We start from the raw sequence: 56,559 nt of genomic DNA, 5'->3' as shown, positions 1-56,559 counted from the left end.
TGTCGGAAGCCCTGACCACACTGGTCACCTGGACGGACACGCTGCGCGTTCCGATCTGACCGAAGGGATCGTTCGCCTTGGCGTACTCATTGAGGAAGAGTGCCGCACGGTCGGTGGCAAAGTCGTAAGCCGCCAGCCAGTTCTGCCGCACCAGCACCGGATCAGTGGAGACGGAACGGACATTCTGGATGAAGCGGCCGAGGTGCCAGGCTATCTGGGCGTCGGAGGGCTCGTAGTCTTGGATCGCCGGCGCGACGGCGCGTGCCTCGCCGAAGCGGTCGACCTCGACGACGTAAGGCACAACACGGCTCTGCATCGACTGCCATACGAGTCCGCCAGAGAGCCCGGTCGCCAAGGCCAGACAGCCGAGGGCCATGAGCCGCCAATTCCTAGCCTGTACTCGAGATGAGCCGATGCGCTCGTCCCATAGCTGGGCGGCCTTTTGATACGGCGTGATCGGTTCGGGTGTCTTGCCGTAACGTTGAACGGGTCGCTTGAACAGCATCTAGTCGTCCTTGTCGTTGAGAGAGGGATTGGCGCTGCCTCCCGGGCTGTCGCCTTCACGGACAGCCTGCATGGCGGCGTGGCGGTGGGCACGGGCGGTCTGTTCGGAACGCAAGCGCCTTGCCCACGTCGGAGCGGCATTAGGGTCTGCAGCGGTTGGGTTTCCAGTCATGGACGCGGTGGGCGCACCACCGGTCGCGGTCCATGCGGCTTCCCGGCCGGCATCGGCGCTGCGCCCGAACGTTCCCGCGGCAGCTCTTGCTGCTCGCATCGCGGCGCCGCCGGCGGCACTGGTCACGCCCCGCAATCCAGCAGCCACACCGGACAGGCCGGTGTGGGGCGAGGTTGCTCGCCCGATCTGCCAGGCCGTTAAAGCAGCCGATCCCATCGTTGTGCCGGCCCGAATTGCGGCGAGACTGCCGCCGGTTGCCATGCGCGCGCCAGCAAATGCCGTGCCTCCGGCAACGAGCGATGCACCAGTTGCCGCCGCAGTCGTGCCAAGGGCGGCGCCCGCGCCAAGCTGCGGCGCGCCGGACACTAGACCCGACGCGATGCCGGGCCCAAAGATGCCGAGCCCAAGCAGCGCCAGCGCGCCCAGCACCTGTGACATGGCGGCGGCCAGGTCCGGCTCCTTGCCTTGCAGCGCGGAAGCAAACTCGCCGAAGAGTGTGGAGCCGATGCCGACGATGACGGCAAGTACCATCACCTTGATGCCTGAAGAGATGACATTGCCGAGCACGCGCTCGGCCAGAAACGCCGATCGATTCCAGAGTGCGAAGGGAACCAGAACAAAGCCGGCAAGCGTGGTGAGCTTGAACTCAAGGATTGTGATGAACAGCTGAATGGAAAGGATGAAGAAGGCGATGATCACCAGGAACCAGGCCATGAGCAGCACGAAGATGGTGAGCGCGTTGCCGAAGATTTCTGGAAAGCCGAGCAGCTGACTTGCCTGATCAAGCAGCGGCCAAGCGCCTTCGAAACCGGTCGCGGCGATGCGGCCAGGGCGCAGGAGATTGTCTGGGGAGAGATTGCCGGAGGACGCGTTGATGCCGAGCCCGGCAAAGGAGCGATAGATGATGTCGGCGAGGTTCTTAAAATTATTCAAGATGAAGGCGAAGACGCCGACATAGAGCACCTTGCGGGTAAGCCGGCCGAGAATGTTGGGCTCGTCGCCGAGCGCCCAGGCCAGCCCGGCCAGCGTGATGTCGATGCCGATCAGGATGGTAGTGAGGAAGGCGACGTCGCCCGAAAGCAGACCGAACCCGCTGTCAATGTAGCGGATGAAGGTCTCCATGAAGCGATCGATGACGCCGAGGTCGTTCATGCCGCCGCCTTCCTCGTCAGAGTTGGTGATCAATTGCCGGGATAGGCCGAGCCGGTACCCAGGAAGCGCTTGGTCGTCTCGCGGGCGGCTTCCTCGGACTGCGCCTTGCGCGCGGCATCCTCGGCCTCAGCTCGAAACTGAGTCGCGAGCAGCGTTTGGATCTGCATCTGCTGCTTGGTCGAAAGCGCGATCAGCTGGTTGGTGGCCTGGCTTGCCTGAAGCGCACCGGCTGCCCCTTGGCTGCGGTTGACGAGATCGGCAAGCAGGTCGCCGTCGGCGCGGACGTTCTCGACGATCTGCGACTGGACCCGCATGGTCTGGCGGAACGCCTGCATGGCGCTCTGCCAGCGCTCGCGCGCTGCGGTTGCCACATCGCTGACCTTGATCGTGGCCTCGTAGCTTTCCGGATATTGGCTGCGCCACTGGTCTTGAAGCTTGCCCAGATCAAAGCTGAGGCCACTCGCCTGGTCCATCAAACCGTCAATGCGATGGAGCGAACCGGAGAGCTGGCCCACGGAAGAGAAATCCAGACGCTGAAGATTGCGCGCCATGTTCTGCAGCATGGTTGCCTGGTTCTGCAGCGACTGGATCTGGTTGTTGATCTGCTCCAGCGCGCGCGCCGCCGTCAGCACGTTCTGCGCATAATTGGATGGATCGAACACGATAAGGGCGTAGGCCGGCTGCACATAGTCGGCCATTGGCTTGGCGATCAGGGAAACGGTGATCAGGCTGGTGAAAAGACGGCGTCCAATCATGAGGATTGCTCCATGTCTGGTTGAGGGAATTGCTGGAGAAGCTCGGCAGCCCAATCGAGGCCGCGCGCGCTCAGAAAGCGGGAGGCAAAGCTGTCTTGCCCGTCTTCGGACTGGATTTTGTCGATCAGGGTCTGCGTCGCCGGATCGGAAGCGCCGCAAAGCGCAAGAGTGATGGGGCCAAGCCCGAGCTCGAAGAGACGGTTTCCGCTACGTGACTGAAGATAGTAGTGGCGCTTCGGCGTGGCGCGGGCGATCAATTCGATCTGCCGCTCGTTTAAGCCGAAGCGCTCGTAGGCTGCCCGCGCTTGCGGTTCCACAGCACGATCATTGGGAAGGAAAATGCGCTGGGGGCAGCTCTCGATGATCGCCGGCGCGATTGAAGAGCCCGCGATATCAGCCAGCGATTGCGTAGCGAAGATCACCGAGACATTCCGCTTTCGGAGCACCTTCAGCCATTCGCGGATACGGGCGGCAAAGAGCGGATTGTCGAGATAGACCCAAGCCTCGTCGAGCATCAGCAGCGTCGGCCGTCCATCGAACCGCTCTTCAAGACGATGGAACACGTAAGTGAGCACAGGCAGCACAGCGCCTTGGCTCTGCATCAGCTCTTCCGTCTCGAAACACTGCACATTCGATAAGGCCAGCCGATCATCATCGGCGTCGAGCAGGCGGCCGAAAGGACCGTCGAGTGTGTAGGGCATCAACGCGGACTTCAGCCCGTTGGACTGAAGCAGGACCGAAAGGCCGGTCAGCGTGCGTTCCTGCGCCGGCGCGGTGGCAAGGCTGGTGAGTGCCGACCAGATTGCCTCCTTCACCTCCGGCGTGACGGTGACATTCTCATGGGCAATGAGGCCGGCAATCCACTCGGCTGCCCAACTGCGGGCAGCCTGGTCGCCGATATTGCGCAGGGGCTGGAAGGCGAGCGCACCGTCAGCACCCAGCGCGTGGTGTTCTCCACCCGTGGCAAGGACTGCCGCGCGCGCCGAATTGCCTTTGTCGAAGACATAGACCTGCGCGCCGGCATAGCGCCGGAACTGCAGCGCAATCAGGGCAAGCAGCACCGATTTGCCGGCGCCGGTCGGGCCAACGATCAGCATGTGGCCGACATCGTCGACATGGGTGGATAGCCGGAATGGTGTCGACCCGTTGGTCTCTGCGAACAGAAGTGGCGAGGCCTCTCGCTGGGTGACCTTGGCGAGATGCTCGTTCGCTGTAGGACCTGCCCAGACCGAGGACAACGGCATGAGATGCGCAAGGTTCAACGTGTGAACGAGCGGCTGGCGAACATTGGCATAGATATGACCAGGCAGCGAGCCGAGCCACGCCTCGACCGCATTGACGCCTTCGCGGATGGTGGTGAAGCCGAGCCCATTGATGATGCGCTCGACCGCGCGAAGTTTCTCCGCGGCGGCTTGATGGTCCTCATCCCACACTGTCACCGTTGTGGTGAGATAACCGAAGCCGACATGGTCGCCGCCCAACGCCTGAAGGGCTGCGTCGGCATCGAGCGCCTTGTTGTCGGCATCGCTGTCGACCAGCGGGAAAGGTTCGTTGGTCACGACCTCGCGCAGGATGGCCGCGATCGATTTGCGCTTGGCAAACCACTGGCGGCGCAACCGTGTCAGCGTCTTCGTGGCTTCCGTCTTGTCGAGCGGGATGAAGCGCGTCACCCAGCGATAGGCGAAATCCTGATGATTCAACGCGTCGAGAATTCCGGGCCGGGTGAGATTCGGGAATCCGAGGACGGTAAGGGTGCGAAGATGGTGTTCGCCGAGCATCGGCTCCAAGCCGCCGGTAAGCGGCGCGTCGACCAGGATGCCGTCGAGATACATCGGCGTTTCCGGGACAGCGAGTGGATGGCGGCGGGTCGAGATTGTGCCGTGCAGGTAAGTCAGGGTCTCGGCATCGTCGAGCACGCGCACCTCGGGCATGAAACCGGACAAAAGATCGAGGACCCGGTCGGTCTCGTCGCGAAACCGCGCCAGCTCCTGGGGCCAGTCTCTCCCGCCGCCAGATTGGTGTGCGTCAACGAGCGCGCTTTCAGCCCTCGCCCGTGCGTCCGGGGGCGGCATGAACAGCAAAGTCAGGTGATAGCGGCTCTCGTAATGCGCGACCTTGCCCTCGAAGGCCGCGCGTCGTTCTTCATCGACAAGCCAAGACGCGGCGTCGGGAAAGGTTGAGTTAGGATAGCCGAGAGCCTCTATGCGCTCGGCTTCGAAGAACAATGCCCAGCCGGAGCCGAGCCTTCTCAACGCGTTGTTTGCCCGGGCGCAGATGCCGACAAGTTCTGCTTCCGTCGCGCTTTCGAGATCGGGCCCGCGGAACCGTAAGGTCCGCTGAAAGCTGCCGTCCTTATTGAGCACGATGCTGGGCGCGACGAGCGCTGCCCAAGGCAGATGGTCGGCAAGTTTGTCGGCTTTGCTGCGGTATTCTGACAGGTTCAGCATACCAACCATCCCTTCAGACGAAGGTGACGAACGAGCACGCTGGCGAAGTCTGGATCGCGTCTTGTGGCAAAGACCGCCAGCGTGTGGCCGGCAATCCACAGCACCAGCCCAGCGATCCACTGCTGCAAACCGAGGCCGATAGCTGCGGCCACAGTGCCGTTGAGGATCGCCACCGCTCGCGGTGCACCGCCCAGCAGGATGGCTTCGGTCAATGCCCGGTGAACGGGAACCGCGAAGCCCTCAATATGCTGCTCTCCAGCGACCATCAGACGAGTGCTCCGCCGCCAAAGGAGAAGAAGGAGAGAAAGAAGCTCGATGCCGCGAAGGCGATCGACAGCCCGAAGACGATCTGGATCAGCCGGCGGAAACCGCCTGCGGTGTCACCGAAGGCAAGGGTTAAGCCCGTGGTGATGATGATGATCACGGCGATAATCTTGGCGACCGGTCCCTGTACAGACTCCAGGATCTGCTGCAGCGGCTGTTCCCAAGGCATGCCGGAGCCTGCTGCACGGGCTGAGACCGTGAGAACAAGCACGAGCGCGGTGGACGAAAGAAAGCGAAGCTTCTTGCACATGAATTGGCCTTTCAAAACTGCTGAAGTTGCGGGAGCGTCAGTTGGGTGACGGCGTAATCGCCGCTGCCGTCGAGACCGGTGACCTCGGCGATGGCGTCAATGCGGCGCGAGGATCCGCGCCCGGCGATGAAGACAATCAGATCGATGGCATCGGCGATCAGACGGCGTGGTACAGTGACGACGGCTTCCTGCGCGAGTTGCTCGATCCGGTAGAGGGCGGAGCGCGCCGAATTGGCGTGAACCGTGGCGATGCCGCCGGGGTGGCCAGTGTTCCATGCCTTCAGCATATCGAGGGCTTCCGCACCCCGGACTTCGCCGACGACGATGCGGTCGGGCCTGAGCCGCAGCGTCGAGCGTACGAGATCGGCAAGCGTCACCGAGCCCCGTCTTGTCCTGAGTGCAACGCAGTCCTTGGCAGCGCACTGCAGCTCGCGTGTGTCTTCGATCAAGATCACCCGCTCGTCGCATTCCGCGACTTCGACCAGCAGCGCATTGGCGAGCGTGGTTTTGCCCGACGACGTGCCGCCTGCGACCAATATGTTGCGCCGCTCGCGCACGGCCTTCCTCAGCGCATCGGCCTGCAGCGGCAGCATGATTTGGTCGGCGACATAGTTGGCCAACGTGTAGAGTTTTGCGGCCGGTTTACGGATGGCGAAGCATGGCGCCAGAACGACTGGCGGCAACAGCCCCTCGAAGCGCTCGCCCGAGGGCAGTTCGGCGCTGACGATCGGACTACCCGCATGCGCCTCGGCACGCACATGGGAAGCGACCAGGCGGACGATGCGTTCCGCCTCGGATGGGTGCATATGCACGCCGGTACCGACCCGACCTTCTCCCAGCCGGTCGAGCCGCAGCGCACCGTCGGGATTGACCATCACCTCGACAACAGATGAATCGGCAAGGGCCTCAGCGATTGCCGGGCCCATGGCGGTGCGCAACATGGCACGATGGCGATGGTCGACCTCCGGATGAGAACTCATCCTTCCCCTCCCCCGCCATTATCCGTCCCAAGCGACCGTTTGCCGGAGGCGATCTGGCGGCCCACTTGCTCGACGAATTTGTCGAAGCGCTCCTGGGCAATCGCCTGCGTCGCCCGGTCCGGGACTGGTGTGTGAGCATGAAGCGTGAGGGAAAAGCGAATGAAGAGCGCCAGGCTCTCTAGGATCACCTCGACGTCGCGTCTGAGATGACCGAGGTCACGGGAAAGACGGTCGAGCCTTACGCCGTAGCGCCGGTCGAGCTCGTTCTCACCACGCCGCTCGATAAAGGCCTCGACTGCCTTCGCCACGATCGCTGATTTGGTCGTCGATGGATCGCGGCTGAGGTCGTCCAGTTTCTTGCTCAGGTCGGGTTCGAGCAGAAACTGATGACGAATGCGCTGAAGGCTCATGTGGTTCGTTCCAACTGTCCCAGCGCTGTTGCACGGGCGGGAACGAGCATCGCCGACTTCCTCGAAATTGCTTATGGCCGTTATGTACGCTGATTTGCGCTCTGCCTTCGGCAGCTTCTTTCAGAAGCCGGGCACGATGTCCTTGTTGTCGCCCGTTCCCTCGTTGATGCCATAGGCGCGTGCGGCAGTGGAAATTCGGTCCATCACGCGCCTGTCAGCAACTGCCTCGCTATCATCGTCCGCGGGCTTGAGCAGGTCGTCCCGGTCGGGCTCCAGAGTGACGGCTGTATGCTCTTCAGGCAGACCCGGATGTCGCTGTTGCTGGACACCTCCTTCATCTTCAATTGCCTCGCCCGCGCTTTCGCCGCCGCCAGCAAGACGGCGGTCAACGCCCCGCACCTGCCCGATCCAACAGTCCGGACGCGGTACTGGCCGATCCGCGTAAGCGCCGTCGCGCAATACCGGCGCAGAAAGCACGCGCTCGGTGAAATTTCGATCCTGGTAGTAGCGCAGCTTCTTCGCCCGGATCGGCGGCAGCCCTGAAACCAACACCAGTTCATCGGCTTGCGGCAACTGCATCACCTCGCCCGGTGTCAATAGTGGGCGGGCGGTCTCCTGGCGGCTAACCATCACGTGCGACAGCCAGGGCGCCAAGCGATGGCCGGCGTAGTTGCGCATGGACCTCAGCTCCGTCGCCGTGCCGAGCGCGTCCGAAATGCGTTTGGCCGTGCGCTCGTCATTGGAGGAAAAGGCAATCCGCACATGGCAGTTGTCGAGAATGGCATTGTTGTCCCCATACGCCTTGGAGATCTGGTTCAAGGATTGCGCGATCAGATATGCACGGATGCCATAGCCGGCCATGAAGGCGAGCGCGGTTTCGAAGAAATCAAGGCGACCGAGCGCCGGGAATTCGTCCAGCATCATGAGCAGTTGATGGTTCCTGCTCTTCTTAGGATCCCCCTCCAGCCGCTCCGTCAGACGCCTGCCGATCTGATTGAGCACAAGTCGCACCAGCGGCTTCGTGCGCGAGATGTCCGATGGCGGCACGACCAGATAGAGTGACATCGGTCGCTCAGCATCCAGGAGGTCGGCAATGCGCCAGTCGCAAGCTGATGTCGCTGCCGCCACCGTAGGATCGCGATAGAGGCCGAGAAACGACATGGCGGTCGAAAGAACGCCTGAACGCTCGTTCTCCGACTTGTTCAACACCTCGCGAGCTGCCGAGGCCACGACAGGATGGACCTGGGGCTTATCCGCCGCGCCGAGATGGTTGGTCGTCATCATCCGCCGTAGTGTCGCGGCAAACGAGCGTTGCGGGTCCGACAGGAAGGTGGCGACGCGAGCGAGCGTCTTTTCCTCTTCGGCGTAAAGCACGTGCAAAATGGCGCCGACCAAGAGTGAGTGACTGGTTTTCTCCCAGTGGTTCCGCCGGTCCAGCGCGCCTTCCGGATCTACCAGGATGTCGGCGATGTTCTGGACGTCACGGACCTCGTCTGGACCTTTTCGTACCTCCAGCAGCGGGTTATAGCGCGCCGACCTCGGATCGGTCGGATTGAACAGGAGACAGTAGGAGAACTTCGAGCGCCAGCCGGAGGTCAACTGCCAGTTCTCGCCTTTGATATCGTGAATGACGGCCGAGCCGGTCCAGGACAGAAGAGTTGGAACAACCAGTCCGATGCCCTTGCCTGATCGTGTTGGGGCAAAGGCCATGACGTGCTCGGGCCCGTCATGGCGCAGATAGCGATCCTTCAGCTTGCCTAGGAAAACGCCGGCCGGCCGAAACAGCCCTGCCGTCTCGATCTCGTGAGTCGCGGCCCACCTTGACGACCCATATGTGGTGACCGACCCGAGCTGTCGCGCGCGCCAGAGCGAGCCGGCGATCGCGGCGGCACAGCCCACGAACCCACTGGCGCCGGCAAGCGCACCGGCCTTATCGAAGACCTCGGGCGCATAAGCGTCGAAGTGGAACCACCATTCGAACAGTTTCCACGGCTTGTAGATCTGCCAGCCAGCCGCGACTAACCATGGCGCGCCGAGTGGCGGTTGATGGCCGAGCATGTGGGCGCACCACTGCGTGGCCGCCCATACGCCGAGTATCACGATTGCGAACACGACGGCGATCTGCCCAATCAGCAACTTCGTAGGCGTCATTGGCTTGCTCCGCAGTTCTGGACATGCGGGGCCAAGCATCGCGCGGCGCGATGTGAACTGAAATGCACACTACGCACGACCAGGTGCGATGAGGGAATGGGCAGGATCGCTCAGACTGGAAACTTTCGGTGGAGCAATAGAGATATGTCCACTTGGCCGCGGACCTGATCTGCGTCTCGTCGACATCCAAGTGCTGGTGATGCTTGGAAGTGTATTTTCGATGGACGCATGCCACCTATGAGCGCGTCACAATCATTCGACGGTGACCGATTTTGCGAGATTGCGCGGCTGGTCGACATCTTTGCCCATGGAGACCGCCGTATGATAGGCAAGAAGCTGTATCGGCAGCGAGAAGATCATCGGCGCGATAATCTCGTCGACGGCCGGCAGCACGATCGTATGCATCGTGTCGAGTTTCGACGCAGCGGCCCCATTTTCATCGGTGATGAGGATAATCCGCCCTCCACGGGCGGCCGCTTCCTCCATATTGGAGACGGTCTTGTTGAAAAAACGGTCATGTGGCGCGATGACGATCACTGGCATGTTCTCGTCTATCAATGCGATCGGACCATGCTTCAATTCGCCAGCCGCATAGCCCTCAGCATGGATGTAGGAAATCTCCTTGAGCTTCAGCGCACCTTCCATCGCCAGTGGGAAACTGGTGCCGCGGCCAAGATACAGGACACCATGACACTTTGACAGTTCGCGCGACAGGAGCTCGATATTTGGCTGGATGCTGTTCAGTACCCGGCCCATGACGCCCGGCATTTCGGCAAGGCTCCGGACGAGCGCCTTCACCTCATATTCAGTTAGCGTTCCACGGTCCTTGGCAGCGCCGATGGCGAGTGTGGCCAGAACCGCAAGCTGGCACGTGAAAGCCTTCGTGGAGGCGACGCCGATCTCCGGGCCGGCAAGGATCGGGAAGACCGCGTCGGCCTCCCGAGCGATGGTCGATTCGCGGGCATTGACGACAGCGCCGGTTTTCAGCCCACGCCCCTTGCAGTACCTCAGGGAGGCGAGCGTATCGGCGGTTTCGCCGGATTGCGAAATGAAAAGAGCCGCCGATTCCGGCGGCAACGGGATCTCCCGGTAGCGGAATTCGGACGCAACGTCGATTTCGACCGGCAGGCGCGCATAGCGCTCGAACCAGTATTTTGCGATCAGTCCGGCCAGATAGGCGGTGCCGCAAGCCGAGATCGCCAAGCTGGGGATGCTGGCGAAATCTATGCTAGAAACCGTATCGACGCGATTCCCTTCGAAGTTGATGTAATGACCGAGCGCACGGGCGATGACCTCGGGCTGCTCGTAAATTTCCTTCTCCATGAAGTGGCGACGGTTGCCCTTATTGGCCAGGTATGCCCCGGCCGTGGAAGTCTGGCGCGGACGCTCGACGGGATAGCCATCGAAATCGAAGATATCGGCGCCTGCCTTGCCGATAACGGCCCAGTCGCCGTCGACGAGATATGTGATTGCATTTGTGAAGGGAGCTAGCGCCATGGCGTCAGAGCCCAGGAACATCTCGCCGTCGCCGTGACCGATCGCCAGCGGTGGTCCATTGCGCGCCGCCATGATGGTCGACGGATCATCCTCGAAGAGAATGGCAAGCGCGTAGGCGCCCCTGACGCGCTTCAGCATGGCGTGCATTGCCTCACCCCGCCCCATGCCCTCCCGGCGGTGTCTTGCCAAGAGATGCACGACGACCTCGGTGTCGGTGTCGGTCTGGAACTCGGCGCCCGCCGCCGCCAGTTCGTCCTTCAACTCGGCGAAATTCTCGATAATGCCGTTGTGAACGACGGCCACACCGTCCGTAAAGTGCGGGTGCGCGTTGCGCTCAGTCGGTGCCCCATGCGTTGCCCAGCGCGTGTGTGCGATACCGATGGTGCCACTCAGCGGCTCTTCCTTCAACCTCGTCTCGAGATTGATGAGCTTGCCCTTGGCGCGCCGGCAGTGCAACGAGCCCTCGGTGATGGTGGCAACGCCGGCTGAGTCATATCCTCGATATTCGAGACGCTTCAAAGCGTCGACCAACCGATCCGACACCGGCTGATGCCCAACGATGCCAACAATCCCGCACATGATCCTCTCCGAATTCTTCCCGGTAGCCTCAGCCGACCCGAAGGGCACCGCCCGGCGCTGAGCCTCCTAGTAGAATTCGGTAAAACAGGTAAAATCGATTGTTGAGATGGCTGCCATCCAGCCAGTGGATAGAAGAGGACGTGTTTGACCAGTGAGAAACGGTATGCGCGGTGCCGGCTTGCGTCCACCAACCGCCAGTTGGGACGAGTTTCCGTAGTCGGTTGAGGCGTAACGATCATCGCAATGTCCGCTTTTTACATGCTGTTGACTCGCCCAGTTAACGGCCCTTAGATCCATTGACTGCCACAATGCTTATGGGTTTTCAAAATGCCGTTCAAACGGGCCGGTCTATACCCTGCCGATCTCGATCTATGCCAACGGGTATTCGACCAGATATGCAGTGACGAGCATATCGCCCGCTCATCGTTGGAGGCCGACCACCTCGCCCTGGATATTTTGGTCGCGTTGGAAGAAGAGGCTGACGCGGATGAGGCTGAGCTGCTTGAACTCATCAGATCGAAGCGGCGGGCTAATCGTCATCTCAGAAACCCTGCAGAGAGGCATGACGGACGTCTTCGTCGCCGCTGAGGGATGGAGTTACCCGGACCTTCCCTTTGCCTGTTCGACTGCCTTGCTGGCCGCCTTGGCAACTCCTGCATGTTTGCTCACGCGCACTGTCGGCCGTCTGGAACTTGCGCCAAACTCATCAGTTCTGGACAATGCCAAACAGCGCGTGGCTACGATCCTGACTTCCATCGGCATACTGACATCCCGGCCGGCGGCTCGACGCCCCTCAAGGCGTGGCCTGGAAGCGTCGCAGCCGGCGCCCCCGGCAGCGCGGCGGCCAACCTTGACTGCGTCTCGACACGAGGTCGGCGCTTCACCGGAAACGACGCAAGGGCAGCGACAAGCACATGCGCAGGAGCCTGCCGCGGCAGTGACCTGAACCAGCAAGCGGCCCCGGGTGTCCTTCCGCTTTCATCCGGGCTTCGCCGTCAACCCAAAGCGGACAACTGATGTGCTACAAAAACCGGGATGTCTGCCTGAGATCCGCCTGGACTTTCGCAGTTGCGCTAAATGCGGGCTTCTCTTCTATTGTCCGCGAGATCTGGCGAGGGTTCAACGCCGTTGCGCTGCAGATCGCAGACGATCGTTCCGTGGCGCTGTCCATTGCGCTAGGCACGGTCAGGGATGCCGATCACATGCGGCGCTTTCGGCGCTCGAACCCGGGCCGCAGGAACAGTCCGCAACGGTGTGTCCCCGCTCACCGGCATAGCGAGCCTGTCCGGCAGGCGCGAGCCCGGGTTGCCATCCATGGCGGAGTCTGTGTGGCCCCAGCGATGACATCTGATTCGGCCCTCTGCACATCCATCCAGATGAAATCGATCTTGCTCAGGTTGGCTTCGCTGCAGCAGTCATCAAGCCTTCGAGTTTCAACCGATACGGGGTGATCGAACCTAACCCAATCATGTTCGAAAAGATGATTCTTGGGTCGGCGTATCGAGCCAGATCGGTCCCATTCCTTCGCACTTCCGTCTCCGTTGCTTGGATGGAAATCAATACTGCCATTCCGGCTACTGATCGCGATCTCGAAAAGCCTCACCTTGTCTAGGTAGAGATCCATACTTATTAAAGCGGGCAGCCGCTCAAGGGTCGGGCTCAAAGCAGTAGAGCTGAGCCCTTGGGCAAAGCCTGAGAAAACGTCGCGTATCGGTTCCGTCATTGCAGATGTCCAGGATGACGGGATTGGGCTTTTGAAGGAGTGAAACATCTGCCGACGTAACCTCAACGAAGACACCGGTTCGCGCACACACTCCAGAAGCTCTTGCCAGAGCCGCTGCATGGAGATTGGTAGGGTCTCCCTGGAAGGCCGAAATATTTCCATTGAACTCGTCCTCAGCGCCTTGAATGCAGCCGTGCCGCCTTATGGGAGTGTAGGTCACCCCGAACTTAGGGCTGGCACCGGGCAACTTGGATTGCTTTCGATTGGTCCTGCGGCGTCGGCCGGGTTCACAAGTGTTCCTGAAGAAGGGGAGGGCGCACTCCTTAGTAGACCCGTTTCCGCCGACCGACGTTTTCACATCCGCTATTATCCATAATTGGTAAAATCGATTGTGTTGATGGAACGCATGCGCGCGATGCATACATACCTGCCAGGCGCCTGTGACAGGCTGAGCGAGGACGATGCTTCGGCGGGTCACCGTCCCTCCGAGACTTTTCACCATCATATGGGGGTTGACGGTTCCCGCGGTTCACCAGGAAACGAAGGTCCGCAGCGCCCATCGGCTCTCGGCGGCGTGCCACAAGTCGCTGGGTTCGACCTACGCGGCGACTGCGTCAAGATCCGCCCGACCCAAAGCGTCACCCCATCCGAGGGCTACATCTCGCGGCACGCCGAACTGCTGGGCAGCAGGGCATCCGCACTCAGCATGCCGCCGGACGACTATTTCGACGACGCGCTTGCGACCGCGTTCGCGCGGATGGCAGCGCCGCTCCAAGTTCAACAACAACGTGCCCGTATGCTCGACGCAAACATGTCATCTGAAGCGCTCGGCTGTTCCTCAAAGCCCGTGATCGTCTGCGCGCCGGCAGCCGATCGACCTGCCCCGATGCGCAATGGCCAATCTTGCGGGTGCGGCGATGGTTGAGGCCCGCATAGCCTGAACGCGAGCCTACGATTGCGCTGCCGCATTGGCGACCACAAAGACGGCATAGAGCGACTGTCGCGCCGTTATGAACAGGCGATTGCGCTTGGGGCCGCCGAAGGTGAGGTTGGCGACCGTCTCGGGGATGCGGATCTTGCCGATCAGCGTGCCGTCGGGATCGAAGCAATGGACGCCGTCGCCGGCCCCTGCCCAGACGCGGCCGGCCGTGTCAACCCTGAACCCGTCGAAAAGGCCGGCCGTGCATGTCGCAAAAACGCCGAGCTCGCGCAGACTGCTGCCCTCGACAGCGAACTTGCGGATGTGCCGTGGCCCATCCTTCTCATGCGTAACGCCGGTGTCGCCCACATAGAGCATCGTCTCGTCCGCCGAGAAGGCAAGCCCGTTGGGTTTCGCCATGATCGAGACGACGCACACCACCTCACCCGTTGCGGGATCAGTGCGGTAGACATGGCAGCCCTCGATCTCCTGCTCGGCGCGGTCGCCCTCATAGTCCGTGGCGATGCCGTACGATGGATCGGAAAACCAGATGGTGCCGTCCGAGCGAACCACAACGTCGTTCGGTGAGTTCAACCGCTTGCCTTCGAAACGATCGGCGATCACCGTGATCGAGCCATCGTGCTCGGTGCGCGTGACGCGCCGCGCCCGATGCTCGCAGGTAACCAGCCGCCCCTGCGTGTCGACTGTGTTCCCGTTGGCGTTGTTGGACGGCGCGCGGAAGATCGAGACCACGCCATTGGTGTCGTCATAGCGCATAATCCGATCGTTCGGGATGTCCGAGAACACCAAGTAGCGGCCGGCGGCAAACCAGGCCGGACCCTCGAGCCAGCGGCCTCCCGTCCACAGCCGCTCGACCGCCGCATGGCCGACGAACCGGCGCTCGAAACGCTCGTCCAGAACTTCGAATCCGGCGCCTTCAATATCTCCGAACATGGCTGCTTCTCCATGACATCAGCTTATCGATAGCCGTCGTTTGAAGACGACTCGCGCTGCTATGCGTCCATCCGCAATTAGTATGCCGGTTGCGGGCAGAGCTTAGCAGCGGTACGGTCGTGGTCGGCGTTGACTCTTACTTATTTTCTCCACTGACCCGCGCTCATGCTGATTTTGTTGCGCGTCGTCTGGCGCGAAAGATTTTCGGCTTTCGGAGAGACTCATCGGCTCGATTGTGGCGATCGTTACGACTGCGCAGCGTCAGCGGCGAGGTCCGGAACAGGGCGGATCCCGGTCTCGAAGCGCCGCCGCGTGCGGGTGCGTGAGTACCTGCTCTGAGTCACGTAGTGACTGCCCAGGGTTTCCCATTGAGATCCACCAGCGATCCCGGGATGTCGTTCTGATTCGATGGCCCACGGCCGCGGCGACCGAATGTAATTGCCCCGCGTCGACCATCGGCTATCGCAGGGTGTCGCGACCTGCTCACAGCAGGCGGATGTTGCGACGGAAGCGTTGTCGGTGATGACGATGGACGGCTCCGGTCATGACTTCGCTCTTGGACATTTGAGGACGGTCGGCCGACCGTCTTTCATCTCCTCTTCGTTTACCCTTCGCGCTCGGCACGCCTCGACCATGTCCTCTCGACAGAGCATCGCTCGGTCACTTCCGGGACAAGATTCCGTGCAGCCATGTCACGAAACGCTCGGCCCGCTCCTCTGTCGGCCAATAGTCCATGAAATCCCCTCCCCGCGCATGATCCCGGACACCTCCTTGCCGATGTGCCGATCGAGCACTGGCCGCCATGGCACGAGCGTGAACTCGCGCGACTTCTCGATGACGGCGTATTGGCCGCTGGCAAGCTCGACCGATCGGCGCAGCGTGCCTTCTACCCGAACCCCGGGCTTCGCTTCGGAATACGACAGTCCAAGTTCGTCCGACAGCTGACCGGCAACACGGTTCAGCTCGCGGTGGCGCAGGATGGAAAGCATATTCGAGCGGAAAACGATCCTACCCTGGTCTTCATGCGCCAAGCCTTGCACGATGAGCCATTGCCGCCGGCGGACCTGCACCTCACGCACCTCACGGCCGAAGCCCGAGTTGCGCAACCCCTCTGGTTCATCGGAAACCAACTCCCGGTCGATCCATGTGGCGCCGTCGAAGCCGACTTGGCGTTCCAGCGACAAAAAGGAGAGCTTCTCGACTGTCACAGGCTCCGCCCTGGCCCGCAGCCGCTCGTATTCCGATGCGCGATCGAGATGATCCGGCGCGATGATCCACGTGCCGTCCGGCTCGCGCTCGACAGCCCGGGTGGCGCGCCGGATCGCCTCCAGCCGGCGCACATGCGTTTCGGCAAAGCTTTCGGTGGCCGACGGATCATGCCTCAGGTGGATATCGACGTTGTAACGGCCGCCATGTGCGGCGGCGATCTCGGCGGTCGTCCGATCAACCTGCCTGGGCTCGGTGTTCCGCGGTGTGACCCGGACGATGCAGCTATCAGGCGTCGGTTCGGTGCCTTCGCCTTTGCCGATGTCGATGTAGTGGGTTCTTCCATCCACCCCGTCGATGATGAGGTAATGACGGTCGTTGATCTCGTCGGCCAGCCCGCGCCCGACAACGCAGCCGACGATACGCTGGGCCCGCTCACCGGATCGATCGTGGATCACCCAATCGGCGGCACTGCGGGCGAGCCCTTTGCCTGTGAGCTCGCGGTGCATTGTCTTGATGATGTCACCGCGCTCGCCGATGCCGCGCAATGTGGCTTCGAGCTGGCCATCGAGGCGCCAGCGACCCGACCCGACCTCTTCTGCCAAGCCCATCCGCTCGAGCTTGCGCAGCCGGCCCTGGTGCAGCGTCTGACGAAAGGCCTCGGGCCCGTCCGTCGAAACAAGTCCGTCATCGTCGCGCATGCGCAGCAGCTGCCGGTCGATGCTGGTGAAGCGTTCCTGCTCCATTTCCTGGCGCAGGCGGTGCTCGATCTCGTGGTCGGTGCGCGGACCGAGATCGAGGCTGACCAGCTCGGCCGCGCGCTCGCGGATGCCCCTCGAGATGTATTCCCGCGCTATGACGAGGTTCTCGCCGCGATCGTCCTTGCCACGCACGATGATGTGGGTGTGCGGATAGCCGGTATTGAAATGATCCACGGCAACCCAATCAAGCCTCGTGCCGAGGTCCTCCTCCATCTGCGCCATGAGCCGACGGGTCAGCGGCTTGAGGTCGTCATACTCGATGCCGTCTTCTGGCGCGACGATGAAGCGGAACTGATGCCGGTCGCCATCTGCGCGATCGACAAACGCCTTACCGTCGACGCGGTCGCTATCGGCACCGTACAGCTCGCCAGGCGCACCTTCCCTGGTGACACCGTCGCGCTGGATGTAGCGCAGATGCGCACGCGCTCCGTCCGCGCCCTTGCCGGCCAGTTTTACGATCCGGGCCTTGACGACGACGCGACGCTGACGGAAGGCAGCATAACGATCGCGCGATTTCAGCAGCGCGGCGGCCGCTCCGCCGCGCCCTGTCCGGCTGCCGTTAAAGCGGCCGCCGCGCTGGGGCCGGCCGCCGGCTCTGTTAATCGCCGCCCGGACCTGGCTGGCGAAGCGTTTGCCTGCCTTCGAGCCGCGCGAGCCTATTCTGCCGAGCTTCGGCCTGAATTCGTCATCCTGCATCGTGGCCTCCCAGAAATTTCAAGCAGAGTCAGATACTTGCGTGTCCCACACTCCCGGCTCTGCCAGCAGCCTCCGGGAAAAACGATGTGCAGACAAAGACTTCGCCGCCTCCTGGAGGCATTGCCTTTATCTTGCCTTACGCCGCCCTTCCGCCTTCCGGCTTCCGCACCCGCTCTTTCCCGCCCCGCAAAACCGCGCCCCCGCTCGCCGAGTCACCCGCCATTCGGCTCGTTCGTCCGAGCGCGATTGACGCGCAGCGGCACAAAGAGATCGCCGTTCGCTTCGCCGGCGCGAACGCCGTTACGAAGGAAGAAGAGCGAGCGGCCGGAGGGAGCGTTTTGGCTGTTTGGCGCCTTGGAGTCCCCTTCGAATTCATCAATGTCGTCCGCCGAAATCCCCGTCCCCCTGAGCTGACTGAGATAGGCAACCGTCTCTTCCGGCAGCGGCTTCCCACGCTTCAAATGCTCTTCGTAGCGCTCGGGTCCTGCGTTGTAGGCGGCAAACAGGCCGGGGAATCCGAAGCGGTCAAACATGGCACTAAGATAGGCGGTTCCGGCGAGAATATTGTCACGCGGATCGTGCGGATCGGCTCCCAGATCGTATTCGGCACGCATGTCCTCATACGTTTCCGGCATCACCTGCATGAGGCCCATTGCGCCCGCGCGTGAGGTAATTGGGCGGCCGTCGAGCATGGTCTTGCCGCCGCTTTCGGCATCCATGACGGCGTAAATCCAGGCCTGAGGAATACGGAAGCGTCTGCTTGCTTCGCCTGTGAACTCGTGCCACCTTTGAAGGTGCGGAATTTGGGAGATGGCGACCGGCTCAGCGCCGGTCGAGGCGGAACAGGCGCATGGCGCAAAGGCGATCATGCCGAACATCAGCAGGGTCACTCGGTCCATAGCGGCACGAGCCTCCCGATGACATTTGCGCGCGGCACCGGCCCGAAATAGCGGCTGTCGAATGACCGAATATCGTCGCTGCCGAGCAGGAAGATTTCGTTGTCGGCGAGTGTCCGGCACCCGTTCCACCGTGGCAGCGGGCGGCCTCTGGTATCCTTCGCCAGCCGTCGCGCGACGATCTGGCCGTCGATGATGACCGCGTCATTGAAGGTGCAGACATGGTCGTTCGGCAGCGCGGCAAGACGTTTTACCAGCGGCACGTTGCGGGGCAGATAGCCGCGTTCGGCGGCGAGTTCGGCGAGCGATTCTGGCGGGCGGACGAGCACCAGATCGCCCCGAGCCGGTGCTGCAAACCCGAGGCCATAGAGGCCGACGGGCGCGCTGGCCGAGGCGTTCCAGACCAGCCAGGGCGTCGGTCTGACGGTGCCGGCGAAGCCGATCAGGGTCAGTCCAATCACGGCAGCGGCGATGGTTTTGCGTGCCCGGAGGCGCCGCAGGCGGCTGCCGATCAGACGGAAGGAAGGGCGCCGGCTCATGAGCGGCCTCCCTGGCCGGCTTGGCCGGAACCGGCCTCACCACCCTCGTTACCGGCGTGCTGCGGGTGTCCTTTCGACCATCCGTCGAGTTCGTCGATATGGTAGCGGACATAGCGGCCGTGCTTGCGGAATTTTGGGCCGCCGCCCTTGAGCCGCATCTTTTCCAGCGTGCGCTGGGAGAGCCCGATATAGAAGGCAGCTTGGGCCGTGCTGAGAAAGGGACTGCCCTTTTTGGCGCGGGCCGCGCGTTCGTTTTCGTCGTCCATGGTGATCCTCGTTTCGCTTCGGACAAGCGAGGGCGAGGATGGGCGAGCGAGATCGCCTCCGGGACGGGCGAAGAGTCCGGGGAGAGTTTTCGCCGCCTTTTCGGGCGGGCGCCTGGGAATGAGCCCCGCGCCGGATGGGGCGCGAGGCTCGGGTCGGCCGATCAGTCGGCCGGGTTCCAGATGATGGCGTAGGTGTCGTCATCGTCCTGGCCGGCGGCGCGGCCGAGATTGGCGTAGAGCTTGCGCGGTCCGAACTCCGGCGCTGCAATCGACAGGCTCACATAATCCTTGCCGGAAGTCTCGCCGGTGCGGATCCAGCCGGCGCCAACTTCGACCCCCTGCGTCAGCACCCGGAAGTCGGGATGGTTGTCGGCGCTCTTGGCCTGGTTGGGGACGATGTCGATGTCGGCGCGGACGCTGAGCGTCTTGAGCTGGCCCTTGTAGGCGCCGTTTTCCTGCTTGTTGACGTAACCGATCGCGGTCATTTGAAGTCTCCTTTTGCTGTCGCCGGGGACCATCCCCTGCGATGGCGGACCGTAATGGGCGCGTCCGGACCGCCTGAACCCGACAGGGCCGAAGCAATAGCGGAGGACCCGAGCGGGCAGCTTTTTTGAAGCGAAGCGGCGCGAGGAAGCCGCCGCAGGCGGCGGGGAAAAAAGCTGATCGGCGAGGGTTTCGGGCGGTCCGGATCCGCCCATAGGTCGACAAGCCAGCCGCAGGGGAATGGTCCTTGAAGAGAGCAGGAGATCGTGGGAAACGCGGTCGCTACAGCCAGGCAGGAGGGGCGGGAATTGACAAGGCCTGCGGCTGATAAGGTGCCACGCCGATCGAGATCGTGACCGCAGGTTGGGCGCAGAGCAGGCATCGGGCGGGCGGACCGATCCATGGGGATAAGGAGTTTGCCGGCCGGATTTTGCTGCGCGATGCGGGGCAAAGGAAGCTCGAACATGCAGCCACTGCGACCAGGGTACAGTGCCGCATGGCGGCTGCCGAGAAGCCGCCGCCGGCCGTGACAGGCTGGTCGCAGACGAACAGCGGCCTGACCCGTGCCCATTGATCGGCGGTGCGGAAGCCGCCTCGATCAGTGTAGCTTTCGACCGGGAATTTCATCCAGCGCGGCAGCCAGGTCTCGACTTGTCTGCGGCCGTTATCGCCTGAAAGAAAGTCGCGGATGATCTTCTTTTGCGTCTTCACCTTTTCGGCGACATTGCCGTCCGCGACATGTTTGCCGCCGACTTCGGCAAGCATGGAGTTGGCAATTTCCTTGTCGCGCAACAGGTCGAAGAAGGCGTCGTCCGGTTGCCAGCAAGCGCCGATGTCGACATTCAGATGATGGCCGAGCGCGTCGATGACGGCGCTGCCGGCTTCAAGTGTCTCGGCCATGACGATACTGAGAACGCGCATGACATGATCGTCGCAGAGCGCCAGGAGCCGCGCGAAGATGCTTGCCGTGCCGAAGTCGTCGCCATTGCCGCCAGCGATTGTGCCGTCCTCATCCGGTTGCCCAAGCAGCGCCACGACCTCGCGCCGTTTTTCGGCGAACGCGGCTTCCGCCCTGCTTCCGGCGAGGCTTGCGGCCACGATCTCGCTGCAAGCGCGCTGCGGTTCGCGGCGCACCTGCCACAGGCCGGAACCGCCTATCGCATGCGCCACCATCAGGCGAAGTGCTGCGCCCGGATGGTCGAGCAGGCCCAAGCGCACGGCGGCATGACGGTGCAGATCGACATAGTTCTGCATCGGTCCGGCGAGTTCGGGCCGCGACGGTTTCGCGGCCGTCTCCTCTGCGCCCTCGCCATTCGCGCGGGCGCGGCGAGCCTCCTTGCACGATAGCCAGCCCTCGTGACGCTCGACCTCGCCGCGATACGAGACGGCGATAAAGACCTTGCCGCCCTTCTGCTTCGGCGTCTTTTCGTGGTCCCATGAGTGGAAATGCTGACCCGGTTCGAGCACGATCACCTCGCTCCAACCGTGTTCCAGACAGGCGTCGCGCTTGGCGGCAATCGCCTCGTTCTGCTTTTGCCAGAACAGGTCGGCGTCGGCGAAATAACTTTCCTCGCCAAACAGATCGGAGACGATCAGGCCGGGATAATCCTCGATGGCAAACAGCGCCACCTTGGTGGAGATTGACTGTCCACCGAACAGCCATTGCTTCAACTGATAGCCGCGTGGCGCGTATTGCCCCGGATCGGCAAACAGTGCCAGCCAATCCTTCTGCTGGGCTTTCGAAGCCATGGTGAGATAGCGAGCGGTTTCGGTGTGATTTCGTCCCGCCGACAGGTTTCGCGGATTTTGGGCAGCAGTTCGCCAAGCGCCAGAATGCGCTTCATCTGAAGCTCCGTAAGCCGAAGGTGCCGGCGATCTCCGGAACTGTGCGGCCTTCTCTGATCAGCCGTGAGAACGTCTCCCATTGCGACACTCCGTCGGGGTCGAGGCGGGCGACGTTCTCGATCAACGAGGCTTCGAGGGCATCGGCGTCCTCGCCAGCCTCCATGATGGCGCAGGGCAAGGGATCGGCTTTACCTCGCTCGTCGGCGAGCGATTTCGCGGCGAAATAGCGTCGCCGTCCGGCGACGATCTCGAAGTTTTCGGGGAGCCGTTGGGCCGCACCAGAAGGGCACGAGGACGCCACGCGCGCGGACGGACGGCAGAATGTCGGACAGGTCGGGCGCGCGTTTACCGTGGCGCATGTTGAGGGCGGAAATATTCAGTCGGTCGAGCGGAATATGGGCAAGCTGCATGTCTTCTCCTTCATTTGGGGTGCGATTGTCCCCGCCGGGGAGACCGAAGGCCGATGCGGCGGGGACGGGTTTGCGCCTAGCGGCGCTCTGGTTCCGCCGCGTCTGGCGGAAGCTCGGAATGGGATTTGGCGAGTGCTTCCGCTGTCTGCCGCAGAAGCCGCTCGGCTTCGGTGATCTGGCCGGCGCTGCGCGCGGCCTCCGCATAAACGGACAGCGGAAAACGCGCTTTGAAATAAAGGTCGCGCTCGATGCCCAGTCCGAGCGGACCCTTGATGGATTCGAGTTCGGCAAGGCTGACGCTGCCGAGTTCAGGGAAGCCGAAGCCGAGGTCGCAAAGGCCGAACAGCGTGTCGCCGTCTGCATCGAGTTCGGTCAGAAGCCAGATCGCAGGACCGGCCGGATCGAACAGTTTCACGACCGGTGCGTGGTCGGTTTCGGTGTCGGCAGCGCCATTGGCGAGGAGACGGGCGCGCAGTTCATCGGTGATCAGGATCATTGCGGAATTCCTTCAAGACGGTTCGGGCTGATTGAGTGCGGCTTTTTGAAACAGGCGGATACGAGCGGCTGGTGCGCCGCGCGCGGGCGCATCGGCGCGCCGTCAGAAGCGCAAGACGGTCGCGCATGGCGATGGAGCGCGCTCACGCGGCGATCTCGGCATGCGCCTCGCCTTCGACGTCGGCATTAAGGCCAAGCAGGAAATCGGCGGCTTTCGAGGCATGGCTGGCGGCGCGGAAAATGGCGCGATTGTCCTCGCGCAGAACCGTCAGCCATGAGCCGATGTAATCGGAATGGCGCACGGTCGGCTCGATACCGAGACTGCTGCAGATGAAGGCTGCGGCCATCTCGGCGACCAATTCCTCGCGCGCATAGGTTCTGGAGCCGAATGAGCCTGACAGGTCGCGCGCGAGTCGCGTCGGGTGGCCGGTCCAGTGGCCAAGCTCGTGAAAGCAGGTCCGGTAGTAGTCGATCTGGTGGAAGAAAGCCGGCTGGGGCGGCACCTGGATGGTGTCGCTGCCGGGCATGTAGAAAGCGCGATCGCCACCGATACGGAAATCCGCACCGCTTCTGCGAATAAGTTGCTCGGCCTGCGGGACGATTTCGCGCGCCGGCAGCGGCTCGGCGGCGGCATGGAGATGGTCGGGAAGATTATCGCACTGCGCGACATTGAAGACGGTAAAGCGCTTCAAAAAAGGCACGGCCTGCGGTTCGTCGCCATCGGCCTTGGCGCGTTCCTTTTCGTCCTTGGGAATAAAGCGGTCAGCGTGAACGATGGTCGTGCCGCGCTCGCCCTTCCTGACATTGCCGCCAAGGGCAAGCGCCTGCCGGAAGGTGAGCCAGTTCTGGCTGGGGTATGAGCGCTCGATGACGGCGCCCCACAGGATCAGGATATTGATGCCGGAATAGCGGCGCTGGGTGGCTGCATTCCTGGGCAGGCCAAGGGCTGCCTTTGCCCTGCCCCAGGGCTTGACCCATGGCACGGTGCCGCGCTCCAGTTCGGCAACGATGCGGTCTGTGATCTCCTGATAGAGGCTGGCGACTGAGCGCCCGCCCTTGCCCGCGCCAGCCTCGCGGCTGCCGGAACGCTTGTTGTTTGCACGCATTGTCTGGTCCTCCGTTCGCCAATTGCGCCCTCCCCCCGGAAGCGGGGTGGGCGGCAAAAGCGACCGGAAAGGCCCGCCGTAGAAGGCAGACCGCATCCGAAGGACCGGAACGAAGAGGAGGACCCGGAGCGGCAAGCGGAGGGTTGCGGGATGCCGCGGCTGGCCTAGAAGGGAGTGCCGCCCACCCCGTGCCACCGGGGAAGGCCACCACAAAATTGACGCCGGCCGGCTGGCCGGCGACCGTCAGCAGCCGACAGGCTGCCCGCGTCAGGGGGCGAAGCCGGATGGCCGAGACCGCCTGAGCCTGTCGAAGAAAAGCGGGCTCGGTGCACGAGCACCCGGCGCGCGCCTTCAGGCGCGCGGGCGCTCAGGACTCTGGTCCCTGAGAGCAGTTGATGCGGTCAAAATGCCGATTCTGCAGCTGTGGAAGACTGAACCTTGGCGTTTGCGCGCACATCGGCGATGCAGCTTCGCAGCCCGCCCATCTCTACCACCCCGGCTATCACTTCGTCGCCGACCACCAACGCCGGCGTGCCGGTGATGTACAGCTCATTGGCGAGCGCGCGATCGCGTGCGATGGCGTCGGTGATGGCCGGGCCTTGCATATCCCGCTTGAGCTGCTCAACATCGAGGCCGACACGTGCCGCAACGGCTAGGGTGGTTCTTTGGTTCACCAAGCCGGGAAAAGCAAAAAGGGCGCGATCGAACGCCTCATATTTTCCCTGTTTGTGGGAGGCGAGCGCCGCGCGCGCGGCGAATTCGGAAGCAGGTCCCAGGACCGGGAGCTGTTTACGCACACTCCTCAGATTGGGATCATGCTTGAGGGCTTGCTGGAGAATGAGGTCCATTTCCTTGCACAGCGGGCAGTTGTAGTCGAGGAATGAGACCAGGGGGACGTCGCCCTGCGGATTGCCGGCGATTGGCGAGGCGAGGTCGTTGAGGAGTACGTCGCGATGCTGCCGAATGAGTATCCTCAAGTCCGCCGCGAGCAAGGCGTTCATCTCCGAGCCGTTGCAGGTCGTCAACCTATCTGGCTGTCGCTTTAGCGTTCCCAGCACGGACAAGGCGAGGACTAAGAAACCGATTACGGCGACAAGGCCGGCGTTTTGCTTGGACATGGGGTCGGGCTCCAATCAGCCGTTAACGGGGCAGCAACGGCTGGCCTTTTGGCGTGAAAGTTGGTCGTCGCTTTGGATCGCTTGCCCGGCAGTTCCCGCAGTATCGGCAGTCGCGGGGGGCTCACAATGTCGATGCCGGCGCCATCTGGCGGTTGCTTTATGACGGCTTCGCTCCAATGGGCTGACTGCAATAGCTGAGCGGCGTTCGCGAGTTGCCAGCCGAGACCACCGGTCATCACGCCGGGCGATCTGCCCTTCAACGCCCGAGCGCCGAAGGACCCGCTCGCGAGAGCCTTTGCCAATCGTCCATCATCCGGCTCGCCCTGCTCCGGGCGACAACAAGCCTTCCCACTGCGTTGCCGAGAAAAATGGTCAGCACACGGCACTCCGACATAAAGTGGTCGACGCGAAGAATAAGCGTCACGCCGGCAGCTGGGGCGGTCGGAACGACAAAGAGCGCTGCAGCCAACGTGAGGAGGCCCGCACCGGTAATGCGAGTTGTTCCCTTCGAAGAGAGCAAGGCGACGAACAGCAGCAGGATCCGACCGCCGATCGACAGATCCGTGTTCGTCGCCTGGGCGAGGAAGAGGGGGACCAGCGTCATGTAGATGTTGGTGCCGTGCAGATTGAATGAATATCCGGCCGGGATGCCGAGGCCCACGACCGAACGCCTGGCGCTCGCCCCTTCGACGGGCGCGGCCCTCATCAGAATGCCGACCAGCTTGAACACCGGCGCAAGGAGCGCCTGAAGCAAAGAAAGCACAGGCTTGCCCGTGTCGCCGACCATCGCCAGAGCGATGCCGAACAGGACCGAGAAGAACAGGACCTGCAGGATGTCGCCTTCGGCGAAGGCACCAACGATCGTTATCGGGATGATGTTCATCAGAAAGCCGGTCACGGACTGCTCGTGGACCTTGGCGGCATAGCCCTTCACGGCCTGAACATCGAGCGCCGCCGGATCAATGTTGAGGCCAGCACCTGGCTGAACGACATTTGCGACAATGAGACCGACAATCAATGCGAGGCTCGAGAAGGTGAGGAAATAGATCATTGCCTTGCCGGCGACCCGGCCGACCTTCTTGAGATCGTTCATGCCGCCGATGCCTGTCGCAATTGTCAGGAAGATGACAGGCGCGATGATGATCTTCACGAGCTTGATGAAAGCATCGCCGAGCGGCTTCAGAGCCTCTCCGGGCCCCGGACAGAAATAGCCCACTGCGACACCGAGGGCGACGGCGGCAAGCACCTGAACGTAAAGCCGCGCAATATGGGGCTTACGAGGCCCGGCGTTCGCGCTGTGGACTTGTGGAGCTAACACCGTTTCTCTCCCTGCCGGATCGGGGCGGGCTCTTCCTTGCTTCAAGGCCTCTCACTGGCGGCGCTCCGGTCGAACGCTGCTGCCATCTCGGGCGCAAGTGCCGTGCCAAGCAGCGGCGGCGCGATAACGCGCAGGACCTCTCACGCAGTGCCGCATTCGCCGCAGCCGCGTGCCCTCTTAAAAACAAGGGCAGACCGTCGGCGGACATGCGGCCTGGCAGCGGCCGAAAGGTCGTCGAGGCAACCTGTTTGCCTTGGTGGCTGCGATCGGGATCTAGATGGTCAACATCTGGCCCGTCGAACCGAAAATCCGCGGGCGCATTTCCCGCACAGGCGCGACTAAACGCCTCTCCTGTTTCCCCAGAGCATAACGTGCAACTGCGGCAACACGCGTGCTTCGAACCACCTGTCGTGTGTCACCTTTTCCACAAGCCACTCCATGCGTTTTATTATTCCGTCCAGGTCGACAGGTGCGTCTTCATTGCCAGGGCGCGGTGGCGTGTGATTGCCGGGTTGCAGATAGACCGGAAGGCGCGGAAATCGCGCCGCGGCGTCTTTGGCGTAGGCGTAGTCATTCTCGTCGAAAACAACGAGCTTGAGCACGATTTGCGGCTTCTGCTGCGCCGCTTCTATGCACGCCTGGAATGCAGCCCAATCGGTCCTCATTTCGCTTGACGGCGGCTTTGGGCTGAGAACCAGCACATCAAGATCCGCAAACCAGTCCCTGACCACCGAACCCTGGGTTTCCAGCGCAAAACGGTAACCTTCACCATGGCCTCGCTCGATCAGCGCACCGAAGGGCTGAATGGCCGGATTACCGCCTGACAGCGACACCATCACTGGCCGGCCACCGGAAAGCCCAACGACGCTTTGCCACACCGCATCGATTGGCATCATCTCCCATTCGTGGCGGAATTGACTGTCCACCGCATGGAGGCTGTCGCACCAGGAGCACCGGTAGTCACACCCGCCGGTTCTGATGAAGACTGTAGGCAAACCGATGAGCACTCCCTCGCCCTGGATCGTGGGCCCAAATATCTCGCTCACACGGATTGCGGGACACGTGTCCGTCACGGCCGGTATTCCGCCCAGGTTTTCGGGGTTTCGCTCACCCGCACGGCCGCGGTTTCCGGCAGACGTGCCTTGCACCATTCATAGAAATGTCTGGCCAAGTATTCCGCCGTGACTTGCTCATGTCCCAGCACCTCGTTGAGGTGCCGATGGTCGAGGCTCTCGTCGATATAGCGTTTGAGGGGCGCCAGATCGTGATAGTCGCGCACGAAGCCGTGCGCGTCCAGGTCCTTCGCCGAAAGTTCCACTTCGACGATGTAGTTATGCCCGTGCAGGCGCGCGCACTGATGATCCGGCGGCAAAGAGGTGAGCTGGTGCGAGGCCGAGAAGTGGAATTCCTTGGTGATGCGGAACATCAGGCGCTCCTCCTCCGCAGCGCCTCGAGCCAGAAGACAGGGTCTTCGTAGTCGGTAGGATCAGCGTGCCCCGCGAGATGAAACGCCTCGCGCCGCTCCACGCAGGTCCCGCACCGTCCGCAGTGACGCTCGCCGCCCTTGTAACACGACCAGGTCTCCGCAAATGGCGTTCCGTGTCTTGCTCCATCCCGGACGATGTCGCCCTTCGTGAGGTTGACGTAAGGCGTATAAAGGCGAATCTCTGCGTAGCCTTCCAGCGCCCGGTCTTGCATCATCTGGAAAGCTTCGATGAAGGCCGGACGGCAATCTGGATAGATGAAATGGTCCCCACCATGTACGGCCATCGCCACCGCTTCGGCCTTGTGCGCGGTGGCGAGACCGAAGGCAATTGCCAACATGATGGCGTTCCGGTTCGGCACTACCGTGATCTTCATCGTGTCTTCGGCGTAGTGGCCGTCCGGCACGTCGAAATTATCGGTGAGCGCTGAGCCGGAAAGGCCGCGGCCGATTTCGGGGATGTTGATGATCTGGTGCATAGTGTTCAGCCGCTCCGCGCAGAGAGCGGCGAAGCCCAATTCTTTCCTGTGCCGTTGGCCGTAATCGAAAGACAGGAGGCCGGCGAGCTCGTGCTCCGCTGCCACGCTGTGAGCAAGGGAAACGGAGTCCAATCCGCCGGAGCAGATGACGAGAGTCTTCATCGTGGTATCCTTGTTTTGACCGGGTAAGGCTGCGACCGGAGATTTCTCTGCGGTCCCCCTACCCCAGCGAGTCAACTTTGTGAACCCGGTGGAGTCTGGTCGCTGACGTGCCGTGGCGCACCGGGCACCGACAGCGGGCTCTTTCATGGATGTCCAAACCCAAGCATATGCTCAGAAGGACAGATGCGAAGCGACCTCGAGGCATTGCTGGGAAAGAAGCTGACCTATCCAAATCTGCGTTACGGATGCTTGCATAGGCCACACGCAAATTGGCGAAGTAACGAGGAAGGTACGGAGTTCGTTAACGGCGGGAGTGCAGAAGCCCAAGTTCAAGGACAGTGCGCGCGCCCCGCTTCAGGATCAGTTCGATCTGGAACACGAATCCGTCGTTGCAATCACCCCTATATTGCGCGCAATAGCCTACATGGCGTTGGATGAACTGGATTTGGCGATTTTCCAGATGGCGGTCGAAAGCGTCCGCTCACTTTCCCTAAGCTTCAACCAAAAAGCCGCAGAGATAGCCACGAGGAGCCACGGTGTCCTGGTTTTCGACGTGCGGGTCGATGGTGACTCGGAGGTCCAGCGGATCGCAGCCATCCGATATCGAGCCGACCAGACGGGCGTGGTCGCGTTGGACAGACAAGGCCTTGTTACCCGCTCTTGCATGGTCAATGGCACTTTCTCACATTTCATTTCGCCATTGGAGAACTGGGCCAGCATGCCCCTGTCAATGCAGGCCAAGATCGATGTCACCGTCCATGCCGGTCTCTTCCTAGGCGCCTTGCGAAATGCCGGTCATATGCTTGGCAGCTAGCATATGACCGGAATGCATCTGTGGATTTTTGGCTCCACCTGCGCGTCCGAGCGGCCGGCCACCGAGGCTCTGTGGCGCGCGGATGTGTCCGGGGAGAGCGCGACGATCTGCTGCACACGTTCGGATATACCTCACGCGCACGAGCCGCGCTCCTTAGTTACCTTCTCCTTCACTTTACAGGGATTGCGCGAAAATATTCCGCTGGTGCGCCTGCTTGGCGGTTACGCCGCGCTTCTGCAGTTAATCGAGCAGGAAAATCGCGCAATCAGTGGAGATCCACGAGAACTGGCTCGAGGCGACCCGCTACCTCAACATTGATCATCTGCGCGAGCACAAGAAGGAGAACCTGAGGGCATTGGCCGCCTGAGACGCGGCCCGCCATGTCCGCCGCTCCGCTAAATACGGGGGCTGCGCGGCGGAGACGCCAACGTCACCGCTAATGCCACGCCATTTTTGCAGAACTTGACGCGCACAACCTACTGCCCTACTGCCCTAATGCCTACTGCCTTATTGCCCTCCCCCCTACTTTCTTCGCAAAGGCAGTACGACACCATGACGTCAGACCCGGAATTTCCGGACGATTTTCGCGCCGATCTGGTCAATCTCTTCCTGTGGCGGCGGGATGTCAGGCGATTCAGGCCGACGCCGCTCCCCGAAGGCGCATTGGAACGGCTGCTTGACCTCGCCAGCATTGCGCCCTCGGTCGGGCTGAGCCAGCCCTGGCGTTTCGTCATGGTCGAGAGTGCGGAATGCCGCGCCGCCGTCACGACATGCTTCGAGCGCTGCAATGCGGAGGCGCTTGCATCGTTCGGCGGCGAACGCGCCGCGCTCTATGCGCGCCTGAAGCTTGCCGGCTTGAACGAGGCGCCTTGTCAATTCGCGGTTTTCGCCGACCGCGCGACGCAACAGGGACATGGGCTCGGCCGCCTGACCATGCCCGCGACCATCGAATATTCGGCGGTGATGGCGATCCACACCTTTTGGCTGGCGGCGCGCGCCGAAGGAATAGGCATGGGCTGGGTCTCGATCCTCGACCCGGCCGAAATGGCGACGATCATGGACGCACCGCCGGAGTGGACGCTGATCGGTTACTTCTGCGTCGGCTACCCCTGCGAGAACCACAGCCTGCCGGAACTGGAACGGGAGGGCTGGGAAGTCCGGCGCGCTTCGATTGTGATAAGGCGGTAGTGCAACGGCGACGCTGCCATCTCCCCCTTGTGTCGGCTCGCGGGGAAACAATAGACCTGCACGCTTATTGGGATCGAATGTTCCTTTAACAGCCGCCTCTCCCCTTAGGTTTCCCTCATCGCATTGCACTGGTTCAACCCTCCGGTCTTTGTCAGGACCGTCCGACCTGGGAGGACCTACGGGGTCAACCACGTCGAAGGTGCCGCTGAGGAATTCATGAAGTGGCCGAATAGGGGACCCAAGTGGAAGATCCAAGCCTGCGTCGACGCTTTTGAAGACCGGGTGACCCCCAAGATGTCCGCGCGGCCTTCGAGGCTGCTGCTGAGGAAGAGGGAATGCTGTAGCATGCAGGTCGACCTGTTGCCCTCACGCGCTGGTGCTTTACAATCACGTGGCAAACTGATCATGCGATTCACCGATCCTGCGGGCTTCACCCCAGCCTTGAGCGTGCGCTCTTAGGCCTACGGCAGCGTTGATCCACGCCAGCACACTTCTTACATGGGAGCATGAATACGAACCCGTTCGGCGAGCTATTGCGCGATTCACCATTCGTTCACTTTATTAGCGCACGTTCATAAGCGGACATGTTGGTGTAGCTCGTACGTGCCCAAAGCCCCGGCGCATCGACCCAGCGCCGGGGCTTTTTTTGGTACCAGAAGGCACCGCTGAGAGGAGCAATCGTCCAGCGGTGCAGGCCTTGGCTGCTCTGTGAACGATTCCGGAGTTGCTGCTTTTTTGCGGCGTAAAGAAATCCGGCTTTTACGGCGTCCAAAAACTCGGTGTCTGCGGCGGGGCGCCATTTGGCGTGGTAACGCTGGAATTGCGGATTGCACCTAAAAACTTCCTGGGCCCAGGTCGTGCGGGGGAAGCGACCGAAATAGTCGTAAGCTTCGCACTACGCCGTCCGGCCAGCGTATCAACCGTACGTAGCGCCCGCGGGCAGGAGCATTGGTCAGGCTGAGCATCGTTAAGCGCTACGCCGACAGGCCGAGAACCGGTTGCCATAATACAGGTCCGTTCAGACGTCCCCTCCAGCGGATGCGCTTGAGGCTAGCGTGGGAAATCTCGAGAAAACCGGCGACCGCCTCCGTCTTACCGACCGGCTTCGGCTGTCCGATGCGCGACAACGGCCACGTTGCGAGACGCAGGATCCGTTCCATGCGCGTATCGGTCACTGTCACAATCCGAGTGAGATTGTTCGCCAAGCCGAATTCGATCATGCCGGCGAAGAGCTCGTAGGTTGCTTGCGCCAGTCCGCCAGACTTAGGCGCTGATGGAGGGAGATCGAGTGCGAAACGACTGCTCTCCCAAATGCGGGCACTCGCGGGCGCCGCAGTCTCACCCAGCAGCATCGGAAAGGTGTCGCGCAACATTGTCGGTCCGGTAGTCGGTAAAAGACGGACGCAACCGCAAATTCGCCAGTCGGATCCCTTGAGAAGCAGATAGACGGGGTTCAGGCTGTCAAATGCGTCTGTTTCCATCTCGCTTTCGGTCTGAACTTCCCAATCCAGCCTTTCCTTGAAGACCCGATGCCTGAGCCCGTGCATTTCGTTGAGCTCGTTTGGAAACTCGCCGTAGAGTTCAGGTGTTATCAGCTGCATCATCTGTCGCCTCCGTGCAGGATGTGTTCCCGCTATCGAAGAGCAAAGCCGACATTGATGCAGCCTGTAGACCTTTACAGCTTTCCAACAAACGGAGTCAGGATCTCCACTGACGGGAAGCAGTCAGCCGTGCTACGCCCTGGTTTATGGTTCGCACGCCAAGCTTTGCCTTGGCGTTTTCCAGATGGAAGGTCACGGTGCGTTTCGAGACGCCGAGGATCTGGCTGATATCCCAGGCGGACTTACCGCGCGCCGCCCATTTCAGGGATTCGAACTCCCGCGGGGTCAGCGTTATGCCATCCACCACGCAATCTTCGGCGAGCTGGCGCCGGGCATGTATATGAAAGTTGATTGCGACCAGCTGCAATGCTTTTTCGTAGCGAGTGAGTGACCGCAAGAGAGGCGGACGGGACTGGTCGGAAGCGAAGGTCAGCGCCGCAAACCGGCCGCGATGGTCATGCATGGACATGGTCAATCCGCCGCGAATGCCAAAGTGAGCTGCTTTTTCCAGGATTTCTTGCTGCGAGGCCGGCAGACACTGGCGGGGTCGATCCACGCCCCAATCAAAAGTATCCCAGCCTTGCAGCCCGCGCAGGATCACCGGATCATGGCTGTGGTAGCGCAGTTGCAGATAGTGCGATGTCCAGGATGAAGGATAATTTGAAATCAATCGCGGCGTCTGGCCGGAGACCGACGGGTAACTGAAATAGGCGAAGAGCGGAAAGTCGAAGCCGGCTGCGGCGGACGCCATCGCCTCATGGAGGTCGACCGCATCGACGCTTGCAGAGAGTTGCTCGACGAAGTTTTCGAATACGCGATACATCAGCCCTTTGCGCGACCTCCTCGAATGTTGCTCGATGCCAGGGGAAAGCTGGGTCTAAACGACCCCGCATCGATGCGACGCGGACGATTTGGTCGCCATCATCGCCGGCATTACTTTGCTGCTTCCCGGTGAAGCGAACGCCGCGCACCTGGCCGCTTACCAACCGGGGATGTTGAGACGTTATCGATGAGCCGCGTGTCGCCGAGCCAAGCCGCGACAAGCAAGCGTGCTGGTCGGTCAAGCCTTGCTAGCGGCTGCAGGTCTGTTTCGCCGCGAAGTTCCAGGTACTCGACCTCGCGATAGCCTGCCGCCAGAATTGTTGCACGCGCTTCATCAAGCATGGGCAAGACAGGAGAGCCACGCGCAAGCCGCTCAGCCGTGTCGAGCAAGACCGAAGCCAGCTTTGGGGCAATGGCGCGTTCTGCTGGCGAGAGCCGGCTATTGCGCGACGATAGTGCAAGACCATCGGTTTCGCGGACTGTCGGACATGCGACCACGGTGATCGGGAGGTCAAGGTCCCGGACCAAGCGCCTGACAAGCTGAAGCTGCTGGAAATCCTTTTCGCCAAAGAAGGCGAAGTCAGCGCCGGTCTGCAGGAAGAGCTTGGCCACGACCGTCGCCACGCCATCGAAATGGCCGGGCCGGAAGGCGCCGCACAGGCCCTCGCTGAGAGTGGACACCGAAACGGCCGTGGCGAAGCCCGCTGGATAAATCTCGTCTGCATCCGGCACATACAGCAGATGTGCGCCTGTCGGCACGAGCTTGGCAGCATCTTCGTTTTCCGTCCGGGGATAGGCGGCAAGGTCGGCGGCACTGTTGAACTGCTTGGGATTGACGAACAGCGTCACGACTACCCGCTCGGCCTTCTGAAGCGCGGCACGCACGAGGCTCAGATGGCCTTCATGCAAGGCTCCCATGGTCGGCACAACGGCGATACGGGTGCCTGAGCGACGCCATCCCGCGGCAACAGCGCGGAGCTCGGCAACGGTTCGAACGATCGGCACGCTCATGTGACGCCTCCGGCCTTCGTCTCGTTGGCGTAGAGATGTTCGGCCGCCGGAAAGCGGCGTTCCCTCACGTCGGCGGCGTAAGCCGCAATCGCCGCATCGGCCTGGTCGCCTAGTTCGGCGTAGCGCTTGACGAATTTCGGCCGGAAAGAGCTGAAAAGCCCGAGCATATCGTCGCTCACCAGAATCTGACCGTCGCAGGCGAGCGAGGCGCCGATGCCGATGGTTGGGACGGCGATCTCCGCAGTGATGCGCTTTGCGAGGGGCTCGGGCACTTTCTCCAGCACCACGGAAAAGGCGCCGGCCTCCGTGACCGCACCGGCATCGCGCCTGATGCGCTCGGCATCGTCTCCCCGCCCCTGGACGCGGTAGCCACCGAAAGTATTGACCGACTGCGGCGTTAAGCCGACATGGGCCATGACAGGCACGCCGCGGGCGCCGAGGAAGCGAATGGTCTCGGCCATTTTCTCACCGCCTTCGAGCTTCACAGCTGCACAACCGGTCTGCGCCATCAGGCGCGCAGCGTTGCGGAAGGCCTGCTCGGGGCTCTCTTCATAAGAACCGAATGGCAGGTCTACGACCATCAATGATCGCACCAGACCGCGGCGCACCGCTTGGCCGTGCATGATCATCATGTCGAGAGTGACGCCCAGCGTCGACGAGAGGCCGTGCAGTACCATGCCGACGCTGTCGCCAACGAGAACGATGTCGCAGTGTCGATCAACCAATCTGGCGATCGGCGTAGTATATGCCGTCAGGCAGACGAGTGGAGTCTGGCCTTTCCGCATTCGAATATCCGGCGGTGTCATCGCCTTTGTCTCACCAGTTGCGCTCAACCCACGCATCCTTCCCTTGCGTTACCCGCCGCGGGTGTCGCGTTTGGCATATTTTTGTGCGAGTGCGAAGAGCTAAAAAAGACGTGCAGCTGTGCGGTGTTGACGTTCGTGCAGCAACGCTTAAATTCAATCGATTCAGTCACCCTGAATTTGGGGCCAACTCACTTTCGCGAACATGGACCATCAGGCAAAAGGAACCAGAAAAGGCAGAGCCGCGCTCAAGGCCGACGAAGCAAAAGTGGACCTGATCGCCGTTGTCGTCGCCGTAAACGACAGTGAACCCTGTCTTCTCACCATCGGGAACGCGGACACCCTTCCGTCCGGACCATATGCGCTAGAGCATCGATCGCTGCAATCCGGTCTGAGGGGTTGGGTGGAGCAACAGACCGGCCACCCGCTGGGGTACATCGAGCAGCTCTACACCTTCGCCGATCGGGACCGCATAGGGGCCGAGCGCCAGGAACGCGCCATCTCAATCAGCTATCTCGCACTCACTCGGAAGGAACAGGCAACGGGCTCCGCTAATTGCGGGTGGCGGAGTTGGTACGAGTATTTTCCCTGGGAGGATCATCGCTCCGGCACGCCGGTGGTGCTCGATATTTTACGTCCACGCCTGATTGAGTGGGCTGAGGGCGCCAGCGACGCCACCACGCGACGCGAACGCCGGCAGCGCGCCGCGATTGCCTTCGGTTTCGACGACCGCAATTGGAACGAGGAACTCACGCTCCAACGCTACGAGTTGCTTTACGAATCTGCCCTGATCGAAGAGGCTGGTGGCGGGCGGGACGTCGCGCCTGCGGCGGTATCTGGCAAGGCAATGATCGCTGACCATCGACGAATCCTGGCGACCGGCATTGCGCGGCTACGTTCAAAGATCAAGTACCGGCCGGTGGTGTTCGAGCTCATGAGGCCGTCCTTCACACTGCTTCAGCTGCAGCGGACCGTGGAGGCGCTCGCCGGGAGGCTCATCAACAAGCCGAACTTCCGAAGACTTGTTGAGCAGCAAGAGCTGGTCGAGGAAACTGGCGAGACCTCCCTCGAGACGGGCGGACGGCCGGCAAAGCTTTATCGGTTCCGCCATGCCGTCCTCGACGACAGGGCTGTGGCCGGGACAAAATTGCCGCTCGCGCGGGCTTGACATACTTATAGTCAAGGTAGACATATTCCCCTTATTGTCAGATCGAATATAATCGGAGGCGCTGATGACTGGGGCGTTACCTACGGCTGCGTCCCTGTACGAGCGCGTCAGGCGGGTGATCCCGCCAGTCGAATGGCCGGCCTTCACCAACGACATTGAGGCCATCCTCGCGCTGAAGCGCGATCGCAATGCGGTCATCCTTGCGCACAACTACCAAACGCCGGAGATCTTCCATTGCGTAGCCGACATTGTCGGCGACAGCCTCGCACTGGCCCGCAAGGCGGCTACGGTCGAGGCGCAAATCATCGTGGTTGCCGGCGTGCATTTCATGGCCGAGACCGCCAAGCTGCTCAATCCGAACAAGACCGTCCTCATCCCGGATCTCAGCGCCGGTTGCTCGCTGGCCGACTCGATCACGGCAGAAGACGTGCGGCTCATGCGGCAGCGCTATCCGGGGGTCCCGGTCGTCACCTACGTCAACACTTCGGCGGCCGTAAAAGCGGAGTCGGACATCTGCTGCACCTCGGGCAACGCCAGGGCGGTGGTGGAATCGCTCGGCGTGCCGCGTGTGATTATGGTGCCCGATGAATATCTGGCGATAAACGTGGCGGCGGAGACGGAGGTCGAGATCATCGCCTGGAAGGGCCACTGCGAAGTGCATGAGCGCTTCACATCGGCCGACATCCGGGAACTGCGCGATGCGCATCCAGGGGTCATCGTGCTCGCCCATCCGGAATGCCCGCCAGAGATTGTAGCAGAGGCGGAATTCTCCGGCTCGACTGCGGCCATGTTGGATTATGTCGAGCGGGAGAAACCGCCGCGCGTAGTCCTGCTAACGGAATGTTCGATGAGCGACAATGTCGCGGTCGCGCATCCCGAGGTCGAGTTCGTCCGCCCCTGCAATCTCTGTCCGCACATGAAGCGCATCACGCTGGCTAACATTCGCGTCGCACTCGAGGAGAACCGGCATGAGGTTCGGATCGATCCCGGGATTGCAGGGCGCGCGCGCCGCTCGGTCGAGCGTATGCTTTCCATATGAGCCTCGACGTTCATGACATCGGCGGGGCGCCGGTCATCATCGGCGCCGGTGTGGCAGGCCTGATGACGGCGCTTCATCTGGCGCCGGAACCGGTTGTGCTTCTGTCCAATGCGGGGCTGGGAACCGGAGCCTGCAGCGAGCTCGCCCAAGGCGGTCTTGCGGCAAGTGTCGGCGGCGAGGACAGTCCCGAACTTCATCTTTGTGACACCCTCGCGGCCGGCGACGGCCTCTGCGACGTGACGACGGTGCGGCGAACGGTCCGAGCTGCACCTGAAGCGATCAGGACTCTAGAGCGCTTCGGTGTCGCATTCGACCGACGCGCTGACGGCGCGTTGCGGCTCGGGCTTGAGGCGGCGCACTCGCAGCGGCGGATCGTGCATGCGGCGGGCGATGCCACCGGTCGCGAGCTGGTCCGCGCGCTGATCGCCGCGGCACGGCGCACAGCCTCCATCACTATCCTGGAAAACGTGGAGGCCCGCCGGCTTGTCGTGGAAGACGGGGCGATTATCGCCGTGGTCGCGGCCGGGTGCACGGGCGCAATCGCCTTGCCAACGCGCCGCGCGGTCCTGGCGACCGGCGGCATCGGCGGCTTGTTTAGCGATACGACAAACCCGCCTGGCTCATGTGGACAGGGGCTCGCGCTCGCCGCCTGTGCCGGGGCGGAGTTCGCCGACCTGGAATTCGTGCAGTTCCACCCGACCGCCCTCGAGGGTCCGCGGCGGCCGATGCCGCTGGTGAGCGAAGCGGTGCGCGGCGAGGGTGCTGTGCTCGTCGACGAGCATGGAGAGCGTTTCCTCGCTGAAACCCCCGGGGGCGAGCTTGCGCCTCGCGACGTGGTTGCGCGCGCAGTTTGGCACCAGCTCGCTGCCGGACGCCGTGTGTTCCTGGACGCAAGGCAATGTCTCGGCCTCAGATTTGACAAGCGCTTTCCGGCGATCGCCGATTTGTGCCGCCAGGCCGGCATCGATCCCGCGACCGACCCGATCCCGGTGCGCCCGGCGGCACATTATCACATGGGCGGTGTTGCTGTAGACGCTGCCGGCCGCAGCTCCATCGAGGGATTGTGGGCATGTGGCGAGGTCGCATGCACCGGTCTGCACGGCGCGAACCGACTCGCCAGCAACTCGCTTATCGAAGCGGCGGTCACAGCGAGCTGGGTTGCTGAAAGCGTCGCCGACGTATCACACACCCGGCGACCGCGCGTGTGTTCCGCATTCGTGCCTCGACGGCCAGACGCCTCCGGCATCCGCCCAATCGTCTCGGCCGCGCTCGGCATCATCCGCGATGGCGAGACGCTACGCGACGGGGTGGCGACCCTGTTGCCGATTGCAGCTCACGACGGCGCTGCCTCCGACCCCGCCTTGGTCGCGCTGATGATCGCCATTGCGGCCCTGCGGCGCGAAGAGAGCCGCGGATCGCACTGTCGTTCCGATTTCCCCGGACGCGATGCAGATGCGCGCCAGTCACGGCTGACACTGCCCAGCGCAATACAGACCGCCGTCGCACTCAGCTGGCGGGCGCCGATGCGGAGCACCCTGACATGAATTCGTTCTCACCCCTTCCCTCAACCCTGATCGAGCCGATCGTGCGCGGTGCTCTTCTCGAAGACCTGGGCAGATGCGGTGATCTGACCAGCGACGCCGTGATCCCGCGTGATCGCACGGCCACCTTGGTGCTCAAGTCGCGACAGTCGGGGATCGTTGCCGGGCTCGATCTGGCCGCCTTCGCCTTCATGCTCGTCGAGCCTGCGATCGACATGCAAATCTGGCGAGGTGACGGCAGCGATGTCGCGGCGGGCGAGACTATCGCCAAGCTGTGCGGACCGGCGCGAGGCCTGCTCACGGCCGAGCGCACGGCGCTCAATTTTCTGTGCCGCCTGAGCGGCATCGCCACTGCCACGGCGACGATGGTCGAGGCCGTGCGTGGCCACAAGGCGAAGATCGTGTGCACGCGAAAAACGACGCCCGGCCTGCGCGCCTTGGAGAAATATGCGGTACGCGTCGGCGGCGGCGCCAATCACCGCTTCGGGCTCGACGACGCCGTGCTGATCAAGGACAACCACATCGCGATCGCCGGCGACATTCGCACGGCAATAGAGCGGGCACGCGCCGCCGCAGGCCACATGGTGAAGATCGAGGTCGAGGTCGACACGCTGGAGCAGCTCGATGCAGCGCTCACGCTGGCCGTCGACGCAGTGCTGCTCGACAATATGTCGGTTGAGGACCTTGCCCGCGCCGTGGCAATCGTCAGTGGCCGCGCCATCACCGAGGCTTCCGGTCGGGTGACGCCGAAAACTGCTCCGTCGATTGCTGCGACGGGGGTCGACCTCATCTCAGTCGGATGGCTGACACACAGCGCCCCTATCCTCGACATCGGCCTGGATATGCCGGCGCATCGGCGCGCGCTTGAACTGATGGAGATGGAATGAAAAGCATTCCCCCCTCCGCTGGACCGCGCCGACGCAGGAGCTGCTCCATGCGAGCCTGCATCTTTGTGCGGCGCACCCTCCAACTGGTTCAGCCTCATCGGGCTGATCGACGATCGTAGCGAACCCGAGGAGGGTCGACAGACTCCTGCACGCGCTGTCGGACGAGCGACAAAGCTTTTGACGACGACGATTGGAACGAACTCGGAGTGCGACGTGAAGCAAGCCATGCAATCGATCGAGGGGGCACTATCCCGATGGAACCGCAAAGAGGCCGAGGCTATCCACGGGATGCCGTTCAACGACCTGCTCTTCCTGGCTCAGACAATCCACCGCCAGAACTTCGATCGCAACCGGGTGCAGCTGTCGCGGCTGCTCAGCATCAAGACCGGCGGATGCCCGGAGGATTGCGGCTATTGCAGCCAGTCTACACATTACGAAACCGGCCTGAAGGCGTCCAAGCTGATGGAGGTGGAGCGTGTCATTGCCGAAGCGATCAAGGCGCGGGACGCCGGCGCCACCCGCTATTGCATGGGCGCCGCATGGCGCAGTCCGAAGGAACGCGACATGGGCTCCGTGGTCGCCATGATCGAGGGCGTGAAGGCGCTCGGCATGGAGACCTGCATGACGCTCGGAATGCTGGACCTCAGTCAGGCGCAGCGCCTGAAGGCGGCCGGTCTCGACTACTACAACCACAACATCGACACGTCCGAGCGCTATTATGGCGAGGTTGTTTCAACCAGGACCTTTGCCGACCGGCTGGAAACACTTGGGCACGTGCGCGAGGTCGGCATGAAGGTCTGCTGCGGCGGCATTGTCGGGATGGGAGAGGAAAAGGCCGATCGCATCGACATGCTGGTCACACTCGCGAACCTGCCCGAGCCGCCGGAAAGCGTGCCGATCAACATGCTCATCCCCATCGAAGGCACGCCGCTTGCCGAGGCCGAGCCCATCGATCCGATCGATTTCGTCCGCACCATTGCGCTCGCCCGCATCATGATGCCGAAGTCCTATGTAAGGCTCTCCGCCGGCAGGACGGCGATGAGCGACGAAACGCAGGCGCTGTGCTTCTTTGCCGGCGCCAATTCGATCTTTGTCGGCGACATGCTGCTGACGGCGGACAATCCCGGCGAGGACAAGGATAATCGTCTATTTAGACGTCTCGGCATTGAGCCGATGCCACGCGAGGCAAGATGAACGAGCCGCCGCTTGCCCGCTATGAAGCAACCCTGCAGGGTCTGGCACGCAAGGGCCGGCTGCGGACACTGGCGCCGCGCGCCGGGCTCGACTTCTCGTCCAACGATTATCTCGGGCTTGCTGCGTCGAAGAGACTTGGCGATGCAGTCGCGGCGGCGATCGAGGGGGGCACCCCGGTCGGCGCTACCGGATCGCGGCTCCTGCGCGGCAACGCGCCGGAGCATGGGGCATTGGAGGCAGATGCGGCGGCGTTCTTCGGGGCCGAACGGGCGCTGTTCTTCGGCAGCGGCTACATCGCCAACTTCGCCCTGCTGAGCGCCCTGCCGCAGAAGGGCGACCTGCTGATCCTCGACGAACTCGCGCATGCCAGCATGCATGAAGGGGCGCGGGCTGGACGCGCCGAGTTCAGGCCGGCCACGCACAACGACATAGATGCTTTTGAGGACGCGATCAGGCGCTGGCGCGCCGAAGGCGGCATGGGACGCGTCTGGATCGCGGTCGAAAGCCTCTACAGCATGGATGGCGATTACGCGCCGATGGAGAGTCTGGTCGCGCTTGCCGACCGGTACGAGGCATTCCTCGTCGTCGACGAGGCGCATGCCACCGGCGTCTGGGGACCGGACGGCCGGGGGCTGGCCGCCGCGTTCGAGGGCCGCGACAACATCGTTGCGCTGCATACATGTGGCAAGGCGCTTGGCGCCTCCGGAGCGCTTGTCACCGGTCCGCAAACGCTGTGCGATTACCTCATCAACCGGTGTCGGCCATTCATCTACGCCACTGCGCCGTCGCCGCTGATGGCGGTCGCGGCGCGCGAAGCGCTCGCAATCCTGGTCGACGAGCCGATGCGCCGCGTTCAGCTGCATGAGTACGTTGCCTTCGCGGGCCGCCAACTGGCCGAGCGCTGTGGCGTGGCGCGCAGCGGCTCGCAGATCCAGCCACTTGTCATTGGCGACGCCAGTCGCACCATGGTGATGGCGGCGGCACTGCAGGCCCGCGGCTTCGACATACGCGGCATTCGCCCGCCGACCGTGCCGGAGGGCACGTCGCGGCTGCGCATTTCGCTGACGCTGAATGTCGGCAAGGCTGACATTTCGGCCATGGTCGAGACGCTCGTCGAGGTGTTGGGCACGGCATGACCACGCGTATCGTCGTCACCGGAACAGACACCGGAATAGGGAAGACCGTGTTTTCGGCTGGGCTGGCCGGGCTGCTCGACGGCTTTTACTGGAAGCCGGTGCAATCGGGTCTCGATGAGGAGACCGACAGTGAGGCGGTTGAACGGCTCGCCGGCCTGCCGTCAGGGCGCGTGCTGCCGGAAGCTCACCGCTTGAAGAGCCCGCTGTCGCCGCATCGTTCAGCCGAAATTGACGGCGTCTCGATTGAGGCTGCCGATCTTGCATTTCCGGTCCTGCCGACACCGCTCGTCATCGAAGGCGCTGGCGGACTGATGGTGCCGATCAACCGACAGACAAGATTCATTGACATCTTCGCTGAATGGCGGCTGCCGGTCATTCTGTGCGCCCGCACCGAGCTCGGTACGATCAACCACACTCTGCTGTCGATCGAAGCCCTGCGGGCTCGCTCCATCCCGCTGATCGGCATCGCCTTCATCGGCGAAGAGGTAGCCGATACGCAAAGGACAATCACCGAATTCGGCGCGGTGCGTCAGCTCGGCAGGCTGCCACACCTCGTTCCGTTGACGCGCGAAACTCTGCGGAAGGCGATGTTTGCCGGCTTCGACCTCGCCAAGATTGCCGGAGGCGATTGATGTCGCGGTCGCCGGTCTGGCATCCATTCACCCAGCACGCGATCGAGCCGGCCATGCCGTCCGTTGTCCGCACGGAAGGGGCTTGGCTAGAGACGAATGACGGAAGGCATATCCTCGATGCAATCTCTTCCTGGTGGGTGGTCACCCATGGGCACCGCCATTCACGGATCATGGAAGCAATCCGGAATGCGACTGAGATGCTCGACCAGGTGATCTTCGCCGGTCTCACCCATCAGCCGGCAGAGCAATTGGCCTCGGCGCTGATCGAAATAGTGCCGGCAGGCCTCGACTGGGTCTTCTATTCCGACAGTGGATCCACGTCCGTCGAAGTCGCGCTGAAGATGGCGCTCGGCTATTACCGCAACATCGGCGCGCCGCGTTCGCGCATCGTCGTCATGGAACACAGCTATCATGGCGACACGATCGGCACGATGAGCGTCGGAGCCCGCGGCGTGTTCAACGCCGCCTACGAACCCCTGCTGTTCGAGGTCGACACCATTCCGTTTCCGGCCGCAGGGCGCGAGCAGGAAACGCTGGATAGATTCGAGGCTTTCTCTCGCGACCGCCGCGCCGCCGCGCTGATCGTCGAGCCGCTGGTGCTCGGCGCCGGCGGCATGCTGATGTATCCGGCCTGGGTTCTCACCGAATTGAAGAAGATCACTGAGGCCTCCGGTACGCTCTTGATCGCCGACGAAGTGATGACCGGCTGGGGGCGCACCGGAACCATGTTCGCCTGCGAACAAGCATCGATCTCTCCTGATATCCTTTGTACCTCGAAAGGTTTGACCGGTGGCACCATCCCGCTGGCGGCCACACTCGCGACCGATGCCATCTTCCAGGCCCATTACTCCGAAGATCGGCAGAAGACCTTTTTCCACTCGAGCTCCTACACCGCCAATCCGATCGCTTGCGCGGCAGCACTCGCCAATGTCGAGATCTGGCGGGACGAGCCGGTGGCCGAGCGGATTGCGGCCTTGAGCGCCGGGCAGGCCGTCGGGCTTCGACGCTTTCGCAACAATGCCAACTTCACAGATTGCCGGGCGACCGGCACGATCGCAGCTCTCGATCTGCGCGCCGGCTCGGCCGGCTATCTGGCCGAGATCGGACCAAAGCTGCGCGCTTTCTTCCTCGAACGCGGCCTGCTCGTGCGCCCGCTCGGTAATGTGCTCTATGTTCTGCCGCCCTATTGCATCACCGGAGAGGAACTCGACCGGCTCTATGACGCCATCGAGGAGGCCGGCGAACGCTTCGGTCCGAGCGCATGAGCAGATCGTCGCGCTTTCTCGGGTTTGGCGATCATGCGCCGGCCCGAAAGGTGGAGAACCAGGAAATCGAGACCCGTCTTGGACTCGAACCCGGCTGGATCGAGCAGCGCACCGGAATTCGCTCGCGCTTTTGGGCAACCGACCAGGATACGCTGTCCGGCCTTGCCGCGCACGCCGGCGACATGGCACTGGCGAATTCCGGCCTCGACCGTGGCGACGTCGGCCTGCTGTTACTCGCCACCTCGACGCCCGATCACCTTCTGCCGCCCAGCGCGCCGCTGGTAGCACATCGCCTGGGCTTAGGCCGCGCCGGTGCGGTTGACCTCACAGGCGCCTGCGCCGGCTTTATCTATGCCCTGATGTTTGCCGACGGATTCACCCGCCTCCATGGCAAAGCGACCTTGGTCATCGCCGCCAACATCCTCAGTCGCCGCATCAATCCAGTCGAGCGCGCAAGCGCGGTGCTGTTTGCCGATGCCGCCGGCGCCGTGGTGATTGCCCCGTGCGAAGAGCCGGATCGAGGCATTCTCGGCGCCGCGTTGGCTTCGGACGGCTCGCGCTACGGGCTGATCCAGATTCCCGCCGGAGGAAGCAACACACCGTTCCACGGCGGCATGGACCTCGGGCAGACCCGCATGACGATCGCCAACGGCCGCGAAGTGTTCGCCAAGGCCGTGGAGATGATGTCTCGCTGCTCGCAGGACGCGCTCTCTGCTGCCCGAATGGGATCGCAAGACATCGACCGGTTCGTGCCACACCAGGCCAATGTCCGCATTTTCGATGTGGTCGGGAGGAACCTCGGAATAGCGGATCAAGCGATCGTCAAGACGATCGCCGAGTACGGCAACTCTTCCGCCGCGACCATCCCGCTCTCGCTCTCGCTTTCGCATCGGGCGCAGCCGTTTCGGCAGGGCGAAAAGGTTCTCCTTGCGGCGGCGGGTGCCGGTCTCACCGGAGGCGCCCTCATCCTCGGAATTTAGCGGTACGACGGCCATGCACAGGATTTGTCACGAATGACACTAGCAAAACGGGCCCAATGCGAAAAAATGGTCGCCGGCAAGCTGCATGGGCGCTGGTTCGGTGACGCGAGAGCGAAAACCCTGCAGACGATTTTCTCGAGCAGGACGATCGGCAAGGCTACTTTGCTGGCGAGGAGTGGTTGGCGCCAGTCTAGGAGAGCGGAGGTATCCAACTCCTCATTGCGATGCAGTCATCCTAATCGATATGTCCGCCCTTCTGATCCATTGGTCAACATCGTAACGGCAGTAGTGGCAGCCGTGAATTGAATAACCGGCCCCTCGAAGGCATCAACCGTCATGCAGTCCGAAAAAAACGCTCATCTGCCTGTCTCAACAACGCTGGCTCCATTTCGGAACCCGGTGTTTCGCTCGATCTGGACGGCCACACAAATATCCAGCCTCGGGTGGCTCGTGCAAACGGTCGCCATCAGTTGGCTGATGGCCACGATTTCCGCTTCGGATCTGATGGTTGCACTCGTGCAGGCCGCATCCACGTTGCCGGTATTCTTCCTCTCAATTCTTGCCGGAGCCATCGCCGACAACTTCAGCCGCCGATGGGTGATGTTTGCGGGGCACTGCCTGATAGCATTGGCATCAACGACGCTGATGATTTCTGTCGGTCTGGGATTTGCCGGTCCCTGGCTAATTCTCGGACTAGGTTTCCTGGCCGGCTGCGGCTTTGCCTTGAATGATCCGGCCTGGCACGCTTCTGTTGGTGATATCCTTCACAAGCGCGACATCCCGGCTGCGGTGACGCTTATGTCCGTCGGATACAACATTGTGCGCAGCGTTGGTCCGGCTTTGGGTGGCGTAATCTTGGCATTCTTTGGACCGCTGGCCGCTTTCGCCTTGGCAGCTCTGAGTGATCTGGCGCCTCTAAGCGCAATATGGCGCACTAGATGGAATGTTCGCACTTCACCTCTCCCTCGTGAGCGAATGACGATGGCAATTCATGACGGAGTGCGCTTCACGGTATTGTCCTTGGAGATCAGGGCAGCGATTGCCCGTGCAACCTTTTTCGGGCTGGCAAGCATCTCCATCCTTGCGCTACTCCCACTAGTCGTCCGGGATCAGCTGAAAAGCGGCCCAATCGTCTACGGCATCTTGCTGGCCGGCTTCGGCATGGGTGCTTTCGTCGCGGGCATGAGCAATAGCTTTCTAAGGCGGATCACGTCTCAAAACAGGCTGGTATCGTTCGCCTCTGTTGCTTGTGCAGCATGTTGCCTTTCCCTTGCACTCACATCATCGGTCGCCGTGGCGGCCATTTCGCTGGCAGTTGGAGGCGCGGGCTGGCTTATCACCTGGACGGGCATCGACGTGTCGGTGCAGCTGGCAAGCCCAAGGTGGGTCGTCGGCCGCACACTGTCGATATACTACGCCCTGAGCGCAGGGGGTATGGCGGCCGGCAGCTGGATCTGGGGTACTGTCGCACAGGACTACTCCTTAGCCTGGGCTCTTGAGGGCGCCGCAGGCGCTCTGTTGCTGGTTGCAGCTGCGGGGATACTGTTGCCGGTCCGTCCATGGGAAGAAACGGATCAGGAAAGTTCGGATTTTCACCCCCCGGAGCTGGCACTCGAGTTGAAGCCCAGGAGTGGCCCCATAGTCGTGAAGGTCGAGTATCTTATAGCCGAAGAGAATATCGAGACCTTTCTGGGCTACATGCGCGCAAGGCGCCATGTTCAGAGCCGTGCCGGTGCGCGAAACTGGACACTCCAGCGAAATCTTCAAACGCCTTCGATTTGGACAGAGACATTCCGCACGCCAACCTGGATGGACTTTCTTCGCCTGAATCATCGGCTCACGGCAGCGGACAAGGACGTCGGCCAGCGTCTCCTGGCACTGCATGATGGAGAGCGTCCTCCGCACACAGTGCTTTCGATCGAACGAACGACTGAGGCAGCTCGTACCCGTGCCTCGACAATCTTTTCTCGTCCTCCGAGGTGACGTGATCACGAAAGCGATCGCATCGCGCATTGGGATCTGCCGCGCCGGTCGACTGAAGCAGCGCGAAGGCCGCATCGCCAGTACGCGGAGCCTATGCGTCCGGCGCTCTCTCGCGAATACCTATGCCGCCGCGGGGCTCGAGGCCGGGGGCAGGAACGGTCCGTTCCGGGCCATCGTCGATGCGGCGCGCGACGGCAAGACGGAGGGCATGGGTTTCGAGCGCTGGTGGTCGCGCCTGCGCACAAGCCGATCAGCAGCACGTTCGACGTGCGCTTCAGCAGCGCTGTGCGGCTCAGAGACTGGCAGAGCCGGATTTGACGCGCTACCGGCTGGCGCTGGGCCAGCCAGAACCAGGCCTGTTCGAGGACGGCGGTGGCGCTCGACCTTTCGGCGCCGGACATGGAATCAGGGCGGGGGGAAGCCGCCTTGACGCCCTTGCAGGACGCCATCTCAACCGCGAACGACAAGCTTTCAGGGATCATTGCTGCGCCCTTTGGGCGGCTTGCCGTTCCCGATGTTCGAACGCGTCGGTGAAGCTATCGAGTTCTTGGGGGGTCATCCCAAGCGCCCGCCCCTCCTCACGCCATGAGGCAACCGCCTTTTCGACGTCTGCGAGTATCGTCTTCGCTCGATCGCTCCTGATCCGGAAATAAGCGATTACTGACATCAGTGCGTCCACAGTCGCTTCGGGCCCAGTTTCCTCGGATATCCAGGTTTTCAGCTCTCGCACACGCTCAGGGAATGGGTTGATGTCGAATGCAGGCGCCAGGCGCCATTGCCCGCGATGCACATGGAGAAAGCCGTGATTGTGGAGGTGGTCATCGACATTGGTGATAAGAATCGAGAACGCGATGCGCCGCCAAAGCTCTTCGATGTTGGCCGCTGGCTGGCTGCCGTGCTGGCGAAGCACATCCACGAGTTCAGTATAGCTATGCTCGCCAGCATCCGCTGCCTCTGCGCCGATCATCGTGGCGGCCGAGATATACATGAGTCGATTGCCATTCGGGGTTCTATCGAAGCGACGGATGAGCGCGACAGGAGCGCCGTCGCTGTCGAGCAGACGTGTCTCAGCAGTATCTACGCCGGCTTTTCTGGCCAAATTCATGGCGAGCACTTCGCCTTTTGTGACAGCCCGATCATCGGCAACGCTCGGAAACTTACCGATAGCGAGGCGTCCGTCGTCGTCGACGACAGAACACTTCGGACGAAGGCCCCCAAGGGACGTGCCACGTCCACGCAAATAGGCGAGGTCCGTTGCCGTCTCGGTGTTCGTCTCGACCGCCTGTGTCGCTGCGAGGAGTTGACCGATTTCAATGAGCGGCGGCGTGGTGCGTCGACCCTCCTCGGTCGTTCTTTTGTAACGCCCTTCTTCGTCCTGCAACCGGAGCGCACCAACGCGGCTCATGTCGTCCACTGCCAAGAGGTAATCCATCGCGTTCAGAGGCCGCGTTTCGGCGACATTTCCCGCCCGGCGCGCCTCTTGGCGACGCTTGGCGTGGTCGCGCTGGATGACACGCCGGCCCCATCCGTCCGGCTCCGTGTCGGCGATCGCGTTGTGGAACACGGACCCGTCGCCGGTCTTTCGATGGAATTGGGGGCCTGAGACGAGTGGCAGACCGGGTTCGATCGAGAAGCCTTCCGCTGCTCTCAGCCAACCTGCATGATATTCAAAGGCAGCGCTCTCGCGCGCACCCTGCTGATCATAGCGCAACGTGCCCAGTGGCGTCGCTTCCTCGCCAATGTGAACAGCAATAGAACGTCTCATATTGCACCCGGTGGCTTCCTGACCCTTACCCTTTTGGGCAAACGTTCGGCGTCGAGGAGCAGGCCTTGCTCATCGCGATGCGCGTCGACGATCTGCGTCAAAGCCTCATCAAAGCCCAGAACAAAAAAGGTCATGGCGTAGGCCCCCATAGCGACGGTCGGGTCTCCTTTTTCGATCTTCAGATAGGTGCTCTTTGCGACACCCAATCGTTCCGCCATCATCATGATCGTCAGGCTGCGCTTCTTACGGGCGAGCGCAATGTCGGCGCCGAGCTTGCCAAGCGCCCTCTTGACTCTGGGAGGCAATGTATCTGTCACTGTTGAGCGCATTTTTGTCTCATAAAAACGACCTTAACTGATTTTAGGGCGTTTATATAAGCCATAAACCGTGATCTGTCGAGAGTTGGCCTGTTTGACCGAATCGAACAAGGCGGTGGCGCTGAAACCCAACCACGCCAATCTCGTGAGCATGCATCCATGCGATCCGCAATGGGCGCAAGGTGAGTCGCACAGGGATGTGAACGATGCGCCGCTGCAAAACGGAACGGGCCATGCTTGGCACGATCCAGATGTACGCTGCAGCGGGGCTCCCGCCTGACGTACCGGGCGGCGGCGCCGCATGCCGTCTCGACCCGAGCTTCACAGCAAACAGATGCTGTCGGTATCGAACGAAAGTGTCACATATCGAACATACGAACCGTGTCCCAAACGTCTGCTTCGTGCTTAGCTTGACCCCCAAAAAGCAAAAAAAAAGAGAGCGCGACGAAGTGCGCCGGCCAATTTTAGTGTCAGCGCGGAGCTACCTATTCAGGATGGCACGTCGCTTGCTGCTCCGCATCGAACGCCGACGGCCAACCCACAAATAATGGAGATGAATATTGGCTCAGAAGTGCTGAATCCCCGATGCAACTGAAAGAGTTTGACTGACAGCTGTGTGGAAGCGCAGCAAGGCAATAGGCGTTTTGCCTTTTCTTTAAGCCTGACGCATGTCGAATCTCACCTCCTTCGGACAGTTGATGACCAAACACAGTTGTTTTTCAATAAGTCATACAGTTGAAGGAGTGCGATTAAGCAAAATTACAAGTATCACTCGGCGTACTCTTAAAGTAGATCGGAACTCCTCGAGTCAACTTGGTATCGCGCATTCCTTAGGTACGAAGGAGGAGCGCGATGCACATGTTTTTGCTCCTCGGATAGGCCACGGGTTCGCTCTTCGACGCTTCCGCCGTTAACCTTTGAATGGAGATCCAGAATGAACGTAAGCAGCCTTCTTCTCGGCTCAGTTGCGGCGCTGATCTCCGTTTCCGTCGCTCGCGCGGCGGACGAAGACTCCGCGCCGGGCCCGACCGAATACGTCAAGATCTGCGACGTCTACGGTTCGGGCTACTTCCATATCCCCGACACCGAGATCTGCCTGCGCATCGGCGGCTACATCCGTTACGACGTCGGCGTCCGCGATGTCCGATCGTATGACGGGACAAGAAACTCCGATGTGAGAACTGGCGAGGCTCAGGGCACCTGGCGAGACAACACGCGTTTCACGTTCAAAACTTGGACGCGCCAGGAGACCGAACTCGGCGCACTGAAGACCTATACTGAAACCCGCGTGAACTTCGGCAACCGCAACGCTTATCCGGGTCCGGACAGTCCTCACAAGTATAACTTCAACAGCGGCGTCAAGTTGACTTCCGCCTGGATCCAGCTTGGTGGCCTCCGAGTTGGTAAGGACGAGTCGGCCTTCGACACGTTAATAGGCTACGCCGGGAACGTCCTCAATAACGTACTCGTTCCGTACGGCGACTTCGATACCAACGTGGCTCAGTATTACTTCGATGCCGATAATGGCTTTTCGGCTCTGGTTTCACTTGAACAAGGGTCGGGTGTAGTCGGTACTATCGACAGCCATGTTCCGCACATCGTCTTCGGCGTGAAACAGACGCAGGGCTGGGGCGCGATCACCGGCGTAATCGCTCGTGACAGCGACTACGAAGCTTTGGCCGGCAAGTTCCGAGTGGATGTCAATGTCACAGATGACCTGTCGCTATTCGGAATGTTCGGCTACGGCTCCATTGGCAATCTCAACGATGACCCGACCAACGCGGTCGCCGCTCACGGTCGCGGCTTCTACAAAATTTGGAGCGGCAACTGGGCTTTTTGGGCGGGCGCCACTTACACGTTAAACGAGAAAGCTTCGTTCAACCTTCAGGTCTCGGGTGATCAGCTTAGGAACTCTGGTCTGGCTGCAAACGTCGCCTATATGGTCGTTCCAGGTTTCACAGTCACAGCCGAAGTCGACTATGCCCACTACGGCAACTTCGGCGTCGGCACGCTCGACCGTTCCGGCGTGAACTGGACTCACCTCGGCAAAAAGAACAGCCTCGGCGGCATACTCCGATTCCAAAGCTCATTTTAGCGGAATCGAAGCTGCATCTCGGGTGGGCTGTAAAGCGGACCCAATCCCGCAAACGCTTGAGGACACATCACGTCAATCGCAATGACGTGTGGGTGCAAGTCGTCGGTAATCATCCAAGACCGCCGGTGTAAGTCATTTGGTATGGCATCCACAAACGGATGCTGCCAACTAGGCGATTGCTGCTTTCGGCCGGACCCGAATGCGCTTGACAAAACGGAGCCGGCCCGTTCAACCTGAGGCATTCACCAGGGGAGTCCCGGCAAGGGGCTGAGATACTGCTGGCTTTCGCGGCGCAGTGACCCGTTGAACCTGATCCAGTTCATACTGGCGTAGGGACGGTGCAAGCGCTTTGCGGGAGTTTACGCCCGAGGTCCTGTTTCGGCAGGTCAACAGAAGCGTCTTTTCATCCTTCCGGCACAGAACTGGGTCTCCAATGCACGAGCAAAGGAGCCTCAAGATGAATGCCCTCACCCCCGCCGTTTCGACGGGACCACTGCCCGCCTCACGGAAGATCCACAAGTCCGGCGTCCTCCATCCGCACATCAAAGTGCCGATGCGCGAAATCTCCGTCCATCCGACAGCCGGGGAGCCACCCGTCACCGTCTACGATCCGTCAGGCCCCTATACGGACCCTGCTGTCGAAACCAGCATCGAAAAGGGCCTTGCCCGGCTTCGTCACGAATGGATCACAGCGCGCAGCGATGTCGAGGCCTATGACGGACGCCATGTCCGGCCGGAGGACAACGGATTCGCGACGGGCGAGCGCCTGACGCCAGAATTTCCCATTCGCAACCGGCCGCTCAGGGCCAAGCAGGGCAAGGCGGTGACCCAGCTTGCCTATGCGCGCGCCGGCATCATCACGCCAGAAATGGAGTTCGTCGCCATCCGCGAAAACCTTGGTCGCGAGATCCTGCGCGGCAAGCTTGACCGCGACGGCGAAGCCTTCGGCGCGGCGATCCCCGATTTCGTCACACCGGAGTTCGTGCGCGAGGAGGTGGCGCGCGGACGGGCGATCATTCCCGCCAACATCAATCATCCCGAGAGCGAGCCGATGATCATCGGCCGCAATTTCCTGGTGAAAATCAACGCCAATATCGGCAACTCGGCGGTCACCTCCTCCATGGCCGAAGAGGTCGAAAAAATGGTGTGGGCGATCCGCTGGGGCGCCGACACGGTGATGGACCTGTCAACCGGCCGCAACATCCATAACATCCGGGACTGGATCGTGCGCAACGCGCCGGTGCCGATCGGCACGGTGCCGCTTTACCAGGCGCTTGAGAAGGTCAGCGGCATCGCCGAGGACCTGACCTGGGAGGTGTACCGCGACACGCTGATCGAACAGGCCGAGCAGGGCGTCGACTATTTCACCATCCATGCCGGCGTGCGGCTGCACTACATTCCACTGACCGTCGACCGAGTCACGGGCATAGTCTCGCGCGGTGGCTCGATCATGGCCAAATGGTGCCTGCACCATCACCGGGAAAGCTTCCTTTACGAGCATTTCGCAGAAATCTGCGACATCTGCCGCGCCTATGACGTGTCGTTCTCGCTCGGCGACGGCCTTCGACCCGGTTCTATCGCCGACGCCAATGATGCTGCGCAATTCGCCGAACTGGAAACGCTGGGCGAGCTGACGAAGATCGCCTGGGCGAAGGATTGCCAGGTAATGATCGAGGGGCCCGGCCACGTGCCGATGCACAAGATCAAGCAGAACATGGACAAGCAGCTCGATGTCTGCGGTGAGGCGCCCTTCTATACGCTTGGGCCGCTTACCACCGACATCGCGCCGGGCTACGACCACATCACCTCCGGCATCGGCGCGGCGATGATCGGCTGGTTCGGCACTGCCATGCTCTGCTACGTCACGCCCAAGGAGCATCTTGGCCTTCCCGATCGCAACGACGTCAAGACCGGCGTGATTACCTACAAGATCGCCGCCCATGCCGCCGACCTGGCGAAGGGTCATCCGGCTGCAAAGGTCAGGGATGATGCCCTTTCCCGGGCGCGTTTCGAGTTCCGCTGGGAGGACCAATTCAACCTGTCGCTCGATCCCGGAACAGCGCGGTCCTTCCACGATCAGACCTTGCCCAAGGAGGCGCACAAGCTGGCGCATTTCTGCTCGATGTGCGGACCGAAATTCTGCTCCATGCGCATTTCCCATGACATCCGCGCCGAAGCGCAGAAGGAGGGCATGGCGGCGATGGCGGCGAAGTACCGCGAGGGCGGTGACCTCTACGTGCCGGCGGACGAGACCGGCGCAGCGCTTACGCCTTTGCAGGCGCATGAGCGATCATGAGGGTGCTGGTCAAAGGGGCCGGCGTCGCCGGCCTCACCGCAGCTTTCGAGCTCGCCACGCGCGGCGCGGCTGTGACCGTTGCCGAGACAAGGCACAGCCTTGGCGGAAATGCGTCATGGTTCGCCGGCGGCATGCTGGCGCCCTGGTGCGAGCGCGAAAGCGCCGAGCAGTCCGTGCTCGATCTCGGACGCAACGCCGCGGACTGGTGGGATGCGGCAACGCCTGACCAGGTGACACGGGCAGGAACACTGGTCGTGGCAGCGCCGCGCGATGCGGGCGAGCTCGACCGGTTTGCCAGCCGCACGTCGGGTCATCGGCGTGTTGATGAAGATGAAATCGCGTTGCTGGAGCCCGACCTCGCCGGCCGCTTCCGTCGTGGATTACTCTTCCCCGACGAAGCCCATCTCGACCCGCGCCAGGCGATGGCGGCACTTCATGACAGACTAGCAGCGATGGGCGTCGAATTCCGCTTCGGCGCCGACGCCCGGCTTGCCTCCGGTTTCGATCGCCGGATCGACTGCACGGGTATGGCCGCCGTAGACGACCGACTGCGCGGCGTTCGCGGCGAAATGCTGATCCTGCGCACGCCCGATGTGTCGCTGTCGCGCCCGGTCCGGCTGCTTCATCCGCGCTTTCCGCTCTACCTGGTACCGCGCACTGACCACCATTTCATGGCCGGCGCGACGATGATCGAGAGCCAGTCCGCTGGACGGGTCACGGCGCGTTCCATGATGGAGCTTTTGGGCGCGACCTATACCCTCCATCCGGCCTTTGGCGAGGCCGAGATCGTTGAAACCGGTGTCGGCGTCCGCCCAGCCTTTCCCGACAATCTGCCGCGTGTCGAAGCACGCGAAAGCACCGTCGCGATCAACGGGCTTTATCGCCATGGCTTTCTAATCGCGCCCGCCATGGCGCGTCAGGCGGCCGAACTCGTCTTCAGTCACGACAAACCCCTGGAGCCCGCCAATGAAACTGATCGTCAACGGCCAAGCGCTTGAGATTGACGCCTCAACGCTGGCCGAACTACTTGCCGCGCTCGACTATGAAGGCGATTGGCTGGCGACGGCCGTCAACAGCGACCTCGTGCACAAAACGAAGCGGGCGGAGTTCCAGTTGAGCGACGGCGACCGGATCGAAATCCTCTCACCGATGGCGGGAGGCTAGCATGTTCGAGCTTCTCGGGACGACGCTTCCCTCTCGGCTGTTTCTCGGCACGGCTCAATATCCCTCGCCCGCCATCCTTGCCGATGCGGTCCAGGCATCGGGCACCTCGGTGGTGACCGTGTCCCTGCGGCGTGAGATGGCCGGCGGCAGGGACGGCGAAAAGTTCTGGTCGTTGATCCGCTCGCTTGGCACAAGAATCCTGCCCAACACGGCCGGCTGCCACTCCGTCAAGGAAGCGGTCACGACCGCGAAAATGGCGCGCGAGGTGTTTGGGACGAGCTGGATCAAGCTCGAAGTGATCGGCAACCATGACACTCTGCAGCCTGATGTGTTCGGCCTGGTCGAAGCTGCGCGCATCCTGTGCGACGACGGCTTTGCAGTATTTCCTTATACCACCGACGACCTTGTCGTCGCCGAGCGGCTGCTGGAAGCGGGCTGTCAGACCCTCATGCCTTGGTGCGCGCCGATAGGTTCGGCCCTCGGGCCAGTCAACCTCACGGCGCTGCGCTCGATGCGCAAACATTTCCCCGACGTTCCCATGATCGTGGATGCCGGGCTCGGACGGCCGTCGCACGCTGCCACCGTCATGGAGCTCGGCTTTGACGCCGTGCTCCTGAATACGGCGGTCGCCAGGGCAGCCGATCCAGTCGGCATGGCGCGCGCATTCGGCAAGGCAGTCGATGCCGGCCGTGAAGCCTTCCTGTCGGGGATGCTCGAACCGCGCGACGTCGCGGTGCCATCGACGCCGACCATCGGCAGAGCAGTTTTTTCATGAAGCTCGATCCCTTCTACCTGATCGTCGACAGCGCCGCCTGGATCGAACGATTGGCGCCGCTCGGCGTGAAGCTGGTTCAGCTTCGCATCAAAAGCAAGAATGAGACCGGGTTGCGCGCGGAGATCCGCAAGTCGAAGGGCTTTTGTGCCCAACACAAATGCCAGCTCATCGTCAACGATCATTGGCGCCTGGCAATCGAGGAAGGCTGCGATTTCGTGCATCTCGGCCAGGAGGATCTGCAAACCGCCGACCTCTCGAGGATACGGGCAGCCGGCGTGAGGCTTGGATTGAGCACGCATGATCGTGTCGAGCTGGAAACGGCCATGTTTGCCGAGCCCGACTATGTTGCGCTCGGTCCGATCTATCCCACCATCCTGAAGAAGATGAAGTGGATGCCGCAAGGGCTAGAGCGGATCAGCGAGTGGAACCGGCGAGTGGCGCCGATCCCATTGGTCGCTATTGGCGGCCTCAACCCTGACCGCCTCAACGGCGTCTTTGAGGCCGGCGCCAACAGCGCGGCAGTGGTCACGGACATCACGTTGAGCTCCGATCCCGAAACGCGCACGCGAGAGTGGATCGAAAAGACGGACCGATGGCGATGAGACGAGAACCGCATGTGCTTGTCATAGGCGGATCGGATTCCAGCGGGGGTGCTGGAATAGCACGCGACATCGAGACGATCTCTGCCATTGGCGTGCGCACCTGTCTCGCAGTCACAGCGCTGACGGTGCAAACGCACGACATCGTAATGGAAATCCATCATTCGCCACCCAGCTTGGTGGCCGATCAGATGTGTGCCGCGCTGCAGGCCAACGAAGTGGCCACGATCAAGATCGGCATGCTCGGAACAGCCGAGACCATCGTTACCGTTGCGGTGGTGCTGCGTGAAAATCCGCAAGTGCCGGCAGTTCTCGACCCTGTGCTGGCCTCCACCTCAGGCCGCGCACTTCTGGAAGCAGGCGCTATCGCTGCCATGAAGCGCGATCTGATGCCGCTTTGCTGCATTGTCACGCCCAACCTCCCTGAACTGGCGCTCCTTACTGGCTCCGAACTGGCGGTGGATGAGGACGAAGTGCTCCAACAAGGACAAAGATTGCTGGCCGCCTGCCCTCAAGCCCTGCTGATCAAGGGTGGGCATGCGTCGGGACCCCGATCGACCGATATTCTGTTACGCTCCGGTCATGAACCCATCCGCTTCGAAGCACCGCGCGTTGCCACATCGATGCGCGGAACAGGTTGCATGCTGGCCAGCGCGATTGCGGCGCATCTGGCGAAGGCGAAGCCGCTCGAAGACAGCGTGAGCGAAGGCAAGCGGCTTGTTTTCGAGAGGCTGCAAGAAAGCAGTCACGTGACAGCGGCTCACTCCAATGTGCACCAGGATTCGGTTGACCTAGTCAGTATCCCTGGGCGTTACCGAGGTGGGCGTGTGGGGTGATCACCTTCAACCGAGCGCTGTCGATCTCGTTTTCAGATTGACAGGTTTGCCCCCGTGCCCCGGCGACCTCGGCGATCGTGGCAAGCCGGCGAAGCATATCTGCTGTATACCAGAACACTTCAACGCCACTGCTCTCCGGTGATCATGGAGCTTACGTGAACTACTATCATTCGGATCTTTCTGGTGGAGGAAGTCCTCGTCGGCGACGGCATGGTCGTCATCCAGCGACGCCATCTCGTCCCACCCACCCTTCCGGGTGGAATGGCACCGACGCCGCAGATTGTTCAGTGCCGCTCCTCCACCTCAAACTTATCTTTTGTGTTCAGGGAGCCACGGCGCCTGGGTTGGCTGATGAACACCGTCCGTTCGCGCATGTGGGGTCGAATTAAATCTCGGCGAAGAGGAGGCAGGCTCATCATCCAACAGTCGCCGGAGTTCCGCTGGGTCGAATGCCGTCATTGGTGGGGAGGCGGGTTCATCATTCAACAGCTGCCGGAATTCCACTGGGTCGAACGCCATCATTGGTGGGGAGGCAGGCTCATCATCCAACAGTCGCCGAAGTTCCGCT

53 protein-coding genes, 1 pseudogene and 1 riboswitch (1 of these 55 cut by a window edge) are annotated in these 56,559 nt (G+C 61.9%); of the genes and pseudogenes, 22 read left to right on the top strand and 32 right to left on the bottom strand.

Going from position 1 to position 56,559, the window contains the following annotated elements; all coding sequences use genetic code 11:
- The 10 genes from trbF to glmS form a co-directional block, all read right to left on the bottom strand.
- Nucleotides 1–505, bottom strand: the 5' portion of a protein-coding gene (gene trbF / locus NMG80_RS07015) for a conjugal transfer protein TrbF (RefSeq protein ID WP_254017445.1). The gene continues 227 nt to the left of window position 1, outside the view; only the first 505 of its 732 coding nucleotides appear in the window; it begins with the start codon at nucleotides 503–505; the stop codon falls past the left edge of the window.
- Nucleotides 506–1,828: a P-type conjugative transfer protein TrbL gene (gene trbL / locus NMG80_RS07010; RefSeq protein ID WP_254017444.1), complete on the bottom strand. Its 1,323-nt coding sequence runs from the start codon at nucleotides 1,826–1,828 to the stop codon at nucleotides 506–508. It abuts the gene before it with no gap.
- 29 nt (nucleotides 1,829–1,857) lie between these two features.
- A complete protein-coding gene (gene trbJ, locus NMG80_RS07005; RefSeq protein WP_077376367.1) occupies nucleotides 1,858–2,583 on the bottom strand; it encodes a P-type conjugative transfer protein TrbJ in 726 nt (241 codons plus the stop codon).
- Nucleotides 2,580–5,030, bottom strand: coding sequence for a conjugal transfer protein TrbE (gene trbE, locus NMG80_RS07000; protein ID WP_254017443.1), 2,451 nt, complete (start codon nucleotides 5,028–5,030; stop codon nucleotides 2,580–2,582). The genes trbJ and trbE overlap by 4 nt, the downstream gene beginning before the upstream one ends.
- Nucleotides 5,024–5,296: a VirB3 family type IV secretion system protein gene (locus NMG80_RS06995; protein ID WP_254017442.1), complete on the bottom strand. Its 273-nt coding sequence runs from the start codon at nucleotides 5,294–5,296 to the stop codon at nucleotides 5,024–5,026. Before NMG80_RS06995 ends, trbE begins: the two co-directional genes overlap by 7 nt.
- The gene (locus tag NMG80_RS06990; protein ID WP_008871922.1) at nucleotides 5,296–5,604 is read right to left on the bottom strand and encodes a TrbC/VirB2 family type IV secretion system protein; all 309 of its coding nucleotides are present in this window, start codon (nucleotides 5,602–5,604) and stop codon (nucleotides 5,296–5,298) included. Before NMG80_RS06990 ends, NMG80_RS06995 begins: the two co-directional genes overlap by 1 nt.
- A gap of 11 nt (nucleotides 5,605–5,615) precedes the next feature.
- Nucleotides 5,616–6,584 (bottom strand): P-type conjugative transfer ATPase TrbB, encoded by a 969-nt coding sequence (gene trbB / locus NMG80_RS06985; RefSeq protein ID WP_254017441.1) that lies wholly within the window; start codon nucleotides 6,582–6,584, stop codon nucleotides 5,616–5,618.
- Nucleotides 6,581–6,994 (bottom strand): CopG family transcriptional regulator, encoded by a 414-nt coding sequence (locus tag NMG80_RS06980; RefSeq protein ID WP_254017440.1) that lies wholly within the window; start codon nucleotides 6,992–6,994, stop codon nucleotides 6,581–6,583. The genes trbB and NMG80_RS06980 overlap by 4 nt, the downstream gene beginning before the upstream one ends.
- Before the next feature lie 120 nt (nucleotides 6,995–7,114).
- Nucleotides 7,115–9,145, bottom strand: a complete 2,031-nt coding sequence (locus NMG80_RS06975) for a conjugal transfer protein TraG (RefSeq protein WP_123149126.1) — start codon at nucleotides 9,143–9,145, stop codon at nucleotides 7,115–7,117.
- Between the two features lie 252 nt (nucleotides 9,146–9,397).
- Nucleotides 9,398–11,221 (bottom strand): glutamine--fructose-6-phosphate transaminase (isomerizing), encoded by a 1,824-nt coding sequence (gene glmS, locus NMG80_RS06970; protein WP_254017439.1) that lies wholly within the window; start codon nucleotides 11,219–11,221, stop codon nucleotides 9,398–9,400.
- A gap of 327 nt (nucleotides 11,222–11,548) precedes the next feature.
- Here glmS and NMG80_RS06965 point away from each other — a divergent pair, with 327 nt between their 5' ends.
- Nucleotides 11,549–11,809: a hypothetical protein gene (locus tag NMG80_RS06965; protein ID WP_254017438.1), complete on the top strand. Its 261-nt coding sequence runs from the start codon at nucleotides 11,549–11,551 to the stop codon at nucleotides 11,807–11,809.
- A 676-nt stretch (nucleotides 11,810–12,485) separates the two neighbouring features.
- Here the strand turns inward: NMG80_RS06965 and NMG80_RS36995 are convergent.
- Nucleotides 12,486–12,845 carry an FkbM family methyltransferase gene (locus NMG80_RS36995; protein WP_301942943.1) on the bottom strand — a complete coding sequence of 120 codons (360 nt, stop codon included), beginning with the start codon at nucleotides 12,843–12,845 and terminating at the stop codon, nucleotides 12,486–12,488.
- A 496-nt stretch (nucleotides 12,846–13,341) separates the two neighbouring features.
- Between NMG80_RS36995 and NMG80_RS06955 the strand changes: the two genes are divergently transcribed.
- Complete coding sequence (locus NMG80_RS06955; RefSeq protein WP_254017437.1) at nucleotides 13,342–13,869, top strand: hypothetical protein; 528 nt, start codon at nucleotides 13,342–13,344, stop codon at nucleotides 13,867–13,869.
- Nucleotides 13,870–13,893: 24 nt separating this feature from the next.
- Here the strand turns inward: NMG80_RS06955 and NMG80_RS06950 are convergent, their stop codons facing one another.
- The 15 genes and pseudogenes from NMG80_RS06950 to queC form a co-directional block, all read right to left on the bottom strand.
- Entirely contained in the window at nucleotides 13,894–14,817 is a 924-nt protein-coding gene (locus NMG80_RS06950; protein ID WP_008871912.1) for an SMP-30/gluconolactonase/LRE family protein, read from the bottom strand.
- Between the two features lie 692 nt (nucleotides 14,818–15,509).
- Nucleotides 15,510–17,480, bottom strand: a complete 1,971-nt coding sequence (gene rlxS / locus NMG80_RS06945; protein WP_254017436.1) for a relaxase/mobilization nuclease RlxS — start codon at nucleotides 17,478–17,480, stop codon at nucleotides 15,510–15,512.
- Nucleotides 17,481–17,692: 212 nt separating this feature from the next.
- The gene (locus tag NMG80_RS06940; RefSeq protein WP_254017435.1) at nucleotides 17,693–18,379 is read right to left on the bottom strand and encodes a lytic transglycosylase domain-containing protein; all 687 of its coding nucleotides are present in this window, start codon (nucleotides 18,377–18,379) and stop codon (nucleotides 17,693–17,695) included.
- Nucleotides 18,367–18,915 (bottom strand): S26 family signal peptidase, encoded by a 549-nt coding sequence (locus NMG80_RS06935; protein ID WP_254017434.1) that lies wholly within the window; start codon nucleotides 18,913–18,915, stop codon nucleotides 18,367–18,369. The genes NMG80_RS06940 and NMG80_RS06935 overlap by 13 nt, the downstream gene beginning before the upstream one ends.
- Nucleotides 18,912–19,181 (bottom strand): helix-turn-helix transcriptional regulator, encoded by a 270-nt coding sequence (locus NMG80_RS06930; protein WP_254017433.1) that lies wholly within the window; start codon nucleotides 19,179–19,181, stop codon nucleotides 18,912–18,914. The genes NMG80_RS06935 and NMG80_RS06930 overlap by 4 nt, the downstream gene beginning before the upstream one ends.
- A gap of 161 nt (nucleotides 19,182–19,342) precedes the next feature.
- The gene (locus tag NMG80_RS06925) at nucleotides 19,343–19,666 is read right to left on the bottom strand and encodes a DUF736 domain-containing protein (RefSeq protein ID WP_008871905.1); all 324 of its coding nucleotides are present in this window, start codon (nucleotides 19,664–19,666) and stop codon (nucleotides 19,343–19,345) included.
- Between the two features lie 280 nt (nucleotides 19,667–19,946).
- Nucleotides 19,947–21,413, bottom strand: coding sequence for a chromosome partitioning protein ParB (locus NMG80_RS06920; protein WP_254017432.1), 1,467 nt, complete (start codon nucleotides 21,411–21,413; stop codon nucleotides 19,947–19,949).
- Between the two features lie 91 nt (nucleotides 21,414–21,504).
- Nucleotides 21,505–21,810: a ParB/RepB/Spo0J family partition protein gene (locus tag NMG80_RS06915; protein WP_254017431.1), complete on the bottom strand. Its 306-nt coding sequence runs from the start codon at nucleotides 21,808–21,810 to the stop codon at nucleotides 21,505–21,507.
- A 185-nt stretch (nucleotides 21,811–21,995) separates the two neighbouring features.
- On the bottom strand, nucleotides 21,996–22,415 hold the full coding sequence (locus NMG80_RS06910) for a DUF2958 domain-containing protein (RefSeq protein ID WP_254017430.1): 420 nt from the start codon (nucleotides 22,413–22,415) through the stop codon (nucleotides 21,996–21,998).
- 142 nt (nucleotides 22,416–22,557) lie between these two features.
- Entirely contained in the window at nucleotides 22,558–23,520 is a 963-nt protein-coding gene (locus NMG80_RS06905; RefSeq protein ID WP_254017429.1) for an ArdC family protein, read from the bottom strand.
- Nucleotides 23,521–23,921: 401 nt separating this feature from the next.
- Nucleotides 23,922–24,638 (bottom strand): DsbA family protein, encoded by a 717-nt coding sequence (locus tag NMG80_RS06900; protein WP_254017428.1) that lies wholly within the window; start codon nucleotides 24,636–24,638, stop codon nucleotides 23,922–23,924.
- Between the two features lie 328 nt (nucleotides 24,639–24,966).
- Nucleotides 24,967–25,956, bottom strand: a pseudogene (locus NMG80_RS06895) (cation:dicarboxylate symporter family transporter); the annotation flags it as partial.
- Between the two features lie 338 nt (nucleotides 25,957–26,294).
- On the bottom strand, nucleotides 26,295–27,029 hold the full coding sequence (gene queE / locus NMG80_RS06890; RefSeq protein ID WP_008874720.1) for a 7-carboxy-7-deazaguanine synthase QueE: 735 nt from the start codon (nucleotides 27,027–27,029) through the stop codon (nucleotides 26,295–26,297).
- Entirely contained in the window at nucleotides 27,026–27,382 is a 357-nt protein-coding gene (gene queD / locus NMG80_RS06885) for a 6-carboxytetrahydropterin synthase QueD (protein WP_065010611.1), read from the bottom strand. The genes queE and queD overlap by 4 nt, the downstream gene beginning before the upstream one ends.
- Entirely contained in the window at nucleotides 27,382–28,080 is a 699-nt protein-coding gene (gene queC, locus NMG80_RS06880; protein ID WP_008874722.1) for a 7-cyano-7-deazaguanine synthase QueC, read from the bottom strand. The genes queD and queC overlap by 1 nt, the downstream gene beginning before the upstream one ends.
- 424 nt (nucleotides 28,081–28,504) lie before the next feature.
- Between queC and NMG80_RS06875 the strand changes: the two genes are divergently transcribed.
- Both NMG80_RS06875 and bluB read left to right on the top strand, forming a co-directional pair.
- A complete protein-coding gene (locus tag NMG80_RS06875; protein WP_040592906.1) occupies nucleotides 28,505–28,894 on the top strand; it encodes a hypothetical protein in 390 nt (129 codons plus the stop codon).
- 552 nt (nucleotides 28,895–29,446) lie between these two features.
- Nucleotides 29,447–30,082, top strand: coding sequence for a 5,6-dimethylbenzimidazole synthase (gene bluB, locus NMG80_RS06870; RefSeq protein WP_254017426.1), 636 nt, complete (start codon nucleotides 29,447–29,449; stop codon nucleotides 30,080–30,082).
- Nucleotides 30,083–31,056: 974 nt separating this feature from the next.
- On the opposite strand, the gene NMG80_RS06865 is transcribed toward bluB, so the two are convergent.
- The 4 genes from NMG80_RS06865 to panB all read right to left on the bottom strand — a co-directional run bounded on the left by NMG80_RS06865 (nucleotide 31,057) and on the right by panB (nucleotide 34,349).
- Complete coding sequence (locus tag NMG80_RS06865) at nucleotides 31,057–31,686, bottom strand: acyl-homoserine-lactone synthase (protein ID WP_008874730.1); 630 nt, start codon at nucleotides 31,684–31,686, stop codon at nucleotides 31,057–31,059.
- 94 nt (nucleotides 31,687–31,780) lie between these two features.
- A complete protein-coding gene (locus NMG80_RS06860; protein WP_123149099.1) occupies nucleotides 31,781–32,506 on the bottom strand; it encodes a LuxR family transcriptional regulator in 726 nt (241 codons plus the stop codon).
- A 110-nt stretch (nucleotides 32,507–32,616) separates the two neighbouring features.
- Entirely contained in the window at nucleotides 32,617–33,516 is a 900-nt protein-coding gene (panC, locus tag NMG80_RS06855; protein WP_254017425.1) for a pantoate--beta-alanine ligase, read from the bottom strand.
- The gene (panB, locus tag NMG80_RS06850) at nucleotides 33,513–34,349 is read right to left on the bottom strand and encodes a 3-methyl-2-oxobutanoate hydroxymethyltransferase (RefSeq protein ID WP_254017424.1); all 837 of its coding nucleotides are present in this window, start codon (nucleotides 34,347–34,349) and stop codon (nucleotides 33,513–33,515) included. The genes panC and panB overlap by 4 nt, the downstream gene beginning before the upstream one ends.
- A gap of 175 nt (nucleotides 34,350–34,524) precedes the next feature.
- Between panB and NMG80_RS06845 the strand changes: the two genes are divergently transcribed.
- The 10 genes from NMG80_RS06845 (at nucleotide 34,525) to NMG80_RS06800 (ending at nucleotide 46,144) form a co-directional block, all read left to right on the top strand.
- The gene (locus tag NMG80_RS06845) at nucleotides 34,525–35,487 is read left to right on the top strand and encodes an NUDIX hydrolase (RefSeq protein ID WP_123149096.1); all 963 of its coding nucleotides are present in this window, start codon (nucleotides 34,525–34,527) and stop codon (nucleotides 35,485–35,487) included.
- A 64-nt stretch (nucleotides 35,488–35,551) separates the two neighbouring features.
- Entirely contained in the window at nucleotides 35,552–36,526 is a 975-nt protein-coding gene (nadA, locus tag NMG80_RS06840) for a quinolinate synthase NadA (protein ID WP_254017423.1), read from the top strand.
- The gene (locus tag NMG80_RS06835; RefSeq protein WP_254017422.1) at nucleotides 36,523–38,070 is read left to right on the top strand and encodes an L-aspartate oxidase; all 1,548 of its coding nucleotides are present in this window, start codon (nucleotides 36,523–36,525) and stop codon (nucleotides 38,068–38,070) included. The genes nadA and NMG80_RS06835 overlap by 4 nt, the downstream gene beginning before the upstream one ends.
- Nucleotides 38,067–38,954: a carboxylating nicotinate-nucleotide diphosphorylase gene (gene nadC, locus NMG80_RS06830; RefSeq protein ID WP_254017421.1), complete on the top strand. Its 888-nt coding sequence runs from the start codon at nucleotides 38,067–38,069 to the stop codon at nucleotides 38,952–38,954. The genes NMG80_RS06835 and nadC overlap by 4 nt, the downstream gene beginning before the upstream one ends.
- 225 nt (nucleotides 38,955–39,179) lie before the next feature.
- Nucleotides 39,180–40,148, top strand: coding sequence for a biotin synthase BioB (gene bioB, locus NMG80_RS06825; protein ID WP_254017464.1), 969 nt, complete (start codon nucleotides 39,180–39,182; stop codon nucleotides 40,146–40,148).
- Nucleotides 40,145–41,284 carry an 8-amino-7-oxononanoate synthase gene (locus NMG80_RS06820; RefSeq protein ID WP_254017420.1) on the top strand — a complete coding sequence of 380 codons (1,140 nt, stop codon included), beginning with the start codon at nucleotides 40,145–40,147 and terminating at the stop codon, nucleotides 41,282–41,284. The genes bioB and NMG80_RS06820 overlap by 4 nt, the downstream gene beginning before the upstream one ends.
- Entirely contained in the window at nucleotides 41,281–41,916 is a 636-nt protein-coding gene (gene bioD / locus NMG80_RS06815; protein WP_254017419.1) for a dethiobiotin synthase, read from the top strand. Before NMG80_RS06820 ends, bioD begins: the two co-directional genes overlap by 4 nt.
- A complete protein-coding gene (locus NMG80_RS06810; protein WP_254017418.1) occupies nucleotides 41,916–43,181 on the top strand; it encodes an adenosylmethionine--8-amino-7-oxononanoate transaminase in 1,266 nt (421 codons plus the stop codon). Before bioD ends, NMG80_RS06810 begins: the two co-directional genes overlap by 1 nt.
- Nucleotides 43,178–44,161 carry a 3-oxopimeloyl-[acyl-carrier-protein] synthase BioZ gene (gene bioZ / locus NMG80_RS06805; protein WP_254017417.1) on the top strand — a complete coding sequence of 328 codons (984 nt, stop codon included), beginning with the start codon at nucleotides 43,178–43,180 and terminating at the stop codon, nucleotides 44,159–44,161. The genes NMG80_RS06810 and bioZ overlap by 4 nt, the downstream gene beginning before the upstream one ends.
- 336 nt (nucleotides 44,162–44,497) lie before the next feature.
- Complete coding sequence (locus NMG80_RS06800; RefSeq protein ID WP_077376298.1) at nucleotides 44,498–46,144, top strand: MFS transporter; 1,647 nt, start codon at nucleotides 44,498–44,500, stop codon at nucleotides 46,142–46,144.
- Nucleotides 46,145–46,622: 478 nt separating this feature from the next.
- Here NMG80_RS06800 and NMG80_RS06795 read toward each other — a convergent pair whose 3' ends face one another.
- A complete protein-coding gene (locus tag NMG80_RS06795; protein WP_254017416.1) occupies nucleotides 46,623–47,909 on the bottom strand; it encodes a type II toxin-antitoxin system HipA family toxin in 1,287 nt (428 codons plus the stop codon).
- Nucleotides 47,906–48,238, bottom strand: coding sequence for a helix-turn-helix domain-containing protein (locus NMG80_RS06790; RefSeq protein WP_040592899.1), 333 nt, complete (start codon nucleotides 48,236–48,238; stop codon nucleotides 47,906–47,908). Before NMG80_RS06790 ends, NMG80_RS06795 begins: the two co-directional genes overlap by 4 nt.
- A 922-nt stretch (nucleotides 48,239–49,160) precedes the next feature.
- Between NMG80_RS06790 and NMG80_RS06785 the strand changes: the two genes are divergently transcribed.
- The 8 genes from NMG80_RS06785 to NMG80_RS37760 all read left to right on the top strand — a co-directional run.
- On the top strand, nucleotides 49,161–50,321 hold the full coding sequence (locus NMG80_RS06785; RefSeq protein WP_254017415.1) for a porin: 1,161 nt from the start codon (nucleotides 49,161–49,163) through the stop codon (nucleotides 50,319–50,321).
- 237 nt (nucleotides 50,322–50,558) lie between these two features.
- A riboswitch (TPP riboswitch) is annotated at nucleotides 50,559–50,675 on the top strand.
- Nucleotides 50,676–50,778: 103 nt separating this feature from the next.
- Entirely contained in the window at nucleotides 50,779–52,617 is a 1,839-nt protein-coding gene (gene thiC / locus NMG80_RS06780; RefSeq protein ID WP_254017414.1) for a phosphomethylpyrimidine synthase ThiC, read from the top strand.
- On the top strand, nucleotides 52,614–53,615 hold the full coding sequence (gene thiO / locus NMG80_RS06775) for a glycine oxidase ThiO (RefSeq protein ID WP_254017413.1): 1,002 nt from the start codon (nucleotides 52,614–52,616) through the stop codon (nucleotides 53,613–53,615). Before thiC ends, thiO begins: the two co-directional genes overlap by 4 nt.
- Entirely contained in the window at nucleotides 53,584–53,781 is a 198-nt protein-coding gene (gene thiS / locus NMG80_RS06770; RefSeq protein ID WP_254017412.1) for a sulfur carrier protein ThiS, read from the top strand. The genes thiO and thiS overlap by 32 nt, the downstream gene beginning before the upstream one ends.
- Before the next feature lies 1 nt (nucleotide 53,782).
- A complete protein-coding gene (locus NMG80_RS06765; protein ID WP_254017411.1) occupies nucleotides 53,783–54,556 on the top strand; it encodes a thiazole synthase in 774 nt (257 codons plus the stop codon).
- A complete protein-coding gene (locus NMG80_RS06760; protein WP_254017410.1) occupies nucleotides 54,553–55,158 on the top strand; it encodes a thiamine phosphate synthase in 606 nt (201 codons plus the stop codon). Before NMG80_RS06765 ends, NMG80_RS06760 begins: the two co-directional genes overlap by 4 nt.
- Entirely contained in the window at nucleotides 55,149–55,991 is an 843-nt protein-coding gene (locus NMG80_RS06755) for a hydroxymethylpyrimidine/phosphomethylpyrimidine kinase (RefSeq protein WP_254017409.1), read from the top strand. Before NMG80_RS06760 ends, NMG80_RS06755 begins: the two co-directional genes overlap by 10 nt.
- A gap of 183 nt (nucleotides 55,992–56,174) precedes the next feature.
- A partial coding sequence (locus NMG80_RS37760; protein ID WP_436798559.1) for a hypothetical protein occupies nucleotides 56,175–56,559 on the top strand: 385 nt, incomplete at its 3' end.

The organism is Mesorhizobium escarrei (genome assembly GCF_935825525.1).
Taxonomy (GTDB): Bacteria; Pseudomonadota; Alphaproteobacteria; order Rhizobiales; family Rhizobiaceae; genus Mesorhizobium; species Mesorhizobium escarrei.
Note: the sequence above shows the minus strand (reverse complement) of the source record. Positions and strands in the feature narration are given on the sequence as shown.

Bases quoted from the DNA above. Each gene is read 5' to 3' on its own strand.
- trbL (WP_254017444.1), bottom strand. From the start codon at position 1,828: ATGAACGACCTCGGCGTCATCGATCGCTTCATGGAGACCTTCATCCGC.
- trbJ (WP_077376367.1), bottom strand. From the start codon at position 2,583: ATGATTGGACGCCGTCTTTTCACCAGCCTGATCACCGTTTCCCTGATC.
- trbE (WP_254017443.1), bottom strand. From the start codon at position 5,030: ATGCTGAACCTGTCAGAATACCGCAGCAAAGCCGACAAACTTGCCGAC.
- NMG80_RS06995 (WP_254017442.1), bottom strand. From the start codon at position 5,296: ATGGTCGCTGGAGAGCAGCATATTGAGGGCTTCGCGGTTCCCGTTCAC.
- NMG80_RS06990 (WP_008871922.1), bottom strand. From the start codon at position 5,604: ATGTGCAAGAAGCTTCGCTTTCTTTCGTCCACCGCGCTCGTGCTTGTT.
- trbB (WP_254017441.1), bottom strand. From the start codon at position 6,584: ATGAGTTCTCATCCGGAGGTCGACCATCGCCATCGTGCCATGTTGCGC.
- NMG80_RS06980 (WP_254017440.1), bottom strand. From the start codon at position 6,994: ATGAGCCTTCAGCGCATTCGTCATCAGTTTCTGCTCGAACCCGACCTG.
- NMG80_RS06975 (WP_123149126.1), bottom strand. From the start codon at position 9,145: ATGACGCCTACGAAGTTGCTGATTGGGCAGATCGCCGTCGTGTTCGCA.
- glmS (WP_254017439.1), bottom strand. From the start codon at position 11,221: ATGTGCGGGATTGTTGGCATCGTTGGGCATCAGCCGGTGTCGGATCGG.
- NMG80_RS06965 (WP_254017438.1), top strand. From the start codon at position 11,549: ATGCCGTTCAAACGGGCCGGTCTATACCCTGCCGATCTCGATCTATGC.
- NMG80_RS36995 (WP_301942943.1), bottom strand. From the start codon at position 12,845: ATGGATCTCTACCTAGACAAGGTGAGGCTTTTCGAGATCGCGATCAGT.
- NMG80_RS06955 (WP_254017437.1), top strand. From the start codon at position 13,342: ATGGAACGCATGCGCGCGATGCATACATACCTGCCAGGCGCCTGTGAC.
- NMG80_RS06950 (WP_008871912.1), bottom strand. From the start codon at position 14,817: ATGTTCGGAGATATTGAAGGCGCCGGATTCGAAGTTCTGGACGAGCGT.
- rlxS (WP_254017436.1), bottom strand. From the start codon at position 17,480: ATGCAGGATGACGAATTCAGGCCGAAGCTCGGCAGAATAGGCTCGCGC.
- NMG80_RS06940 (WP_254017435.1), bottom strand. From the start codon at position 18,379: ATGGACCGAGTGACCCTGCTGATGTTCGGCATGATCGCCTTTGCGCCA.
- NMG80_RS06935 (WP_254017434.1), bottom strand. From the start codon at position 18,915: ATGAGCCGGCGCCCTTCCTTCCGTCTGATCGGCAGCCGCCTGCGGCGC.
- NMG80_RS06930 (WP_254017433.1), bottom strand. From the start codon at position 19,181: ATGGACGACGAAAACGAACGCGCGGCCCGCGCCAAAAAGGGCAGTCCC.
- NMG80_RS06925 (WP_008871905.1), bottom strand. From the start codon at position 19,666: ATGACCGCGATCGGTTACGTCAACAAGCAGGAAAACGGCGCCTACAAG.
- NMG80_RS06920 (WP_254017432.1), bottom strand. From the start codon at position 21,413: ATGGCTTCGAAAGCCCAGCAGAAGGATTGGCTGGCACTGTTTGCCGAT.
- NMG80_RS06910 (WP_254017430.1), bottom strand. From the start codon at position 22,415: ATGATCCTGATCACCGATGAACTGCGCGCCCGTCTCCTCGCCAATGGC.
- NMG80_RS06905 (WP_254017429.1), bottom strand. From the start codon at position 23,520: ATGCGTGCAAACAACAAGCGTTCCGGCAGCCGCGAGGCTGGCGCGGGC.
- NMG80_RS06900 (WP_254017428.1), bottom strand. From the start codon at position 24,638: ATGTCCAAGCAAAACGCCGGCCTTGTCGCCGTAATCGGTTTCTTAGTC.
- queD (WP_065010611.1), bottom strand. From the start codon at position 27,382: ATGTTCCGCATCACCAAGGAATTCCACTTCTCGGCCTCGCACCAGCTC.
- queC (WP_008874722.1), bottom strand. From the start codon at position 28,080: ATGAAGACTCTCGTCATCTGCTCCGGCGGATTGGACTCCGTTTCCCTT.
- NMG80_RS06875 (WP_040592906.1), top strand. From the start codon at position 28,505: ATGGCGTTGGATGAACTGGATTTGGCGATTTTCCAGATGGCGGTCGAA.
- bluB (WP_254017426.1), top strand. From the start codon at position 29,447: ATGACGTCAGACCCGGAATTTCCGGACGATTTTCGCGCCGATCTGGTC.
- NMG80_RS06865 (WP_008874730.1), bottom strand. From the start codon at position 31,686: ATGATGCAGCTGATAACACCTGAACTCTACGGCGAGTTTCCAAACGAG.
- NMG80_RS06860 (WP_123149099.1), bottom strand. From the start codon at position 32,506: ATGTATCGCGTATTCGAAAACTTCGTCGAGCAACTCTCTGCAAGCGTC.
- panC (WP_254017425.1), bottom strand. From the start codon at position 33,516: ATGAGCGTGCCGATCGTTCGAACCGTTGCCGAGCTCCGCGCTGTTGCC.
- NMG80_RS06845 (WP_123149096.1), top strand. From the start codon at position 34,525: ATGGACCATCAGGCAAAAGGAACCAGAAAAGGCAGAGCCGCGCTCAAG.
- nadA (WP_254017423.1), top strand. From the start codon at position 35,552: ATGACTGGGGCGTTACCTACGGCTGCGTCCCTGTACGAGCGCGTCAGG.
- NMG80_RS06835 (WP_254017422.1), top strand. From the start codon at position 36,523: ATGAGCCTCGACGTTCATGACATCGGCGGGGCGCCGGTCATCATCGGC.
- nadC (WP_254017421.1), top strand. From the start codon at position 38,067: ATGAATTCGTTCTCACCCCTTCCCTCAACCCTGATCGAGCCGATCGTG.
- bioB (WP_254017464.1), top strand. From the start codon at position 39,180: ATGCAATCGATCGAGGGGGCACTATCCCGATGGAACCGCAAAGAGGCC.
- NMG80_RS06820 (WP_254017420.1), top strand. From the start codon at position 40,145: ATGAACGAGCCGCCGCTTGCCCGCTATGAAGCAACCCTGCAGGGTCTG.
- bioD (WP_254017419.1), top strand. From the start codon at position 41,281: ATGACCACGCGTATCGTCGTCACCGGAACAGACACCGGAATAGGGAAG.
- NMG80_RS06810 (WP_254017418.1), top strand. From the start codon at position 41,916: ATGTCGCGGTCGCCGGTCTGGCATCCATTCACCCAGCACGCGATCGAG.
- bioZ (WP_254017417.1), top strand. From the start codon at position 43,178: ATGAGCAGATCGTCGCGCTTTCTCGGGTTTGGCGATCATGCGCCGGCC.
- NMG80_RS06800 (WP_077376298.1), top strand. From the start codon at position 44,498: ATGCAGTCCGAAAAAAACGCTCATCTGCCTGTCTCAACAACGCTGGCT.
- NMG80_RS06795 (WP_254017416.1), bottom strand. From the start codon at position 47,909: ATGAGACGTTCTATTGCTGTTCACATTGGCGAGGAAGCGACGCCACTG.
- NMG80_RS06790 (WP_040592899.1), bottom strand. From the start codon at position 48,238: ATGCGCTCAACAGTGACAGATACATTGCCTCCCAGAGTCAAGAGGGCG.
- NMG80_RS06785 (WP_254017415.1), top strand. From the start codon at position 49,161: ATGAACGTAAGCAGCCTTCTTCTCGGCTCAGTTGCGGCGCTGATCTCC.
- thiC (WP_254017414.1), top strand. From the start codon at position 50,779: ATGAATGCCCTCACCCCCGCCGTTTCGACGGGACCACTGCCCGCCTCA.
- thiO (WP_254017413.1), top strand. From the start codon at position 52,614: ATGAGGGTGCTGGTCAAAGGGGCCGGCGTCGCCGGCCTCACCGCAGCT.
- thiS (WP_254017412.1), top strand. From the start codon at position 53,584: ATGAAACTGATCGTCAACGGCCAAGCGCTTGAGATTGACGCCTCAACG.
- NMG80_RS06765 (WP_254017411.1), top strand. From the start codon at position 53,783: ATGTTCGAGCTTCTCGGGACGACGCTTCCCTCTCGGCTGTTTCTCGGC.
- NMG80_RS06760 (WP_254017410.1), top strand. From the start codon at position 54,553: ATGAAGCTCGATCCCTTCTACCTGATCGTCGACAGCGCCGCCTGGATC.
- NMG80_RS06755 (WP_254017409.1), top strand. From the start codon at position 55,149: ATGGCGATGAGACGAGAACCGCATGTGCTTGTCATAGGCGGATCGGAT.